The organism is Pseudomonas sp. URMO17WK12:I7 (assembly GCF_003269045.1).
GTDB lineage: Bacteria > Pseudomonadota > Gammaproteobacteria > Pseudomonadales > Pseudomonadaceae > Aquipseudomonas > Aquipseudomonas putida_J.
The window spans coordinates 224,002-270,951 of sequence record NZ_QLTL01000009.1 but is presented as its reverse complement, the minus strand read 5'-3'; the positions used below and the strand labels follow the sequence as shown (position 1 = coordinate 270,951).

General features: G+C 63.1%; 44 protein-coding genes (1 of these 44 only partly in view). 21 read left to right on the top strand and 23 right to left on the bottom strand.

Annotated elements, in window-relative coordinates; genetic code table 11:
* The 6 genes from H040_RS14820 to H040_RS14795 form a co-directional block, all read left to right on the top strand.
* A partial coding sequence (locus H040_RS14820; RefSeq protein WP_256595187.1) for a thiamine pyrophosphate-dependent enzyme occupies positions 1-875 on the top strand: 875 nt, incomplete at its 5' end.
* Positions 876-1,054: 179 nt separating this feature from the next.
* Positions 1,055-1,609, top strand: a complete 555-nt coding sequence (locus tag H040_RS14815; RefSeq protein ID WP_027918036.1) for a UPF0149 family protein — start codon at positions 1,055-1,057, stop codon at positions 1,607-1,609.
* 123 nt (positions 1,610-1,732) lie between these two features.
* Positions 1,733-2,356: a glutathione S-transferase family protein gene (locus H040_RS14810; RefSeq protein ID WP_027918037.1), complete on the top strand. Its 624-nt coding sequence runs from the start codon at positions 1,733-1,735 to the stop codon at positions 2,354-2,356.
* Between the two features lie 28 nt (positions 2,357-2,384).
* A complete protein-coding gene (locus tag H040_RS14805; RefSeq protein ID WP_027918038.1) occupies positions 2,385-4,397 on the top strand; it encodes a pyridoxamine 5'-phosphate oxidase family protein in 2,013 nt (670 codons plus the stop codon).
* 110 nt (positions 4,398-4,507) lie between these two features.
* Complete coding sequence (locus H040_RS14800; protein ID WP_027918039.1) at positions 4,508-5,404, top strand: LysR family transcriptional regulator; 897 nt, start codon at positions 4,508-4,510, stop codon at positions 5,402-5,404.
* A 195-nt stretch (positions 5,405-5,599) separates the two neighbouring features.
* Complete coding sequence (locus H040_RS14795) at positions 5,600-6,895, top strand: MFS transporter (protein ID WP_027918040.1); 1,296 nt, start codon at positions 5,600-5,602, stop codon at positions 6,893-6,895.
* A 101-nt stretch (positions 6,896-6,996) separates the two neighbouring features.
* Here H040_RS14795 and H040_RS14790 read toward each other — a convergent pair whose 3' ends face one another.
* From H040_RS14790 to H040_RS14755, 8 genes are all read right to left on the bottom strand, one after another.
* Positions 6,997-7,866 carry an aldose 1-epimerase gene (locus H040_RS14790; protein WP_027918041.1) on the bottom strand — a complete coding sequence of 290 codons (870 nt, stop codon included), beginning with the start codon at positions 7,864-7,866 and terminating at the stop codon, positions 6,997-6,999.
* Positions 7,866-8,786 carry an EamA family transporter gene (locus H040_RS14785; protein ID WP_027918042.1) on the bottom strand — a complete coding sequence of 307 codons (921 nt, stop codon included), beginning with the start codon at positions 8,784-8,786 and terminating at the stop codon, positions 7,866-7,868. Before H040_RS14785 ends, H040_RS14790 begins: the two co-directional genes overlap by 1 nt.
* Positions 8,787-8,953: 167 nt before the next feature.
* On the bottom strand, positions 8,954-10,234 hold the full coding sequence (locus tag H040_RS14780; protein WP_027918043.1) for a TRAP transporter large permease: 1,281 nt from the start codon (positions 10,232-10,234) through the stop codon (positions 8,954-8,956).
* Positions 10,235-10,762, bottom strand: a complete 528-nt coding sequence (locus tag H040_RS14775; protein WP_027918044.1) for a TRAP transporter small permease — start codon at positions 10,760-10,762, stop codon at positions 10,235-10,237.
* A gap of 67 nt (positions 10,763-10,829) precedes the next feature.
* On the bottom strand, positions 10,830-11,801 hold the full coding sequence (locus H040_RS14770; RefSeq protein WP_027918045.1) for a TRAP transporter substrate-binding protein: 972 nt from the start codon (positions 11,799-11,801) through the stop codon (positions 10,830-10,832).
* 74 nt (positions 11,802-11,875) lie between these two features.
* Positions 11,876-12,751: a glucurono-1,5-lactonase gene (locus H040_RS14765; protein ID WP_027918046.1), complete on the bottom strand. Its 876-nt coding sequence runs from the start codon at positions 12,749-12,751 to the stop codon at positions 11,876-11,878.
* A 27-nt stretch (positions 12,752-12,778) separates the two neighbouring features.
* A complete protein-coding gene (locus H040_RS14760; protein WP_027918047.1) occupies positions 12,779-13,585 on the bottom strand; it encodes an NAD-dependent epimerase/dehydratase family protein in 807 nt (268 codons plus the stop codon).
* A gap of 213 nt (positions 13,586-13,798) precedes the next feature.
* Positions 13,799-15,043, bottom strand: a complete 1,245-nt coding sequence (locus H040_RS14755; RefSeq protein ID WP_027918048.1) for an OprD family porin — start codon at positions 15,041-15,043, stop codon at positions 13,799-13,801.
* Between the two features lie 312 nt (positions 15,044-15,355).
* Between H040_RS14755 and H040_RS14750 the strand changes: the two genes are divergently transcribed.
* The 6 genes from H040_RS14750 to H040_RS14725 all read left to right on the top strand — a co-directional run bounded on the left by H040_RS14750 (position 15,356) and on the right by H040_RS14725 (position 23,178).
* Complete coding sequence (locus tag H040_RS14750) at positions 15,356-17,737, top strand: glucose/quinate/shikimate family membrane-bound PQQ-dependent dehydrogenase (protein ID WP_027918049.1); 2,382 nt, start codon at positions 15,356-15,358, stop codon at positions 17,735-17,737.
* Positions 17,738-18,162: 425 nt separating this feature from the next.
* Positions 18,163-19,137: a 2-dehydro-3-deoxygalactonokinase gene (locus tag H040_RS14745; protein ID WP_027918050.1), complete on the top strand. Its 975-nt coding sequence runs from the start codon at positions 18,163-18,165 to the stop codon at positions 19,135-19,137.
* A 12-nt stretch (positions 19,138-19,149) separates the two neighbouring features.
* On the top strand, positions 19,150-19,770 hold the full coding sequence (locus H040_RS14740; protein WP_027918051.1) for a 2-dehydro-3-deoxy-6-phosphogalactonate aldolase: 621 nt from the start codon (positions 19,150-19,152) through the stop codon (positions 19,768-19,770).
* A 38-nt stretch (positions 19,771-19,808) separates the two neighbouring features.
* Positions 19,809-20,957: a galactonate dehydratase gene (dgoD, locus tag H040_RS14735; protein WP_027918052.1), complete on the top strand. Its 1,149-nt coding sequence runs from the start codon at positions 19,809-19,811 to the stop codon at positions 20,955-20,957.
* Positions 20,958-21,015: 58 nt separating this feature from the next.
* Complete coding sequence (locus H040_RS14730; RefSeq protein ID WP_027918053.1) at positions 21,016-22,326, top strand: MFS transporter; 1,311 nt, start codon at positions 21,016-21,018, stop codon at positions 22,324-22,326.
* A gap of 60 nt (positions 22,327-22,386) precedes the next feature.
* Positions 22,387-23,178 carry an IclR family transcriptional regulator gene (locus H040_RS14725; RefSeq protein ID WP_027918054.1) on the top strand — a complete coding sequence of 264 codons (792 nt, stop codon included), beginning with the start codon at positions 22,387-22,389 and terminating at the stop codon, positions 23,176-23,178.
* A 430-nt stretch (positions 23,179-23,608) separates the two neighbouring features.
* Here the strand turns inward: H040_RS14725 and H040_RS27785 are convergent, their stop codons facing one another.
* The 4 genes from H040_RS27785 to H040_RS14710 form a co-directional block, all read right to left on the bottom strand.
* A complete protein-coding gene (locus tag H040_RS27785; protein ID WP_256208042.1) occupies positions 23,609-23,839 on the bottom strand; it encodes a hypothetical protein in 231 nt (76 codons plus the stop codon).
* Between the two features lie 199 nt (positions 23,840-24,038).
* A complete protein-coding gene (locus H040_RS14715; protein ID WP_027918055.1) occupies positions 24,039-25,289 on the bottom strand; it encodes a ribonucleotide-diphosphate reductase subunit beta in 1,251 nt (416 codons plus the stop codon).
* A 527-nt stretch (positions 25,290-25,816) separates the two neighbouring features.
* Positions 25,817-25,948 carry a hypothetical protein gene (locus H040_RS27780; RefSeq protein WP_256208043.1) on the bottom strand — a complete coding sequence of 44 codons (132 nt, stop codon included), beginning with the start codon at positions 25,946-25,948 and terminating at the stop codon, positions 25,817-25,819.
* A gap of 137 nt (positions 25,949-26,085) precedes the next feature.
* On the bottom strand, positions 26,086-28,965 hold the full coding sequence (locus H040_RS14710; RefSeq protein WP_027918056.1) for a ribonucleoside-diphosphate reductase subunit alpha: 2,880 nt from the start codon (positions 28,963-28,965) through the stop codon (positions 26,086-26,088).
* 657 nt (positions 28,966-29,622) lie between these two features.
* Here H040_RS14710 and H040_RS14705 point away from each other — a divergent pair.
* Positions 29,623-30,321, top strand: a complete 699-nt coding sequence (locus H040_RS14705) for a response regulator transcription factor (protein WP_027918057.1) — start codon at positions 29,623-29,625, stop codon at positions 30,319-30,321.
* Positions 30,318-31,919, top strand: a complete 1,602-nt coding sequence (locus H040_RS14700) for an ATP-binding protein (RefSeq protein WP_027918058.1) — start codon at positions 30,318-30,320, stop codon at positions 31,917-31,919. The genes H040_RS14705 and H040_RS14700 overlap by 4 nt, the downstream gene beginning before the upstream one ends.
* A 3-nt stretch (positions 31,920-31,922) precedes the next feature.
* Here the strand turns inward: H040_RS14700 and H040_RS14695 are convergent, their stop codons facing one another.
* Both H040_RS14695 and H040_RS14690 read right to left on the bottom strand, forming a co-directional pair.
* Positions 31,923-32,624 carry a 4'-phosphopantetheinyl transferase family protein gene (locus tag H040_RS14695; RefSeq protein WP_027918059.1) on the bottom strand — a complete coding sequence of 234 codons (702 nt, stop codon included), beginning with the start codon at positions 32,622-32,624 and terminating at the stop codon, positions 31,923-31,925.
* Between the two features lie 51 nt (positions 32,625-32,675).
* Positions 32,676-33,470, bottom strand: coding sequence for a dienelactone hydrolase family protein (locus tag H040_RS14690; RefSeq protein WP_027918060.1), 795 nt, complete (start codon positions 33,468-33,470; stop codon positions 32,676-32,678).
* 129 nt (positions 33,471-33,599) lie between these two features.
* Between H040_RS14690 and H040_RS14685 the strand changes: the two genes are divergently transcribed.
* From H040_RS14685 to H040_RS14670, 4 genes are all read left to right on the top strand, one after another.
* Positions 33,600-34,205: an outer membrane protein gene (locus H040_RS14685; protein WP_027918061.1), complete on the top strand. Its 606-nt coding sequence runs from the start codon at positions 33,600-33,602 to the stop codon at positions 34,203-34,205.
* A 150-nt stretch (positions 34,206-34,355) separates the two neighbouring features.
* Positions 34,356-35,033: a response regulator gene (locus H040_RS14680; protein WP_027918062.1), complete on the top strand. Its 678-nt coding sequence runs from the start codon at positions 34,356-34,358 to the stop codon at positions 35,031-35,033.
* Entirely contained in the window at positions 35,030-36,376 is a 1,347-nt protein-coding gene (locus H040_RS14675; protein ID WP_027918063.1) for an ATP-binding protein, read from the top strand. The genes H040_RS14680 and H040_RS14675 overlap by 4 nt, the downstream gene beginning before the upstream one ends.
* A gap of 336 nt (positions 36,377-36,712) precedes the next feature.
* A complete protein-coding gene (locus H040_RS14670; protein ID WP_027918064.1) occupies positions 36,713-38,035 on the top strand; it encodes a dicarboxylate/amino acid:cation symporter in 1,323 nt (440 codons plus the stop codon).
* Between the two features lie 57 nt (positions 38,036-38,092).
* Here the strand turns inward: H040_RS14670 and H040_RS14665 are convergent, their stop codons facing one another.
* Positions 38,093-38,587 (bottom strand): SprT family zinc-dependent metalloprotease, encoded by a 495-nt coding sequence (locus H040_RS14665; RefSeq protein ID WP_027918065.1) that lies wholly within the window; start codon positions 38,585-38,587, stop codon positions 38,093-38,095.
* 130 nt (positions 38,588-38,717) lie between these two features.
* The gene (locus H040_RS14660; protein WP_027918066.1) at positions 38,718-39,317 is read right to left on the bottom strand and encodes a Yip1 family protein; all 600 of its coding nucleotides are present in this window, start codon (positions 39,315-39,317) and stop codon (positions 38,718-38,720) included.
* A gap of 263 nt (positions 39,318-39,580) precedes the next feature.
* On the opposite strand from H040_RS14660, the gene ttcA reads away from it, so the two are divergent.
* Positions 39,581-40,405, top strand: a complete 825-nt coding sequence (gene ttcA, locus H040_RS14655; RefSeq protein ID WP_027918067.1) for a tRNA 2-thiocytidine(32) synthetase TtcA — start codon at positions 39,581-39,583, stop codon at positions 40,403-40,405.
* A 4-nt stretch (positions 40,406-40,409) separates the two neighbouring features.
* On the top strand, positions 40,410-41,081 hold the full coding sequence (locus H040_RS14650; RefSeq protein ID WP_027918068.1) for a DNA-3-methyladenine glycosylase I: 672 nt from the start codon (positions 40,410-40,412) through the stop codon (positions 41,079-41,081).
* Positions 41,082-41,182: 101 nt separating this feature from the next.
* Here the strand turns inward: H040_RS14650 and H040_RS14645 are convergent, their stop codons facing one another.
* Genes H040_RS14645 through arsC form a run of 3 tightly spaced genes read right to left on the bottom strand, consistent with a single transcriptional unit; the run spans position 41,183 to position 42,544 of the window.
* The gene (locus H040_RS14645; RefSeq protein ID WP_027918069.1) at positions 41,183-41,596 is read right to left on the bottom strand and encodes a DUF2069 domain-containing protein; all 414 of its coding nucleotides are present in this window, start codon (positions 41,594-41,596) and stop codon (positions 41,183-41,185) included.
* The gene (gene wrbA, locus H040_RS14640) at positions 41,589-42,194 is read right to left on the bottom strand and encodes an NAD(P)H:quinone oxidoreductase (protein ID WP_016501124.1); all 606 of its coding nucleotides are present in this window, start codon (positions 42,192-42,194) and stop codon (positions 41,589-41,591) included. The genes H040_RS14645 and wrbA overlap by 8 nt, the downstream gene beginning before the upstream one ends.
* Entirely contained in the window at positions 42,191-42,544 is a 354-nt protein-coding gene (arsC, locus tag H040_RS14635; protein ID WP_027918070.1) for an arsenate reductase (glutaredoxin), read from the bottom strand. The genes wrbA and arsC overlap by 4 nt, the downstream gene beginning before the upstream one ends.
* 85 nt (positions 42,545-42,629) lie before the next feature.
* Between arsC and H040_RS14630 the strand changes: the two genes are divergently transcribed.
* Positions 42,630-43,094: a TlpA disulfide reductase family protein gene (locus H040_RS14630; RefSeq protein ID WP_027918071.1), complete on the top strand. Its 465-nt coding sequence runs from the start codon at positions 42,630-42,632 to the stop codon at positions 43,092-43,094.
* 87 nt (positions 43,095-43,181) lie between these two features.
* On the opposite strand, the gene H040_RS14625 is transcribed toward H040_RS14630, so the two are convergent.
* The 4 genes from H040_RS14625 to H040_RS14610 all read right to left on the bottom strand — a co-directional run.
* Entirely contained in the window at positions 43,182-43,586 is a 405-nt protein-coding gene (locus H040_RS14625; protein ID WP_027918072.1) for an META domain-containing protein, read from the bottom strand.
* A complete protein-coding gene (locus H040_RS14620) occupies positions 43,583-44,020 on the bottom strand; it encodes a hypothetical protein (protein ID WP_027918073.1) in 438 nt (145 codons plus the stop codon). Before H040_RS14620 ends, H040_RS14625 begins: the two co-directional genes overlap by 4 nt.
* A gap of 31 nt (positions 44,021-44,051) precedes the next feature.
* Positions 44,052-45,041, bottom strand: a complete 990-nt coding sequence (locus H040_RS14615; protein ID WP_027918074.1) for a 2-hydroxyacid dehydrogenase — start codon at positions 45,039-45,041, stop codon at positions 44,052-44,054.
* 246 nt (positions 45,042-45,287) lie between these two features.
* Positions 45,288-46,950, bottom strand: partial view of a response regulator gene (locus tag H040_RS14610; RefSeq protein WP_027918075.1) — the 3' portion only. It continues 1,097 nt past the right edge of the window; only the last 1,663 of its 2,760 coding nucleotides appear in the window; its start codon lies beyond the right edge, outside the window — the gene reads right to left on this strand; the stop codon is at positions 45,288-45,290.

Genomic DNA, 46,950 nt, shown 5'->3' with positions numbered 1-46,950 from the left:
TCCACCGCGCCATCGAAGCGGCCGACCTGATCATCAACATTGGCCACGACGTGATCGAGAAGCCGCCGTTCTTCATGGTCCGTGGCGGCACCGAAGTCATCCACATCAGCTTCCGCTCCGCCGAAGTCGATGCCGTGTACTTCCCGCAGGTCGAAGTGATCGGCGACATTGCCAACGCCGTGTGGCAGATCAGCGAAGCGCTGACCGACACCGCGCACTGGGACTTCACCCGCCTGATGGCCATCCGTGAAGCCAACGAAGCGCAGATCGCCGAAGGCGCCGACGACAACCGCTTCCCGGTCTACCCGCAGCGCATGGTCGCCGACATCCGTCGCGTACTGCCGTCCGAAGGCATCGTTGCCCTGGACAACGGCATCTACAAGATCTGGTTCGCCCGTAACTACAAGGCCCACAAGCCGAACACCGTGCTGCTCGACAACGCCCTGGCGACCATGGGCGCCGGCCTGCCATCGGCAATGGCGGCGCACCTGGTCTACCCGGACCGCCCGGTGATCTCGGTGTGTGGCGACGGCGGCTTCATGATGAACAGCCAGGAGCTGGAAACGGCGGTGCGTCTGGGCATGCACATCACCGTGGTGATCCTGCGTGACGACGGCTACGGCATGATCCGCTGGAAGCAGGCCAACATGGGCTTCACCGATTTCGGCCTGGACTACGGTAACCCGGACTTCGTCAAATATGCCGAAGCCTACGGTGCCAATGGCCACCGCGTGGAAAGCGCCGAAGCCTTCCTGCCGCTGCTCGAGCACTGCATCAAGACCCCTGGCGTGCACGTGATCGACTGCCCGGTCGACTACAGCGAGAACGACCGCATCCTCAACAGCGAGCTGCGTGAGCGTGCGCTGGCGGTATAAGGCTTAACGGCTTGATCGCCGGCAAGTCGGCTTTCACAGGTTTTTTGCAGGCCTCATGGCCGTTGCAGGACCTTGTGGGAGCTGGCTTGCCGGCGATTGCTTTTGTACAGGTAACAAATCCCTCCAGCTGATCACCATGTGCTAGGGTGCACGCAATTCTTCACCCAGGACGTCCGCACATGCTCCCCGCCCTCAGCGAAAAAGAACTCGCCCGCCTCGAAGACCTGCTGATCACCTACGGCAACGACTATTCGGTGCTCAACCTGGCCGAGCTCAACGGCTTTTTCACCGCCTTGGCCAGTTCCCCGGTCGACGTACTGCCAGAGCAATGGCTGCCCACTGTCGCGGGTGGCAAGGTACCGAAATTCAAGAAGCCTGCCCATGAAGAGGCCTACACCGCCTTGATGTTGCGCTATGCCCACCAGGTCGCCGAGCAACTTGCAGAAAACCTCGATAGCTTCGAGCCGCTGTTTGAGGAAAGCGAAGCCGAGGAGGGGCCGGCGATCATCATGGAGGAATGGTGCTTCGGCTACATGCGTGGCACGCAGATCGCTGCCTGGGGCCAGTTGCCGCCAGAGCAGGATCAACGGCTCAAGGCTATTTCGCTGCATGGCCTGGAAGACAACTTCGAGTTGCTCGATGCCATGAGCTTCGATGAATTGCAGGCCTGCGTGCCGCACGTGGTCGAGGCGGCGCGGGGCTTGTATCGCTATCAGAAGCAGTCGCGACACTGACCTTTCGATTATTTCGTAAGGCGAAATTATGGTTTGCTCCTTGCACTGATTCTGCTGCCAGCCGAATCAGCGCAGGATGGGCTCCAGCTGGCACCACCCCGGTGCCCTCCTGGAGCCCAGCCCATGATCAAACTCTACAACTTCCCCAAATCGGGCCACGCCCACCGTATCGAGCTGATGCTGTCGCTGCTCGACCTGCCCACCGAACGGGTATTCGTCGACCTGGCCAAAGGTGCGCACAAGCAGCCGGAATTCCTCGCCCTCAACCCGTTCGGCCAAGTGCCGGTGATCGATGACAACGGCACTGTCATCGCCGATTCCAATGCCATCCTGGTTTACCTGGCCAGCACCTACGACAAGGCTGGCAAATGGCTGCCCCATGACCCGCTGAATGCTGCCCGCGTGCAACGCTGGCTGTCGGTTGCCGCCGGGCCACTGGCCTTCGGGCCTGCCGCCGCCCGTCTGGTGACCGTATTCGGCGCTTCGTTCGACACCGACGACGTCATCGGCCGCGCCCACACCCTGTTCAAGGTAATGGATGCCGAGCTGGCCAAGTCGACATTCCTGGTCGGCGATCAACCAACCATCGCAGATATTGCCAACTACTCGTACATCGCCCACGCGCCCGAAGGCAATGTCTCGCTGGAACCCTACCCCAATGTGCGAGCCTGGCTGGCTCGTATTGAAGCGTTACCTGGCTTCGTGGCCATGCCACGCACCGCCGTCGGCTTGCAGACTAGCGTCTGAGCCGCCACCCCACGCGAGGAATGCCGCCATGGCGCAACTCCCCAACCATCGCAGCTCGCCTTGGCACGCTGGCGAGAAACGCCTGCAGGAGCAGGTCGGAGTGTCGCAGCGCATGGACGTGTTCGGGCAGAAGGTCATTCGTGACTTCATGCCCGATCAGCACCGCATGTTCTACCAGCAGTTGCCGTTCATCGTCGCTGGGGCTGTGGACTCGGGCGGCAGGCCTTGGGCGACGTTGCTGGAAGGCCCGGAGGGTTTCATCAGCTCGCCCGACCCCCGGCATTTGCTGATCCACACACAGCCGGCCAGTGACGACCCGGCAACACCAGGGCTGGCCGCTGGCGGGGCCATCGGCCTGCTCGGCATCGAGTTGCACACGCGCCGGCGCAATCGCATGAATGGGTTGATCGCCCAGGCCGCTGACGATTGCCTGGACGTGCAGGTGGAACAATCGTTCGGCAATTGTCCGCAGTACATCCAGCTGCGCGAATACACCCGCGTCGATGAACCGGCACAGAGGCGCATCGATGCGCAAGGGCTGGATGCCAGCACGGCCGCAATGATCGAGAACGCCGACACATTGTTCGTCGCCAGCTACATCGATCACCCGCACGGCCAACGTTCGGTAGACGTCTCCCACCGTGGCGGTCGCCCAGGTTTCGTCAGGGTCGAAGGCAATCGCCTGACCATTCCCGATTATGCTGGCAACCTGCATTTCAATACTCTCGGCAACCTGCTGGAGAATCCGCAGGCCGGGCTGTTGTTCGTCGATTTCATGACCGGCGATGTATTGCAGGTGACCGGGCGTACCCAAGTGCTGCTCGACAGCCCGTTGATCAAGGCCTTCGAAGGGGCCGAGCGGCTGTGGACGTTGGACATCGAGCACGTCGTGCTGCGCCGCGCAGCGGTGAGCCTGCGCTGGGTGTTCCAGGAATATGCGCCGACCAGCCTCATGACCGGTACCTGGGCAGAGGCGGAGCAACGGCTGCAGCAACGTGAACGGCAGCGTCAGTGGTTGAGCTGGCAGGTGGCACGTGTGGAGCAAGAGAGCCGCGATATCCGCTCGTTCTACCTTGCCACGGACGAGCCGGTGGAGTTCTTGCCCGGCCAGCACATTCCCGTTCGTATCTCGCTGGGCGGCGAGGCGCCGCTGATCCGCACCTACAGTTTGTCTAGCGCGCCAGCCGATGGTTTCTTGCGCATCAGCGTCAAGGCGCAGGGGCCGGCGTCGCGCTATTTGCATGAGCGAGTCGGGGCCGGAGACACGCTGGAAGTTCGCCTGCCCATGGGCAGCTTCACCTTGGATAGCAGCAGCGACAGGCCGATCGTGCTGATCGGCGCCGGGGTGGGTATCACGCCCCTGATCGCCATGCTGCGCGAGTTGCTGGCGAACGGGCAGGGCCGGCGCATCCATCTGTTTCAGGGGGCACGCAGCCTGAGTGAGCTGCCGTTCCAGCAAGAACTGGCCGAATTGCGTGAGCAGGCCGGAACACGCTTGAGCGTGCATCGCTCGCTGAGCCAACCTGAAACCGAAGCGGTGCAAGGGCGTGATTTCGAGCACGCAGGGCGGCTGGGCATTGAGCAGGTGAAAGCGATGCTGACGTTGGATGATTACGCATTTTACCTGTGTGGCCCAGCCAGTTTCACCCAGGACCTGTACGAAGGGCTGCGCGGCGTGCATGTGCCGGATGCGCGCATTCATGCCGAAGCCTTCGGGCCATCGACCTTGCGCCGCCATGGCGATGACAACCAGCCGACGCTGCAGCAGCCACCGGCCGCCAGCGAACCGGTCCCCGTGTATTTCGCCAGCTCTGCCAAGGAGGCACGTTGGGCGCCGGGAAGCGGAACCTTGCTGGAGCTGGCAGAGGCGCGCGGGCTGGCACCAGACTTCAGTTGCCGGGGTGGGTCTTGCGGTACATGCAAGACCCAGGTGTTGAGTGGGCAGGTGCATTACCCGAATCCGCCCGCCGAATTGCCAGAGGAGGGCACTGCGCTGATCTGCTGTGCGGTACCGGCCCAGGCATTGGTGCTGGAACTATGAGGTTGCTTTGCTGGCCCTTTCGCGGGCGTGTCCGCGAAAGGGCCGGAACGGGCAGCGAAAATTGCCCAGATAATCGATAATCCCCGCACCCCCGATGCCCTGGAGCGCCCATGGACCAGATCCACCTGATGAAGGTGTTCGTCGCCGTCGGCGAGCTGGAAAGCTTCGCCGCTGCCGCCCGTCGCCTGGACATCTCACCCGCGGCCGTCACCCGTGCCGTCAGCGCGCTTGAAGAGCAGATCGGGGTCAAGCTGGTGCTGCGCACCACCCGTAGTGTGCGCCTGACCGAGGCGGGTAGCCGCTACTTGGAAGACACCCGGCACATCCTCGCCAGCATCCATGAGGCCAACGAAGCTGCGGCGGGTATCAATGCCACCCCCAAGGGCGAACTGGCGATCACTGCGCCAATACTGTTCGGCAAGAAGTTCGTCATGCCCTGCATCGTGCGTTACTTGCAGCAATACCCCGAAGTCGACGTATCGGCGTACTTCCTCGATCGTGTGGTGAACATGGTCGAGGAGGGTATGGACGTGGCTGTGCGCATCGGGCCATTGCCCGACTCCGGTCTGAAGGCCCTGCGTGTGGGCCGGGTGCGGCGGATGCTGTGTGCATCGCCCGAGTACCTCGCGCGCATGGGCGAGCCGCAGCACCCGTCGGACTTGCCGGAACATGCGGTGATCGCCACCACCAACCTCTCGCCCCGCGCCGGTTGGCGCTTCGGCCTGGCCGACGAGCCGACCCTGGTGCGCATGAAGCCGCGGCTGACAGTCACCAGCAACGACGGTGCAATCGCTGCGGCAGTGGGCGGGCTGGGCATCGCCCGGTTGCTGTCATATCAAGTGGTCGATGAACTGGCCAGCGGCCAGTTGAAAGTCATTCTCGCCGAGTACGAGGAAGCTCCCTGGCCGATCCACGTCTTGCACCGCGAGAGCAAGTACGGCTCGGCGAAGGTGCGTTCGTTCATCGACCTGCTGGCGCAGGACCTGCGGGCTCGTCAATTGGATTGACCTTTGAGGTCGTACAACGTAACTGGATCTCACTCGATTCCGATGTATACGCCCATTTTTGCTGGTCATGAGTAATTATTGTTGTACGACGACCTATGACATGGCAATCTTCACCTGAAACAATTTGTCTCATTTAGCCCTGCCGGCGCATGAGACAGATCACCCGTAAATCTAAGAATAAAATTCAGGTGAACCATGAAGATCAAAGGCATCCGTTGGTGGATGGTCAGCCTTGTCACGGCCGGGCTCGTCGTCAACTACCTCGCCCGCAATACCCTCTCGGTGGCAGCCCCTACGCTGATGACCGACCTCTCCATCACCACCGAGCAATACGCCAAGATCGTCGCGACCTGGCAGATGTGCTATGCGCTCATGCAGCCGATCGCCGGTTGGCTCATCGATTTCATTGGCACCAAGCTGGGCTTTGCCGTATTCGCCCTGGCCTGGTCACTGGCCTGTGCAGGCGCGGCGCTGGCCAGCGGCTGGCAGAGCATGGCATTTCTACGCGGTTTGCTGGGCATGACCGAGGCTGCTGGCTTGCCGGCCGGGGTCAAGGCCACCACCGAGTGGTTCCCTGCCAAGGAACGCTCGGTCGCCATTGGCTGGTTCAATATCGGTTCTTCCCTGGGCGCGCTGTTGGCGCCACCGCTGGTGGTATGGGCGATCCTGCACAGTGGCTGGCAGTTGGCATTCGTCATCGTCGGCCTATCCGGTGTGCTATGGACCCTGCTGTGGATGCTGCTGTACAAGCACCCGCGTGATCAGAAACGCCTGAGCGACGAGGAACGTGACTACATCCTGTCCGGCCAGGAAGCTCACTTCAAGGCAGAGCGGCGCGAGAAGGGCGCCTGGAAGCGCATCTTCAAAACCCGCAACTTCTACGCCATCGCCTCGGCACGCATTCTTTCCGAGCCGGCCTGGCAGACCTTCAACGCCTGGATTCCGCTGTACCTGATGACCGAGCGGCACATGAACATCAAGGAAGTGGCGATGTTTGCCTGGTTGCCATTCCTCGCTGCCGACATCGGCTGTGTGCTCGGGGGGTACCTGAGCCCCATGTTCCATCGCTATTTCAAGGTGTCGCTGTTCACCTCGCGCAAAATGGTGCTGGTATTCGGCGCCAGCTGCATGATTGGCCCGGCCTGCATCGGCCTGGTCGAAAGCCCGTACACGGCGATCCTGCTGCTGTGCATTGGCGGCTTCGCCCACCAGACCTTGTCGGGTGCGCTGTATTCGATCACTTCGGATTCCTTCAGCAAGGACCAGGTGGCGACCGCGACCGGCATGGGCGGGATGTGCGGCTACCTGGGGGCGGCGCTGTTCACCCTGGTATTTGGCATCCTGGTCACGCAGATCGGCTACAGCCCGCTGTTCGTGGTGCTTGCGGCGTTCGATATCGTGGCGGCGGTGCTGGTGTGGAAGGTCGCGCGGGAGGTGCAAGGGGCCGCTTCGCAAAGGCCACTGGCACCGACGACCGAGGCACTGGCGTAAGGCATGGAATGCAAGGGCCGCGTCTACAGCATTAAATACGGTCTTTGTAGGAGCGGCCTTGTGTCGCGATTGGGCTGCGCAGCAGCCCGAGTATCAGGCATTCACAATGCCTGATACTGCATCCTGAATCCCAGGCTGCTCGTTTCGCCCTTCTGCAGCAGTCGCAGCCCCGGCCGCCCTGGCAAGTGATGCGCATTGATCGGGTGGCTCACCGGCTCAAAGCAGAAGAACGGCTGATCATGTGGGCAGAACAACAGAAAATGCTCGGCGCCGCTGGCGCTGCAGGCCAACCGATACCCAGCGCTCGGCTGCTCGATCACACAGTCACCAGGCCATCCGCTGAACGCGTGATCAACCACCGCGGCTGGCAGCGTTCGTGCAGTGGCGAAGCTCCAGTCCTCAGGCAGCGCAGCTTGCCGGGAAGGCAAATTTCCATCATCTGCCAGCCACACCTTGCGCGCCTCTGCGCGCAGCCTTGTATCGCCGTAGCGCGGGAAGTAAGGATGCAGCCCCAGCCCATACCAGGTGGCAGCCGAGTCCAGATGCGTCACGTGCAAATCGATATTCAGGCAGCCTTCGTGCAGGTGTATGTCGAGGGTAGCCCGGTAGGCGAATGGCACAGTGCTTTCGAGGCCAAGACGGGTACGTTGCTCGCTGTGATGCTCCACTTGCCAGGCCTGTTGCCAGGCGCTGCCGTGTATCGGGTAAGGGTCATGCCCCGTGTTCGGCGTGAGGGCCAGCCAGCCATCAGGGCGCAGGAAGCCGCCCTCGGCGATGCGGTTGGACCACGGGGCCAAGGGGTAGCAGCCCAGGCGCCGCGGGCTGCCGCTGGCCAGGGCCTCCTCGTCGGCTGGGCGCAGCAGCGCCTGGCCGGTGGCTCTGGCCTGCCAGTTGACCAGGCTGGCGCCCAGCTCGGGGGCGATGCTCAGGCGGGTAAGGCGGTCTTGCAGGTGCAGCAGGGGGACGCTCATCAGGGCCTCCGGTAGGTCAGCAGGACGATGCCGCACACCACAACGGCACCGCCTATCAGTTGCAGGCCACTGAGTTGCTGGTCAAGCAACGCCCAGCCCAGCAGCAAGGTGGCGATGGGTTCGACGTTCATCACCGGCGCGTTCTGCGCCATGTTCAGTTTCGGCACGCAGACGAACAGCAAGGTGAAGGCCACGCCATACAACACCACGAGGCTGGCCAGCGCCATCCACCCGCTGGCACTGCCCGGCAACGACAAGCCGGCGGGCATCACGCCGCTGATGCCGGCGACCAGCATGCTGCCGAACACGATCAGCAAGGTCAGCAGACTGCGCACGGGGCCGCGCACGCTCGCCAGCTTGTGGTCGGTGATCCAAAGTGCACACGCGAACACGCAGGCGGCGCAGAACGCCAGGCCCACGCCCAAGGCCCAGTGCGGATTCGCGTCGCCATCGTCGGCCAGCCGTGCCGGTACATCCAGCGCCAGCACCAGGCCACACAGGATCAGCCCCATGAACAGCACCGTGCGCCCGCTCGGGCGGGCACCGCCAAGTGCCCAGGTCAGCAGCGCCAGAAGCATGGGGAAGGTGTTGCCCACCAGCAGTGCCAAGGCCACCGGAATGCGTGCCACTGCCGAGTACAGGCACAGGCTCTGGGTGGCGATCAGCAGGCCCAGCAGCAGCTGCCAGCGCCATGTGCCGGCTGGCAGGCCCAGCGGCTGGCGCTGCCACAGCACCAGGCTGGCCAGCGCCAGGAAGGTGATGCCTGAGCGACAGAGGATGGCCAGCAGTACGCCGGTGTCGTCATCGAAGGCGATGCGTGCGGCGATGTGGTTGCCGGCGAACGAACAGGCCAGCAGGACGAGGAGGGCGATAGCCAGCCTGCGCGGGAAGGGGATTACAGCAGAGGAAGAGAAAGCCATGTGCAGGATCCGTTTGCTTTGAGAACCTGGGACCCTGTAGGAGCGGCCTTGTGTCGCGAAAGGGCCGCAAAGCGGCCCCAAGGTTCCAGCGTCAATGCGCAGATCCTGGGGCTGCTTTGCAGCCCTTTCGCGACACAAGGCCGCTCCTACAGGCAACCCGCTTGCAGTTACAGGACCACGCTCGGCAACCACAGCGAAATGGCCGGAATGTAGGTCACTGCCATCAGCACCAGGAACAACGCCAGGTAGAACGGCAGCAGCGCCTTCACCGTGGCTTCGATGCTCACCTTGCCAATCGCTGACCCGACGAACAGCACAGCGCCCACAGGCGGTGTGATCAGCCCGATCCCCAGGTTGACCAGCATGATCATGCCGAAATGCACAGGGTCTACGCCGATACCGGTAATCACCGGCAGCAGGATTGGCGTGAGGATCAGGATCAGCGGCGCCATGTCCATCACCGTGCCCAGCAGCAAGAGCATGAAGTTGATGCACATCAGGATCACGTAGCGGTTGTCCGACAGGGTCAGGAACGCCGTGGTGATCTTCGACGGGATCTGCATCAGGGTCATCACGTAGCCGAAGCTGGCGGCGAAGCCGATCAGGATCATCACGATCGAGATGGTCCGCACGGTGCGGTGCATCAGCTTGGGCAGGTCGCGCCATTTGTAGTCGCGGTAGATGAACATGGTCACGAAGAACGACCACACTACCGCCACTGCAGCCGATTCGGTCGCGGTGAACACGCCCGACAGAATGCCGCCGAGAATGATCACCATGGCCATCAGGCCCCACAGCGCTTCACCGGCGATCTTCAACGCCTGGCGCAGCGGGATCACCTCGCCCTTGGGGTAGTCGCGCTTCTTCGCGAAGACCAGGCACAGGCCCATCATCACCGCGCTCAGCAGCAACCCGGGCATCACCCCGGCCATGAACAGCGAAGCGATCGACACCGTGCCACCGGCTGCCAGCGAGTACAGCACCGAGTTGTGGCTGGGCGGGGTCAGCAACGCCTGCACCGAGCCGCTGACGGTCACTGCGGTAGAGAATTCGCGTGGGTAGCCCTTGCGTTCCATCTCTGGAATCAGCACCGAACCGACCGACGCGGTGTCAGCCACCGACGAGCCCGAGATCGCGCCGAAGAAGGTCGAGGCCATGATGTTGACCAGCGAGAGCCCGCCGCGCACGAAGCCCACCAGCACCCCGGCGAACGCCACCAGGCGCCGCGACATGCCACCTTCGGCCATGATCGCCCCGGCAAGGACGAAGAACGGAATGGCCAGCAGCGAGAACTTGTTAACCCCACTGGCCACCTGAATCATCATCGCCTGCAGCGGGATGTCGATGTACCACGCGCCGATCAGCGCCGACAGGCCAAGGGCGTAGGCCACCGGCATGCCCAGCAGGATCAGCGCAATGAAACTGCCCAACAGAATGAACGCATCCATTTACGCCGCCCCCTCGTTTTCTTCCACCAGGTCGAACCGCACCACCTTGCGCTGGCTCTGGTCACCCAGCAGGAGTTTTTCCAGCACGAAGATCAGTGTCAGCACGCCACCGACCGGGATCGGCGCATAGCTCATGCCCACCCGCACGCTGGGCAGCGAGGCCATGAACTGGTTCCAGGTGGTGACGCACAGCTTCAAGCCGTACCAGGTCATGAACACACAGACACCCACCATCAGCAGTTGCGTGAACACCGCCACCCCCTGGCGCAGTGGTTCCGGCAGGCGGTCGGTAACCATCGCCACCGCCATGTGCGCACCTGCGCGGTAGCTGGCGGCGGCGCCGATGAAGGTGAACAGCACCATCAGCAGGATCGAAACCGGCTCTGGCCAGCTTGAGCCGGTGCCGAGTACGTAACGGGCGAAGATGCCCCAGGGAATGATCAGCGTCATGGCCAGGATCGACAGCCCGGCGACCCAGATACAGCTGCGGTACAGCGTGTCGTTGACGCGCAGGAAAAGCGTTTTCATAGGCATCACCAAAGCGGCAGAGCGACGGACGTCGCGCTGCCGAGGTCATCATGGAAAAGGTCCGGGGTTACTGGACTGCGTCGATACGCTTCATCAGGTCGGCGTACTGAGCACCGTACTTCTCGCGCACTGGCGCGGTGGCGTCGTAGAAGGGCTTGGTGTCGACGGTGATGAACTCGACGCCGGCGGCCTTGAGCTTCTCTTCGCTGGCGGCGGACTTGGCGTCCCACAGTGCACGCTCTTCCATCTGCGCTTCGCGGGCGACCTTCTTCACCAGTGCCTGCTGCTCGGGGGTGAGCTTGTTCCAGGTGGTCTTGGACATCACCACCGGCTCCGGCAGGATCAGGTGATTGGTCAGGGTGAAGTACTTGGCGCTCTGGTAGTGGTTGTGTTCGAGCAGGGTTGGCGGGTTGTTCTCGGCACCGTCGATCACCCCGGTCTGCAGGGCGCTGAAGATTTCGCCGGTGTCCATGGCGATGCCGTTGCCGCCCATGGCGTTCATCATGTCGATGAACAGCGGGTTGCCTTGCACGCGGATCTTCATGCCCTTGAGGTCTTCGAGGCTGCGCACCGGCTTCTTGGTGTAGAGGCTGCGCGAGCCCCCATCCATCCAGGCCAGGGCGACCAGGTTGAATTCGGAGTTGGTGATCTTGTCGAGGATCTCCTGGCCGATGTCGCCGTCGATGATCTTGCGCATGTGCTCATGGTCGCGGAACACGAACGGCATATTGAACACGTTCACGTCCGGCACCACCGGGCCGACGATGCCAAGGCTGACGCGGGTCATCTGCACAGCACCGATCTGCGCCTGCTCGATCACCTCCTTCTCCGAACCGAGCACGCCGCCGGGGAACATCTTGAAGGTGATTTGGCCATTGCTGGCCTGTTCGAGCTTCTTGCCCATGTTCTGTTCGGCGACCACGGTCGGGTAGCCGGCCGGGTGAATCTCGGCGAACTTGATGTCGAGGGCCGAGGCGGGCATCGACAGGCTGAAAGCGAACGGGAGTACGGCAAGAAGCAGCTTGCGTTTGAAGGTCATGGTGAAACTCCGTGGTTTTTATTATCTGGTTTCGCGCGTGAGTGTTGGGTACTGCGGTGTGGTACAGGCCGTATTCAGCCGCGCCAGGCAGGTTCCTCCAGGCCTTGCACGCCTGGGCGCAGGGCGAACACGCCACCGGCCAGGGGCTGGTCGCTGAGGTCGCTGCCGGCAGGGCGGATCGAGGTGACGAACAAGGTGTCGAGGTGGGCGCCGCCAAAGGCGCACATCGCCGGCTTCTTCACCGGCACGCTGAGCGAGCGATCGAGGCGCCCGTCAGGGGTAAAACGGTGGATCTGCCCGGCGTCGTTGCCGCAGATCCAGTAGCAACCGTCGGTATCGATGGCGGCGCCGTCGGGTCGCCCGGGGAAGGCGCGCATGTCGACGAACAGCCGCTGGTTGTGTGGTGTGCCGCTGTCGATGTCGTAATCGAAGGTCCAGATCTTCTGCACGTTGGGGTGCGAGTCGGAGAGGTACATGCGTGTGCCGTCAGGGCTGAAGGCCAGGCCGTTGGGCACGATCATGTCCTTGAGCTGCGGGTGCAACTGGCCCTCGCCATCGACGCGGTACAACGCGCCAAGGTGGGCACCTTGCTGCATGTCCATCAGCATGCTGCCGGCCCAGAATCGGCCCTGGCGGTCACAGCGCCCATCGTTGAAGCGCATGCCCGGTTGGGCATGCACGACCGGGCTGAACAGGCGGCTGTGGAGGCTGCCGTCAGCGTGGGTCTGCAGCTGGAAGATGCCGCTTTCCATACCCGCGACCCAACCCCCTTCGGTGCGGGCGATGCAGGCGAGCATCTCGTCACCCTGCCAGACCTGATGGGCGCCGTCTCGCCAGCGATGCAGCTGGCGGGCCGGGATGTCGACCCAGTACAGCGCCTGCTCGGTGGGGTGCCACACGGGGCTTTCGCCGGTGCCGTTGCGGGCGTCGACAATCAGTTCGCAGTGCATGCTGGAGCCTCCTGGCAGTGCGTGGGTTCAGCTGAATGGGCCGGCAGCGACGAAGGCTCCGCCCTGGTAGACCATGCTCGGGTCGTCGGCGGCGGGCGCGGGTCTGGCCTCTACCGCTGCGCGGAACACTTCGGCGCTGTCTTTGGGCTGGTAGCCCAGGTGTGCGGCGTAGCGGTTGTCCCACCAGACGGTACGGTTGTCGGAAGCGCCGTAGACCACGGTGTGGCCAACGTCGGGGGTGAACAGGCCACGTTCGATCAGCTGGGTCAGGTCGTCGTAGCTCAGCCAGGTGCTGAGCATGCGCAGGTTCTGCGGTTCATCGAACGAGGAGCCGATGCGAATGCTGACGGTCTCGATGCCGTAGCGGTCGAAGTAGAAACTGGCGACATCCTCGCCATAGCACTTGGACAAGCCGTAGTAGCTGTCTGGCCGGCGCAGGGCATGGGCGTCGATCGTCTGGTTCTGGCGGTAGAAGCCGATCACATGGTTGGAGCTGGCGAAGATGATGCGCTTGACCCCGTGCTTGCGCGCGGCTTCGTAGATGTGGAACACGCCGCAGATGTTGGGGCCGAGGATGTCCTCGAACGAGTGCTCGGTGGACACGCCGCCGAAGTGGACGATGGCGTCGACGCCTTCGACCAGCGAATGGACCGCAGCCTTGTCGGCGAGGTCGCATGGCATGACTTCTTCATGGGGGCCGTTGGCGGGGGCCATTGGAGCGATGTCGGAAAGGCGCAGGACCTCGGCGCAGCCGGTCAGGCGTTGGCGAAGGACCTTGCCCAGGCCGCCTGCGGCTCCAGTGAGCAGCAGGCGCTTGAAGGGGGTGGTGGTCATGGCGGCTCTACTTGTGATTGTTGTAAGTTGTCGTATGACTTTGCTGATTATCGGCAGTGCTTTCCGGGGTTGTCAATGCTGCTTCTGCACGTTTCCATGGCCTTGTAGGAGCGGCCTTGTGTCGCGAAAGGGCCGCAGCGCGGCCCCAGCATTCGCGCATGTGCTGCAATTTCTGGGGCTGCTGCGCACCCCTTTCGCGACACAATGGCCGGATTACAGCAAGGAGAGTGGATAGTTGAAGATCAGCCGGTTCTCATCGAACTCGTTGCTACTGTAGTCCCGGCGAATGGTCGAGTTGCGCCACTTGACGCTCAAATCCTTGAACGGCCCGCTCTGGATCACATAGGCCAGCTCCGACTCGCGCACCCACTCCTTGCCGTCGGTCACTGCTCCAGTATGCACATCGCGGCCACTGATATAGCGGTTCATCACGGTAAGGCCCGGGACCCCGAGCGTCACGAAGTTGAAGTCATGCCGCACCTGCCACGAGCGCTCGTTGGCATTGTCGAAGCTTGAGTTGTAGCTGTCGTTGGCCAAAGTCCCGCCGCTGGTGCCGTTGACCCGCATCCAGGTATCGCCGTCGACTTTCTGCAGCCCGACCCAGAAGGTGTTGCCGCCATACTTGGCCGAGAACATCCCCGAGTAGGTCTTGTTGTCCAGCTTGCCGGCGCGCTCCGCGCCATCCTCGCCGCCGTGGAAGTAGCCCAGGTTGGCGCCGAGGGTCCAGTCGCCCAGTGGCTGGCTGTGGCTCAGTTGCAGGTACTGCTGTTCGTAGACATCCTTGAGCACCGCATTCCACAGCCCGACCAAGGTCCGGTCCTGGTTGAACTTGTACTCGCCACCGACAAAGTTGAAACGGTCCGACAGGCCGCCGCCGTAGCTCATGTCCTCCATGCTTGCATCGTTGCGCGGGCTGTTGCCACGGAACTGGCCGCCATACAGGGTCAGCCCGGCCATTTCGTTGGAAGTCACCTGGCCACCGCGGAAGGTCTGTGGCAGCGAGCGGCCATCGTCCGAGCGCAGGATCGGCAGCACCGGCATCCATTCGCCGATCTTCAGCTCGGTCTTGGAGATACGCGCCTTGCCCGCCACCGCCAGGCGGCCATAGTCATCCGCCGGCCGTCCATCGTCATGGCGTGGCAGCAGCGCTGTGCCATAGGTGCCGCCACCGCCATCGAGCTTCAGCGACCACAGCCCCAGCACATCCGCGCCAAACCCCACCGGCCCCTCGGTGAAGCCGGAGCGGGCATCGAGAATGAAGCTTTGGGTCCATTCTTCAGCCTTGCTCTGCGGATTGCTGGGGTTGGTGAAATTACGGTTGATGTAGAAATTGCGCAGGCCCAGCACGGCCTTGCTGTCTTCGACGAAACCCTGAGCGAGGCTGATGCCCGGCATGCCGCCGAACAGGCTGGCGCCAAGCAGCGCAAAGGGGAGGGTTGTCTGGCAGATTTTCGACATGGGATGGGTCCGCTATGTTGTTTTTGTTATGTGTTGTCGTACAACTGCGGCGTTTTTTATCAAGCTGAAATACACCTGTCAACGCTGGGAAATGCAATAAATTCGCGTCGTCAAGTGAATGAATACTGGCGATGGCTCTAACTCAAGGACTTGGATTAATTTAAAGTCATACTATGACGGCGCGCACATTGATGCATGGGTGTCAAAGCGTGCACGCTGGCGCGTCAGTGGTCGCAGAATCATCTCGTAATACTATTCTGTGTTATTTGACGGGCTAATCGATTCAGTTCAATGGAAATGGAGAATTCGCTGATGAGCACTACCGGTGCTTCACAAACCCCACGCGTGTTGCCCAAGCTGCTGGGCGTGGTCATGCTGTTGATGGGCCTGGCGCTATTGGCCGGCGGCATCAAACTGGCGACCCTGGGCGGTTCGCTGTATTACCTGCTGGCCGGCGTCGGTTTCCTGATAACCGCTGGCCTGCTGCTGGCCGGGCGACGTGAAGCGCTGAGCGTGTACGGCATCGTGCTGCTGCTGAGCACGCTGTGGTCATTGATGGAGGTGGGACTGGACTGGTGGCAACTGGTGCCACGCCTGGCCCTCTGGTTCGTCCTCGGCCTGATCTTGCTGTTGCCTTGGCTGCGCAAACCGCTGACCCTTGGCCAGCCATACCCGTTGGGTACCGGCGTGCTGGGTGTGGGGGTGGCGGCGGCGGGGCTGATGGCCCTGGCCAGCCAGTTCACCCACCCCGGTACCCTTGTCGGCCACCTGGATCGCGACACGGCGGGTACTGCCAGTAGCGCGCCGCAAATGCCTGACGGTGACTGGCAATCCTACGGCCGTACCGAATTCGGCGACCGCTATTCGCCACTCAAGCAGATTACCCCCGAGAACGTCGGCAAGTTGAAGCTGGCCTGGACCTATCGCACCGGCGACATTCCAGGCCCTGACGACCCAGGTGAAACCACTGCAGAAAACACCCCGCTCAAGGTCAACGGCAAACTCTACGTCTGCACCCCACACAGCCAGGTGATCGCCCTTGACCCGGATACCGGCAAGGAGATCTGGCGCTTCGACCCCAAGCTCAGCACCCAGAACGCTGCCAACTTCAAGGGTTGGGCGCACATGACCTGCCGCGGCGTGGCCTACTTCGATACGGCCAGGTCGCAAGCGCGCCCCGCTGAAGGGCAAGCCTGTGCCAAGCGTGTCTACGTACCCACCGCCGATACTCGTCTGATTGCCCTGGATGCCGATACCGGCAAGCAGTGCGCAGGCTTCGGCGACAATGGCCAGGTCGACCTGACCCGTAACATTGGCACCTTCGCCCCCGGTGGCTACTACTCCACCTCGCCACCCACCGTGGCCGGGGGCCTGGTGATCCTCGGCGGGCACGTCACCGACAACGTATCCACCGACGAGCCGTCAGGGGTGGTCCGTGCCTACGACGCAATCACCGGCAAGCTGGTCTGGAACTGGGACAGCGGCAAGCCCGACGCCACCGCGCCGATCGCTGACGGCCAGTTCTATACCCGCAACTCGCCGAACGTGTGGTCAGTGATCAGTGCCGATGAAAAGCTCGGCCTGCTGTACCTGCCCATGGGTAATCAGATGCCCGACCAGTGGGGTGGCAACCGCACACCGGAAGCCGAGAAATTCAGTGCCGGCCTGGTGGCCCTGGATATCGCCAGCGGCAAGGTGCGCTGGAACTACCAGTTCACCCACCACGACCTGTGGGACATGGACGTCGGCGGCCAGCCGAGCCTGATCGACATCAAGACCGCCGATGGAATGAAGCCTGCTGTCATGGCCTCGACCAAGCAGGGCAGCATCTACGTGCTTGACCGCAGCAATGGCCAGCCGTTGGTGCCGATTCGCGAAACGCCGGTTCCCCAAGGCGCGGTGGAGGGCGACCACACCTCGCCGACCCAGCCGATGTCCGAGCTCAACTTCATGCCGCCGACCCTGCACGAGCGTGACATGTGGGGCGTGACGCCATTCGACCAGCTGCTGTGCCGCATCGACTTCCGCTCCATGCGCTATGACGGCATCTTCACGCCGCCGTCGCTGCAGGGCTCGCTGGTGTACCCGGGCAACTTCGGGGTGTTCGACTGGGGCGGCATTTCGGTCGACCCGGTGCGCCAGATCGCCTTCGTCAACCCCAGCTACATGGCCTTCAAGTCGCAACTGGTTCCGGCCGCGAAAATCGCCAGTCAGCCTGCGCGCAAGAGCGAGACCGAAGGCATCCAGCCGAACAAGGGGGCGCCGTATGGCGTCATCATGGGCGCCTTCCTGTCACCGCTGGGCCTGCCATGCCAGGCGCCATCGTGGGGTTACGTGGCGGCCGTGGACCTGACTACCCACAAGGTGATCTGGAAGCACAAGAACGGCACCGTGCGTGACAGCTCGCCAGTGCCGATCCCGCTGACAATGGGCGTGCCGAGCCTGGGCGGGACCTTCACTACCGCCAGCGGCCTGGCGTTCCTCAGCGGCACCCTCGACCAATACCTGCGCGCCTATGACGTGCGTGACGGCAAGGTGCTGTGGGAAGGGCGCCTGCCAGCAGGCGCGCAGACCACGCCGATGACCTACACCGGCAAGGACGGGCGCCAGTATGTGTTGGTGATGGCCGGCGGGCATGGTTCGCTGGGCACCAAGCAAGGCGACTATGTGATGGCGTTTGCCTTGCCTGAGTAAGGGGGTGTTGCCGCGGTTCTACGTCGTGGCATTTTCATGGCCTGTAAGACCGAGCGCCGCCCGCGCGGCGCATCGCGGATAAATCCGCTCCTACATCTGTTGCAACGTGCCGAACCTGTTACGCCATGGTTGCCTGCCTTGGCACATGACTTGAGCCCTACGAACAGGCTGGCAACCATGGCCTGTCAGGCATGGTCACGTTGCAATAGATGTAGGAGCGGATTTATCCGCGATGCGCCGCGCGGGCGGCGCTCGGTCTTACAGGCGCCACACCTGCGGCGACAGGCACATCCAGCCCAAACGAAGCCTACCCAGTAAATCAGCAAAATCCCTATATATGGGATTGTATTTTACATATTGGAATTTAACGCTCCCCAGGTTTATAGTCGCCCTCACTCACTGCCAAGAACAGAACAGGTGAAGCGATGCAGGCGCAATTGATCGCGCTCGACTGGGGAACCACCTCCCTTCGTGCTTACAAACTCGGCGCCAACGGCCAGGTACAGGACGTGCGCGCGCTGCCCAGTGGCATCATGCAACTGCCCAAGGCCCCGCGCCTGATCAACGGCGAACGCTGCAGCGACGGTTTCGAACTGGCCTTCGACGATGCCTGCGGCGACTGGCTCGACGCCCAGCCTGGCCTGCCGGTGATTGCCTGCGGCATGGTCGGCAGCGCCCAGGGCTGGCACGAAGCGGCCTACCGCGACACCCCCGCCAATGTCGCCAGCCTGGGTGCCTCCTTGCAGACCGTGAGCAGCCGCCGCGGTGTCGATGTGCACATCGTGCCCGGTGTGATTCAGCGTTCCCGGCTGCCCAATGTCATGCGCGGCGAAGAAACCCAGGTGCTCGGCGCACTGCCCAGCGTCACCACGGATGACCTGCTGATCGGGCTGCCCGGCAGCCATTCGAAATGGGTGCAGGTGGCCGACGGTTGCATCGTGCATTTCGATACCTTCATGACCGGTGAAGTGTTCGCCGTGCTAAGCGAGCACAGCATCCTCGGCCGTACCCAGCAACGCGGCGCAGCGTTCGATGCCTCGGCATTCGACCACGGCGTGCAGGTCGCGCTGTCCGCCGAAGGCGAGATCGGCCCGCTGTCCACCGTATTCAGCGCCCGCAGCCTGGGCCTGACCGGTGAATTGAGCGCCAGCGCCCAGCCCGATTACCTCTCCGGCCTGCTGATCGGCCACGAACTCTGCGCCCTGGCCAAGGTGCAACGCCAACGACGCAACAGCGTGCACCTGCCGGCGATCCTGCTGATCGGCAACGGGCCGCTTTGCATGCGCTACAGCCGTGCCCTGCAGGCATGTGGCTTCAGCCACGTGAGCGTGGCCGAGCAGGCCACCGAACGCGGCTTGTGGCAGCTGGCGCTCGCCGCCGGCCTTACTCATCCATCTTGAAGGGAGCCCGACATGCTTGAACACGCACTGGCACAGAACGGCCTGATCGCGATCCTGCGCGGCCTGCAACCGCACGAAGCCGCCGCCATCGGTGAAGTCCTCTACGGCGCCGGCTTTCGTGTCATCGAAGTGCCGCTCAATTCGCCCGAGCCCTTCGAAAGCATCCGCATCCTGCGCGGCAGCTTGCCCGCCGATTGCCTGATCGGCGCCGGCACCGTGCTGACACCCGCGCAGGTGGCCCAGGTGCAAGCGGCGGGCGGGCAATTGATCGTCATGCCGCACAGTGACCCACAGGTGCTGCGTGCGGCCAAGGCGGCGGGCCTATATCTGGCGCCAGGTGTCGCCACGCCGACCGAAGCGTTCGCCGCCCTGGCCGAAGGTGCCGACGTGCTCAAGCTGTTCCCGGCCGAGCAGATGGGCCCGGCGGTGGTCAAGGCCTGGTTGGCCGTGCTGCCCGCCGGCACCGTGCTGGCGCCGGTTGGCGGCATCACGCCCGGCAACCTGCAGCAGTTCTTCGACGCTGGCGCCCGAGGCTTTGGCCTCGGCTCCGGCCTGTACAAGCCGGGCATGACACCCAGGCAGGTCGCGGCCGCTGCCCAGGCTTACGTGACCGCCTGGCAAGCCCTGCGCTGATCCATTCCTGCGCTGCATCCAACAAGAGAGACAAGCAGATGAAAATTACCAAGCTGACCACCTTCATCGTTCCGCCACGCTGGTGCTTCCTCAAGGTCGAGACCGACCAGGGCGTGACCGGTTGGGGCGAGCCGGTGGTCGAAGGGCGTGCGCACACCGTTGCGGCTGCCGTCGAAGAGCTTTCCGACTACCTGATCGGCAAGGACCCACGCAACATCGAAGACATCTGGACCGTGCTCTATCGCGGAGGCTTCTACCGCGGTGGCGCCATCCACATGAGCGCCCTGGCTGGCATCGACCAGGCCCTGTGGGACATCAAGGGCAAGGCGCTGGGCGTGTCGGTCAGCGACCTGCTGGGTGGCCAGGTGCGTGACAAGATCCGGGTGTATTCGTGGATCGGCGGCGACCGCCCGGCCGACACCGCCCGTGCGGCGAAAGAGGCCGTTGCCCGGGGATTCACGGCCGTGAAAATGAACGGCACCGAGGAGCTGCAATTTCTCGACACCTTCGACAAGGTCGATCAGGCCCTGGCCAATGTCGCTGCCGTGCGCGATGCGGTGGGCCCGAACGTTGGCATCGGTGTCGACTTCCATGGCCGGGTGCACAAGCCCATGGCCAAGGTGCTGATGAAGGAGCTCGACCCGTACAAGCTGATGTTCATCGAGGAGCCGGTGCTCAGCGAAAACTACGAAGCGCTGAAAGAGTTGGCGCCGCTGACCAGTACCCCGATCGCCCTGGGCGAGCGGCTGTTTTCACGTTGGGACTTCAAGCGCGTGCTTAGCGAAGGCTATGTCGACATCATCCAGCCCGACGCCTCCCACGCTGGCGGCATCACCGAAACCCGCAAGATCGCCAACATGGCCGAGGCCTACGACGTCGCGCTGGCGCTGCACTGCCCGCTGGGCCCGATTGCCTTGGCGGCCTGCCTGCAGCTGGATGCCGCCTGCTACAACGCCTTTATCCAGGAGCAGAGCCTGGGCATCCATTACAACGAGAGCAACGACCTGCTCGACTACGTGCGCGACCCCGGCGTATTCGACTATGAGCAGGGCATGGTGAAGATCCCCGACGGCCCGGGCTTGGGTATCGAGATCAACGAGGCATATGTCATCGAGCGCGCCGCTGTAGGCCATCGCTGGCGCAATCCGGTGTGGCGCCATGCCGACGGCAGTTTCGCCGAGTGGTGATGGCGCTCTGACAAGCGCGCTGAAACGACCTCAATAACCATAACAAGAGGCACTTCTCATGCTCCCGCACACCCTCACTGGGCAGGCCACCCTGGTGGCGCCCAGCCGCAAGCGCTTTTTCATCATGGTGCTGCTTTTCATCACGGTGGTGATCAACTACCTGGACCGCAGCAACCTGTCGATTGCCGCGCCTGCCCTGACCAGCGAGCTGGGCATCGACCCGATCCACGTCGGCCTGGTGTTCTCGGCATTCGGCTGGACCTACGCCGCCATGCAGATCCCCGGTGGCTGGCTGGTCGACCGGGTGCCGCCGCGCATCCTCTATACCGTGGCGCTGGTGCTGTGGTCGCTGGCCACGGTGATGCTCGGCTTTGCCGCCAGCTTCATCGCGCTGTTCGTGCTGCGCATGGCAGTCGGCGCCCTGGAGGCGCCGGCCTACCCGATCAACAGCCGCGTGGTCACCACCTGGTTCCCCGAGCGCGAGCGGGCTACTGCCATCGGCTTCTACACCTCCGGGCAGTTCGTCGGCCTGGCGTTCCTGACCCCGTTGCTGGCCTGGCTGCAGCATGAATTCGGCTGGCACATGGTGTTCGTCGTGACCGGTGCGGTGGGCATTCTCTGGGGAGTGATCTGGTACGCGGTGTATCGCGAACCGCGCGATTTCAAGGGTGCCAACGACGCCGAGATCGCACTGATCCGCGAGGGCGGCGGGCTGGTGGACATCCAGGATGAGCAGGCCAAGGTCAAGGCAAGGTTCAGCTGGACCGACCTCGGCATCGTGTTGACCAAACGCAAGCTGTGGGGCATCTACCTCGGCCAGTTCTGCCTCAACTCGACGCTGTGGTTCTTCCTCACCTGGTTCCCGACCTACCTGGTGAAGTACCGCGGCATGGACTTCATCAAGTCCGGGATGCTGGCATCGCTGCCATTCCTCGCGGCCTTCGTCGGCGTGCTGTGCTCGGGCTTCTTCTCCGACTGGTTGATCCGCCGTGGCGCCAGCGTGGGCTTTGCACGCAAGCTGCCGATCATCAGCGGCCTGTTGATTTCCACCGCGATCATCGGCGCCAATTTCGTCGACTCGACGCCACTGGTAATCGCCTTCCTGGCCCTGGCGTTCTTCGGCAACGGCCTGGCTTCGATCACCTGGTCGCTGGTATCGACCCTGGCCCCGGCGCGCCTGCTCGGGCTGACGGGCGGAGTGTTCAACTTCATCGGCAACCTCTCGGCAATCATTACCCCGATCGTGATCGGCTTCCTGGCCAGCGGCGATTCTTTCGCCCCGGCCATTACCTACGTCGCGGCACTGGCTCTGGTCGGTGCGCTGTCGTACATCCTGCTGGTGGGCAAGGTCGAGCGCATCGAGTTGTAGGCGTGCCCTGTGGGCGAACATAATGTCGCCCGCCCTCTCGCTCAACGATAAAGGCCGTACATGCAGGAAGACCCCGCAAAAACCGCCCCCACCGGCACCCAGACCCTGCTGCGCGGGCTGGCCGTGGTGCAGGCCGTGGCCGCTGGCGCGCGCGACCTCAAGGACATCGCCCGGCACATCGGCACCACCCGCAGCACCACCCACCGCCTGGTCAGTTGCCTGGTGGACGAGCGCTACCTGCGCGTGGTGCCCCAGGTCGGCTATCTGCTAGGCCCCAAGCTGATCGAACTCGGCTTCCAGGCCCGCGAGGAGTTGCCGCTGGTGACCCTGGCCGGTCCTTACCTTGATGAGCTGTCGGCCCTGACCGGCGACACCATCCACCTGGCGATCCGCGAAGGCGACGAAGTGCTGTACCTGCACAAGACCCCGGGGCGCAACGGCCCGGAAATGCGCTCGCGGGTCGGCCACCGCATGCCGCTGGCACGCACCGGTATCGGCAAGGCACTGATGCTCGACGACACTCCGGCCGAATGGCAGCGCCTGTATGAGACCAGCCTGCCGGTGGGGGGCAAGAGCGCGTTTTGGCCGCACCACACCGAGCAGACCTGGGCGCAGTTCGAGCATCGCATGGTCGATTATGTCGCGGGGGGATATGCCTTCGATCTGGAAGACAATGAGCCATCGATCCGCTGTGTGGCGGCCCCGGTGCGCGATGCGAGCCGTCGGATCGTGGCGGGGATCAGTGTGGCGAGTACTGTGCCGTACATGCCCGAAGAGAAGATGCGCGAGCTGGTACCGGTCCTCAAAGGCGTGACCGCACGGCTGTCGGCAGAGCTTGGGCTGAAAAACTAGCCCCAACCGCTCTCTTCGCTGAACAAATTGAAACGAATCATGTCTCGTGGCCAGCAGAGACATGACGTTTCGTTTTCCCAAGCGAGGAGGCTTCACCCTGCAACCCACCCCACCTGCGTCCACCGGCAAGCTGCTCGGCAGCTGCAATTGGCCTGTGCCAGCGATGAGGCCGGTGCAGGCATAACCAGGCTCTGGGCTATACGCACATCATGTGGGAGCAACTGTCTTCTTGTGGAAGCTGGCCTTGCCAGCGATGGGGCGCGTAGCGCCCCGAGCCCGACTCTGTCAGGCATCGCCAGCAAATCCGCCCCAGCGGCGGAGTATCCACTTCCCCATCAGCCTGGCCATCACGCAGCACCGCCACCACCTCATGGGTCAGCCACCAGCGCAGATGTCGGTTCTCTGGAACAGGGTGATGCGCCAGCAACGTCTAGGCCCCGGACTCGCAGAGCATCGTGGTCTCCTGGTACTGCCCGTAGCGCAGCAGCTGCACCTTGCGGTACTGGTCCGGGTCGAGCTTGTGGATGCAGTGTTCGTCGAAGAAGCGAGCGCTCAGCCGGCCGAGTTCGTGGGTGCAGAACCAGGCTTGGGATTCGAGCCAGAGGGTGTGGAGGGGGCGGTTGTGGCGGGTGAAGAGGGGGGAGGTATAGACGCTGTTCATGATTGGCCATCCTGATGTGGGAGTGCCGTTTCTGACGGGTACGGGATGCCGCTACGTGAGCGTTCTTAAGCGCCGGAAAACGTTATCGTGATGGCGTGCGACAGGCAATGCCGCAGTTTGTAGGACACTTCCTGTTCTGTTAGCGCAGGCAATAAAAAGGCTGCCATTCGGCAGCCTTCTCGATGCTCAGCCCGGACGATCAGTCCCAGCTCAATGCCCCACCAGTCTGATACTCGATCACGCGAGTCTCGAAGAAGTTCTTCTCTTTCTTCAAGTCCATGATCTCGCTCATCCATGGGAACGGGTTGGTAGTCCCCGGGTACTCTTCCTTCAGGCCAATCTGGGTCAGGCGACGGTTGGCGATGAACTTGAGGTAGTCCTCCATCATCGCTGCGTTCATGCCCAATACGCCGCGTGGCATGGTGTCACGGGCGTATTCGATCTCCAGCTGGGTCCCTTGCAGGATCATCTGGGTCGCTTCTTCCTTCATCGCCGCGTCCCACAGGTGCGGGTTCTCGATCTTGATCTGGTTGATCACGTCGATGCCGAAGTTCAGGTGCATCGACTCGTCACGCAGGATGTACTGGAACTGCTCGGCAACGCCGGTCATCTTGTTGCGGCGGCCCATGGACAGGATCTGGGTGAAGCCGCAGTAGAAGAAGATGCCTTCCAGTACGCAGTAGTAGGCGATCAGGTTGCGCAGCAGCTCTTTGTCAGTCTCGACGGTGCCGGTGTTGAATTCCGGGTCGGAGATGGCGCGGGTGTACTTCAGGCCCCAGGCGGCTTTCTTCGCGACCGACGGGATCTCGTGGTACATGTTGAAGATCTCGCCTTCATCCATGCCCAGCGACTCGATGCAGTACTGGTAGGCGTGGGTGTGGATCGCCTCTTCGAAGGCCTGGCGCAGGATGTACTGGCGGCATTCTGGGTTGGTGATCAGGCGGTACACGGCCAGGGCCAGGTTGTTGGCCACCAGCGAGTCGGCGGTGGAGAAAAAGCCGAGGTTGCGCATGACGATGCGGCGCTCGTCCTCGGTCAGGCCGTCCATGCTCTTCCACAGGGCGATGTCGGCGGTCATGTTGACCTCTTGCGGCATCCAGTGGTTGGCGCAGCCGTCGAGGTACTTCTGCCAGGCCCAGTCGTACTTGAACGGTACCAGCTGGTTGAGGTCGGCGCGGCAGTTGATCATGCGCTTTTCGTCAACGGCGACGCGGGCCGAGGAGCCTTCCAGCTCAGCCAGGCCTTCGGCGATGTCGAGGGCGTCGAGGGCAGCTTTGGCGCGTTTCACCGCGTCGGAGTCGGCGGCGGTGGCAGCACGGGCTTCCAGGGCGGCGGCACCACCGGCGCTGTCGAGCTTGTCGAGGGTGGCGGCGGCAGTGGCCTGCGCAGGGGTGTTGCCTTTGGCGGCTACTTCGCCGTCTTCCTTGTCGAATTCGTCCCAGCTCAGCATGGTGATTGGCTCCTGCTTGAGGGTTGCCCCCTTGGGGTAACCGGTTGGATTTTAAGAATGTGATGCCTGACGCAAGGCCGTTACGGCGAATGGACAGCTCGAGAGGCTGACTCTCGTTACATCTGACTCGTGCCTGGCCAGGCCTCGGGGGAGGGGCCAGGGACATGAATGGGTGCCCTTTTCAGAGGGGGCGAAGTATACCGGAATTCGCTTTCGATCGGGGCGCGTGTCTAGCGGGCGAGGGTAATTTTTCGACCGGTTCTGTGCGCGTCCGTTCAAGGAATCTCGTGTCGTCTTTTATGGGGAGGGAGTTTAGCGGCAAATAATGCGAAGCACTACATGTGGTGGGTTTTTATTTTCAAAGCACAAGATGCTGGGTTTACCAAACCCTTGTAGGAGCGGCCTTGTGTCGCGAAAGGGCCGCAAAGCGGCCCCGGCAATCTCGCGCTGGAGCCGAGATACTGGGACCGCTGCGCAGCCCTTTCGCGCCACAAGGCCGCTCCTGCAACGACCGCATTTTCAGCGGGCTAGCTGCACTGCTTGCGCAGTGTTTCGACCACATGGGTCTTGGGGTGCTTGCGGGCCTCTTCCACCGAAGTGAAGCGGCCGGTTTCTGCATTGCGACCGATCTTGCGAGTTGCCACTTTTTTCCGCGCCATGGGTTTGCATCCTTTTTGAGAGGTCCTTTCTTTTTACCTATGCGCGTGAGCGGTGGGCAAAGGGCAGGGCTTCTCAGGGGCGCAGATACAAAAATGCCGCAAGGGGCACCCGAGGGCACCCCATGCGGCATCAGGCCTTACTGGCAGGCTTCGCAGTCAGGCTCGTCGATCGCGCAGGCCTTCGGCACTGGCGCAGGGCCGGCTGCCTGGACCGGGGCGCTGTCGCCGCCGCTGGAAACGGCGTTGAGCTTGCCGGTGTTGATGGTCGACTTCTCGGTGCTGGTCGCGGCCAGGGCACGGAGGTAGTAGGTGGTTTTCAGGCCACGGTACCAGGCCATGCGGTAGGTCACGTCCAGCTTCTTGCCCGAAGCGCCGGCGATGTACAGGTTCAGCGACTGAGCCTGGTCGATCCACTTCTGGCGACGGGAGGCTGCATCGACGATCCACTTGGTCTCGACTTCGAACGCGGTGGCGTACAGGTCTTTCAGCTCTTGCGGGATACGCTCGATCTGCTGCACCGAACCGTCGTAGTACTTCAGGTCGTTGATCATTACCGAGTCCCACAGGCCGCGGGCCTTCAGGTCGCGGACCAGGTACGGGTTGATCACGGTGAACTCGCCCGACAGGTTCGATTTCACGTACAGGTTCTGGTAGGTCGGCTCGATCGACTGCGACACGCCAGTGATGTTGGCGATGGTCGCGGTTGGCGCGATGGCCATGATGTTCGAGTTACGGATGCCTTTCTGCACGCGGGCACGGACCGGCGCCCAGTCCAGCGACTCTTCCAGGTTGACGTCGATGTACTTCTGGCCACGGGCTTCGATCAGGATCTGTTGCGAATCCAGCGGCAAGATGCCCTTGGACCACAGCGAACCCTGGAAGGTCTCGTAGGCGCCACGCTCGTCGGCCAGGTCGCAGGAAGCCTGGATCGCGTAGTAGCTGACCGCTTCCATCGACTTGTCGGCGAACTCGACGGCAGCGTCGGAGCCGTACGGGATGTGCTGCAGGTACAGCGCGTCCTGGAAGCCCATGATGCCGAGGCCGACCGGGCGGTGCTTGAAGTTCGAGTTACGCGCTTGCGGCACCGAGTAGTAGTTGATGTCGATCACGTTGTCGAGCATGCGCACGGCGGTGTTCACGGTGCGTTGCAGCTTGGCGGTGTCCAGCTTGCCGTCGACAATGTGGTTCGGCAGGTTGATCGAGCCCAGGTTGCAGACCGCGATCTCGTCCTTGTTGGTGTTCAAGGTGATCTCGGTGCACAGGTTCGAGCTGTGGACCACGCCCACGTGCTGCTGCGGCGAACGCAGGTTGCACGGGTCCTTGAAGGTCAGCCATGGGTGGCCGGTCTCGAACAGCATCGACAGCATCTTGCGCCACAGGTCTTTGGCCTGGATGGTCTTGAACACCTTGATCTTGTTGTACTCGGTCAGGGCTTCGTAGTACTCGTAACGCTCTTCGAAGGCCTTGCCGGTCAGGTCGTGCAGATCAGGCACTTCCGATGGCGAGAACAGGGTCCACTTGCCGTCATCGAAGACGCGCTTCATGAACAGGTCAGGGATCCAGTTGGCGGTGTTCATGTCGTGGGTACGACGACGGTCATCACCGGTGTTCTTGCGCAGCTCGATGAATTCTTCGATGTCCAGGTGCCAGGTTTCCAGGTAGGCACACACGGCGCCTTTGCGCTTGCCACCCTGGTTGACGGCAACGGCGGTATCGTTGACTACTTTCAGGAACGGCACAACGCCCTGGGATTTGCCGTTGGTGCCCTTGATGTAGGAGCCCAGTGCGCGCACAGGGGTCCAGTCGTTGCCCAGGCCACCGGCGAATTTCGACAGCATGGCGTTGTCGTGGATCGCGTGGTAGATGCCCGACAGGTCGTCCGGCACGGTGGTCAGGTAGCAGCTCGACAGCTGCGGGCGCAGGGTACCGGCGTTGAACAGGGTTGGGGTCGAAGCCATGTAGTCGAACGACGAGAGCAGGTTGTAGAACTCGATCGCACGGGCTTCTTTGTCTTTTTCTTCCAGCGCCAGGCCCATGGCCACACGCATGAAGAACACCTGCGGCAGCTCGAAGCGCACGCCATCCTTGTGGATGAAGTAGCGGTCGTACAGGGTTTGCAGGCCCAGGTAGGTGAACTGCTGGTCACGCTCGTGGTTGATCGCCTTGCCCAGTTTTTCCAGGTCGAAGTCGGCCAGTGCAGGGTTGAGCAGTTCGAACTCGACACCTTTGGCGATGTAGGCCGGCAGGGCCTTGGCGTACAGGTCGGCCATCTCGTGGTGGGTGGCGCTGTCGGCCACTTCGAGGAAGCCCAGGCCTTCGGCGCGCAGGGTGTCCATCAGCAGGCGGGCGGTGACGAACGAGTAGTTCGGCTCGCGCTCGACCAGGGTACGGGCGGTCATCACCAGGGCGGTGTTGACGTCCTTGATGGCCACGCCGTCGTACAGGTTCTTCAGGGTTTCGCGCTGGATCAGGTCGCCATCGACTTCGGCCAGGCCTTCGCAGGCTTCGCTGATGATGGTGTTCAGGCGCGCCATGTCCAGCGGCGCCAGGCTGCCGTCGGCCAGGGTGATGCGGATGCTCGGGTGCGGCTCGACCACGCTGTCTGCGTTGCTGCGGGTTGCGCGCTCCTTGGCGCGCTGGTCGCGGTAGATCACGTAGTCACGAGCAACTTTCTGCTCGCCGGCACGCATCAGGGCCAGTTCGACCTGGTCCTGGATTTCTTCGATGTGGATGGTGCCACCCGATGGCATGCGACGTTTGAACGTGGCGGTGACCTGCTCGGTCAGGCGCGCGACGGTGTCGTGGATGCGCGACGAGGCAGCGGCGGTGCCGCCTTCAACTGCGAGGAACGCCTTGGTGATGGCCACGGTGATCTTGTCGTCGGTGTAGGGGACGACAGTGCCGTTGCGCTTGATCACGCGCAGTTGGCCCGGGGCGGTGGCAGCCAGATCCTGGTTGGAATCGGCGGCCTGCGGCGCCTTGGCCTGCGGGTTCTCGCGAGTTGTGTCGGTTTGCATGGGTGGGTGTCTCCACAGTTTCTATAGTGTTCAGGCGCCTTTTGGGCGCCCACCGTTCCGTCCACTTGCTCGATGGCCCTTGCGGGGATGCGGCATGCACGCGCATCCGCCCGCTCGGGCGTACCGACTTCGGGACAGATCAGGAAATGGGGGCAAGAACCTTGCCGCTCCCTGGCCGAAGTCAAATGCTCTGGGGTGAGCCAAAGCAGGCTGTTCAGTATCCGCTAGGAGCGGTTGGATCGATGAAACCACAACGAGTTCTGCCAGAAAAATCGCTTGAATTTCTCTGCTGACTCATGCTTGGCGTTGGTGACTGAAACCCAACATCTAGTGGTTTGCTGTGCTGGGGATACAAGATAATGCGGTACAGGGGGCTTTGCAAGGCGACCGTCTGTGGATAACTTGTGCGTACTTTGTGAGTGAATAGTGGGTAATCGCTGTAGGCCTAGTGCCAAGTGGTGTGCACTATTTTTCTCTTGGTCGCTGCCCCCAGGCAGAATTTTTCGGGCGCGAACCCTACCACAAAAAACGGTTCAGTCGAGGCTGCCGTCGGGCAGGTTGGCAGTGCCGGGGGCGGCACGTAGTATCCGAAGCCGATGTTGCCTTTTGGTTAAAGGCCGGTACCGACAGAAAAACAACAATTCAAAGGCAGGGGCCATGGACCAATCCAGCAACCGCATCCTCATCGTCGAAGACGACCAGCGCCTGGCCGAGCTCACCGCCGAATACCTGCAGGCCAACGGCTATGAAGTCGCCGTGGAGGGCGATGGCGCCCGCGCTGCCCGCCGTATCGTCGACAGTCAGCCGGACCTGGTGATTCTCGACCTGATGCTGCCCGGTGAAGATGGCCTGAGCATCTGCCGGCGCGTGCGCGGCCAGTACCCCGGCCCGATTCTGATGCTGACTGCCCGTAGCGACGAACTCGATCAGGTTCAGGGCCTGGACCTGGGCGCCGACGACTATGTGTGCAAGCCGGTGCGCCCGCGTTTGCTGCTGGCGCGAATTCAGGCGCTGCTGCGGCGCAGCGAAAGCCCGGACAACAAGCGCCACGACCTGGCCTTCGGCTCGCTGCGCATCGACAACCGCCTGCGCGAAGCCTGGCTCGACGCGCAGCAGATCGACCTCACCGGTGCTGAGTTCGACCTGCTCTGGCTGCTGGCCAGCAACGCCGGGCGGGTGCTGTCGCGCGAGCAGATATTCACCGCATTGCGCGGGGTCGGCTACGACGGCCAGGACCGCTCCATCGACGTGCGCATTTCCAGGATTCGCCCCAAGATCGGCGACGACCCTATCCACCCGCGGCTGATCAAGACGCTGCGCAGCAAGGGCTACCTGTTCGTCGGCGATGCCTCATGAAGCACTCGATCTTCCTGCGTATCTACGGCGGCATGCTGGCTGTGCTGGTGCTGGTGGCACTGCTCGGGGTGCTCAGCCTGCATCTGGTCAACGAGGTGCGCGCAGCCCAGCACCGTGAGCGCCTGGCCCAGGGCACGTTCAGCCTGATGGCCGACAACCTGGCGCAGCAGAACGACACAGAGCGCAAGCGCTCGCTGCTGATGTGGGAGCGCCTGCTGGGTGTGCCGCTCGTGTTGCAACCGATGTCGGCCCGCTCGCTGGAGGGTGGCCAGCGCGCCCGCCTGTACCGCGGCCTGGTGGTGGTGGAGAAGACCGGGCCGCACGCCGCCCAGGTGCTGCGCAAGGTTGGCCAGGAAGACCTGTTGCTGGTGGCCCAGGTCAAGCAGGTCAGCGAGCAGCTGGCGCGTGCCACGCTTTATCTGCTGGCCGATGAGCTGGTGCGCTACCCGGTGACCGAGCAGCAGCAGCGCCTGGCAGAAATAACCCAGAGCAAGGGCTTCGGCTTCGGCGTCGCCCTGCAGCGTATCGAGCGGGTCGGCCTGGACGATGACCAGCGGCGCCGGGTGGAGGAGGGCGACACGGTGATGGCGCTGGGCCGCGACGGTGATTCGATCCGCGTGTTCGCGGGCCTGCCAGGCTCGCCATTGGTGCTGGAGATCGGCCCGCTGTATCAGCTCAACCCCTATCCGCCGCAATTGCTGATCCTGATCGCCTTTCTCGGCCTGTGCCTGATCGGCCTGGTGGTCTATTGGTTGGTGCGCCAGCTGGAGCGGCGCGTGTCGGGTATGGCAATCGCTGCCACACGCATCGCCCAGGGTAGCCTGGACACGCGCGTGCCAGCCGGTGATGCCGATTCGGTGGGGCGCCTGGCCGCTGCGTTCAATGGCATGGCCGAGCACCTGCAGCGCTCGCTGAACATGCAGCGCGAACTGGTGCGCGCGGTGTCCCACGAACTGCGCACCCCCGTGGCACGCCTGCGCTTTGGCCTGGAGATGATCGAAAGCGCGCCCACCGAGCAGGCCCGCGCCAAGCACCTGGCTGGCATGGATGGCGATATCCAGGACCTGGACAAGCTGGTCGACGAGATGCTGACCTACGCTCGGCTGGAGCAGGGCGCCCCGGCGCTGAAGTTCCAGCGTGTCGAGCTGGATGCCTTGTTCGACCGGGTGATCGAAGAGCTGGCGCCACTCAACAGCAACGTCCGCCTGGTGCGTGGGGCATGCCAGGGCAATGACGGTTGCTGGGTCGAGGCCGAACCGCGTTACCTGCACCGTGCGCTGCAGAACCTGGTAAGCAATGCCTTGCGCCATGCCGGGAGTGAGGTGCGCCTGAGCTACCAGCTGGGCCAGCAGCGTTGCCGTATCGATGTGGAGGACGATGGCCCGGGTATCCCTGAAGGTGTCTGGGATCGCATTTTCACCCCCTTCACCCGGCTCGACGACAGCCGCACCCGCGCTTCCGGCGGGCATGGCCTGGGCCTGTCGATCGTGCGAAGGATCATCTACTGGCACGCTGGCCGCGCCACCGTGGGGCGCAGCGAGGCGCTGGGTGGGGCCTGCTTCAGCCTCAACTGGCCGCGCGAGCAGGCGCCGCAGTAGTGCTCAGATGCTTACCAGGCTGAGCAGGTGGCCGTCTTGCAGGCAGAACTGGCCTTCGACTTCGGCGCCGTGTCGCCACTCGGGTGACAGGTCGGTGAGTAGACGCAGCCGTGCCAGGCCATCGCAGGACCATTCCAGCAACTCGGCATGCTCGAAATAGAAGCGCTTGCGGGTCACAGGGTAGAGGGTCTTGAACAGGCTTTCCTTCAGCGAGAAGGTCAGGGTGACCGTAAGGCCCAGCTGGTTGCGGTCCAGCCGGCCGAGCTCGGCTGGCGTCAGGATTTCACCCATCAAGCGTTCAGCGCGTTCGTCATCCAGTAGCGCTTCCTGGTCCAGTCCCAGGCCGCGGTATTCGCCATCGGCGGCCACCACGGCGGCGGCCCAGCCTTTGCCATGGGTAATCGAACCATGGATGCCGGCAGGCCAGATCGGCGAGCGATCCTCATGGGTGCCGGGGACGTAGTCGCGACCATCCAGGCGCTGCAGCGCAGCACGGGCGCAGACTCGCCCGGCCAGGTATTCCGCCTGGCGTTTGGCCACCGAGCGTTGCAGGCTGGCGCTTGGCACGATGCCTGCGCGCTGGAAGTCATCGGCGGCCAGGCGGGCGGGGTCGAAGGCACAACTGGCCAGCACCGCACCGAGTAGCGGGCGGGGCAGGGGCCAGTGGTGCTGGAGCGGGGCGCAGCAGGCGGGGAGACTGTTCATGGCGGCTATTGTGCCAGCCGCGAGGCGTGTGTGGGAGACGGGGCTGCTTCGTCACTTGAACACTTGTTTGAAGAATGCCTGCATGTCCGCCCAAGAGCTCTTGTCCGCGGCCTCGTTGTAGCCAATATCCGGCCCGCCGTGCTCGCCATGACTGAGCCGGTCGGCATCCGGGTTGGTAAACCCATGCTTGGCCCCAGGAATACTGACGAACTGGTATTCGACCTTGGCCGCGTCCATCTCTTTCTTGAAAGCGTCCACTTGCTGCGGGGTGACCATGCTGTCTGCCGCGCCGTGCTCGACCAGCAAATAGGCCCTCACAACGCCTGGCTGGGTGACCGGTGTCTGGGTGGCCAGTGCGCCATGGAAACTCACCACACCATCGAGCCTGGCGCCGCGCCGTGCGGCATCGAGCACCACCTTGCCGCCGAAGCAGTAACCCACTGCGCCGAGCTTGTGCTTGTCGGTGTAGGGCTGTTTCTTCAACAGGTCCAGCCCGGCGTCGAAGCGCTTGGCCGATGCCTCCGGATCCTTGCTTGCCTCGGCCATGAATGCCTGGGCGTCCTGCGGATGCTCGGTGTGCTTGCCTTCACCATACATGTCGATGGCCAGCGCGCTGTAGCCCAGCGCGGCGAGGTCGCGGGCACGGCGTTTGGCATAGTCGTTCAGCCCCCACCACTCGTGCACAACCAGCACGCCAGGGCGCTCGCCCTTCACGGCATCATCGTAGGCGTAATAGCCGATCAGCGCGGTGCCGTCGGCATCTTGGTAACGGATCTCGCGGGTTTGTACTGCCGCTTGGGCTAGGGCGGCGCTGCACATCAGGGTCAGGGCCAGCAGGGCGCGCATGTTCACTACTCCTTGTTTTGCCGACAAATCGTTCAGCCGCGGTTCAGTCAGGGTTCAGCCGCGGTTCAGGGCACCCTGCTTACTCTAGCTTCCAGACCGCAACAGTGCCTTCATCTGGAGTACCGCGCCATGAAAACCTTCAACTCCCTGCTCGCCGCCATGGCCGTCTGCGCCGCTGGCATCACCTCTGCCCAGGCAGCGGATGAAAATTTCGCCAGCCTGACCTACGGCCAGACCAGCGACAAGGTACGCAAGTCTGGCTTGCTGCAGAGCAACACCGACCATCTCAATGCCGACGGCATCATCGGCAAGGATGACACCTGGGGTGTGCGCCTGGGCCGGATCAACGACCAGGGCCGCTACTACATCACCTACGACAATGTCTCGGGCGACCACAGCGGCCTCAAGCTGCGCCAGGAGAACGTGCTGGGCAGCTATGATCTGTTCTTGCCGGTGGGCGATACCACCAAGCTGTTCGGCGGTGGCAGCCTGGGCATGACCAAGTTGACCCAGGATTCGCCATGGGCCAGCCGTGATACCGACTACGGTTATGCCGTGGGCCTGCAGGCCGGTGTGATACAGGCAATCACCGACAATGCTTCGATGGAGCTGGGTTACCGCTACCTGCGCACCAATGCCGCGACCGAGGTAGGCGCCAGCGGTGGGCCGAAAGAAGGCACCTTGCGCCTGACCAGCAGTGCACAAACCTATCTGGCAGCAACTTACAAGTTCTGACCGGCGAGCCGAGTTATCCTGTAACGGCCTCTTCGCGGGTAAACCCGCTTCCACAGGGATCGCACAGTCTTCGAAACGTGTGCAGTCCCTGTGGGAGCGGGTTTACCCGCGAAAAGGCCTGTACAGGCAACACATCAAGAGGAGCCTTGAATGAAACTGCTGGTGGTCGAGGACGAAGCCCTGCTGCGGCACCACCTCTACACACGCCTGGGCGAAAGCGGCCATGTGGTGGAAGCCGTGGCCGATGCCGAAGAAGCCCTGTACCAGTCCGAACACTTCCATTTCGACCTGGCCATCGTCGACCTTGGCCTGCCTGGGATCAGCGGCCTTGAACTGATCGGCCGCCTGCGCAGCCAGGGCAAGTCGTTCCCCATCCTGATTCTCACCGCCCGCGGCAACTGGCAGGACAAGGTCGAAGGCCTGGCCACCGGTGCTGACGACTACCTGGTCAAGCCGTTCCAGTTCGAAGAACTCGAAGCGCGCCTGAACGCCTTGCTGCGCCGTTCCAGTGGTTTCACCCAGTCGACCATCGCCGCTGGCCCCCTGGTCCTTGACCTCAACCGCAAGCAGGCGACCCTGGACGAGCACCCGCTGGCACTAACCGCATACGAGTACCGCATCCTCGAATACCTCATGCGTCATCACCAGCAGGTGGTGGCCAAGGATCGCCTGATGGAGCAGCTCTACCCCGGTGACGAGGAGCGTGACCCCAACGTCATCGAAGTGCTGGTCGGCCGCCTGCGCCGCAAGCTCGAGGGCGATAGCGGTTTCAAACCGATCGACACGGTGCGCGGCCTGGGCTATCTGTTCACTGAGCGCTGCCGATGATCCGCTCGCTGCGGGTACGCCTGATGCTCGCTGCTGCCGTGCTGGCGCTGCTGTTCATGCTGGCGCTGCTGCCAGCCTTGCAGAAGGCCTTCAGCCTGGCCCTGCAGGAATCGATCGAGCAGCGCCTGGCCTCGGACGTGACCACGCTGATATCCGCCGCGCGCATCGAACATGGCCAGCTGCAGATGCCTGAACTGTTGCCGGACGAGCGCTACAACCTGCCGTACACCGGCCTGCTGGGTTACATCTTCGACCGCGATGGCAACCTGGTCTGGCACTCGCGCGCCACCGCCGACCGGCACATCAATTACCGCCCGCGTTACGACGGGCGCGGCAACGAGTTCGCCCGTATCCATCAGGACGATGGCGAAGAGTTCTTCGTCTATGACGTCGAGATCAAACTGCTCGGCGGCCAGAGCGCGGCCTACAGCATCGTCGCACTGCAGCCGGTGAGTGAGTACAAGGCCACGCTCAGTGGTCTGCGCGAAAAGCTCTACCTGGGTTTTGGCGCTGCCTTGCTGGCCCTGCTGGCGCTGCTCTGGGCCGGCCTGACCTGGGGGTTGCGCTCGTTGCGACGATTGAGCGTTGAGCTGGATGAGGTGGAGTCTGGTGCACGTGATGGCCTCAGTGGCGAGCACCCGCGCGAACTGCTGCGCCTGACCCGCTCGCTGAACCGGCTGTTACGCAGTGAGCGTGAGCAACGCGCGCGCTACCGGGATTCGCTGGGCGACCTTGCGCACAGCTTGAAGACACCGCTGGCGGTATTGCAGGGTGTTGGCGAGAGCATGCAGCAACGTGACGGTGAGCGTGAGCAAGCGCGGGTACTGCAAAGCCAGATCGAGCGCATGAGCCAGCAGATCGATTACCAGTTGCAGCGCGCCAGCATGCGCAAAAGTGGCCTGGTGCGCCATAGCGTGCCGTTGCTGCCGGTACTGCAGAGCCTGTGCAGTACTTTGGCCAAGGTCTACCGCGACAAGCAGGTCGATGTCGATCTGCAGGTGCCTGAACCGTCGCGCGTGCCGATGGAGCGGGGCGCCTTGCTGGAATTGTTGGGTAATCTGCTGGAGAACGCTTATCGCCTGAGCCTTGGGCGGGTGCGGGTTGTGTTGCAGGAAGAACCTGGGGGGCTGACGCTGTGGGTCGAAGATGACGGGCCGGGAGTGCCGGCTGACCAGCGCGAGCGAATCCTGGAACGCGGCGAGCGGCTGGACCGGCAGCACCCGGGGCAGGGGATCGGGCTGGCGGTGGTCAAAGACATCGTCGACAGCTACGACGCCGAGCTGACCCTGGGGGATTCTCCGTTGGGTGGCGCGGCGTTCCGCATCACCTTCCACCTTGACTGACCTGTAACCTGCTCCGGCCCTCGAATGGGCCCGTGCCGCCAAGACCAAACAGGGCGGATTCCCGCCATATCCGCTGTACATTTCCCGCCACCGGGCGGAAATCCGCCACCCCTCCTCAGAAAATTCGCCCCGTCGTTGGGCATTTACACCCCGTAAACATTGCCTCTGCACTCAAGATGGGCATTTTGGCATCGCCCTTGCTATCTCAGTTGGCAGAGGCCTGCCCAGGCAGCTCGAACACAACGACAAATCCCTCCAGGTGCAGGAGGGTTAGCGATTCAGGTGCCCAACCACCCTGGGAAGGGTGAAGCCGGCACACTTGAGGAAAATTGAGCCATGACGACACGTCAGCCGCTGTACAAATCCCTGTATGTCCAGGTGTTGGTCGCCATCACCATCGGCATCCTGCTCGGCCACTTCTACCCCGAAACCGGCGTCGCCCTTAAGCCCTTGGGTGATGGTTTCGTCAAACTGATCAAGATGGTCATCGCGCCCATCATCTTCTGTACCGTGGTCAGCGGCATCGCCGGCATGCAGAGCATGAAGTCGGTCGGCAAGACCGGCGGCTACGCGCTGCTGTACTTTGAAATCGTCTCCACCATTGCCCTGATCATCGGCCTCGTGGTCGTCAACGTGGTCCAGCCGGGCGCTGGCATGCACATCGACGTCAGCACCCTGAACGCCAGCAGCGTCGCTGCCTACGCCGCCGCCGGCGCGCAGCAGACCACTGTCGGCTTCCTGCTCAACATCATCCCCAACACGGTGGTGGGTGCCTTCGCCAACGGCGATATCCTGCAAGTGCTGATGTTCTCGGTGATCTTCGGCTTCGCCCTGCACCGCCTGGGCAGCTACGGCAAGCCGGTACTGGACCTGATCGATCGTTTCGCCCATGTGATGTTCAACATCATCAACATGATCATGAAGCTGGCGCCGCTCGGTGCCTTCGGCGCCATGGCCTTCACCATCGGCCAGTATGGTGTGGGTTCGCTGGTGCAGCTGGGCTACCTGATGGCGTGCTTCTACATCACCTGCCTGCTGTTCGTGCTGGTGGTGCTGGGCGGTATCTGCCGTGCCCACGGCTTCAGTGTCCTCAAGCTGATCCGCTACATCCGTGAAGAGCTGATGATCGTGCTGGGTACTTCCTCCTCGGAGTCGGCCCTGCCACGCATGCTGGCCAAGATGGAGCGCCTGGGTGCCAAGAAGTCGGTCGTCGGCCTGGTTATCCCGACGGGTTACTCGTTCAACCTCGACGGTACCTCGATCTACCTGACCATGGCTGCGGTGTTCATCGCCCAAGCCACCGACACCCACATGGACATCACCCACCAGATCACCCTGCTGCTGGTGCTGCTGGTGGCTTCCAAGGGTGCCGCCGGCGTGACCGGTTCGGGCTTCATCGTCCTCGCTGCCACCCTGTCGGCCGTCGGCCACCTGCCGGTTGCCGGCCTGGCGCTGATCCTCGGTATCGACCGCTTCATGTCCGAAGCCCGTGCACTGACCAACCTGGTCGGCAACGCCGTGGCCACCGTGGTCGTGGCCAAGTGGGTGAAGGAGATGGACGACGACAAGCTGGCCTCCGAGCTGGCCTCCGGTGGCGCGCCGCTGGAAATGAACCTGCCTACCGATGACCTGGGTGTTGCAGAAACCCCGGTTCGTTGAGCCTGACGGGGTAAAAAAGAAGGCGACCCTCGGGTCGCCTTTCTTGTGCCTGGCTATTTATTCGACGCGCGTTTCGCCGCTATACACCAGGATTTCCCTGCAGCGCCGGCACAGGTAGCGCCGCCCTTGGTGCACCAGCTTGTGCCGCTGCGCGGTAAACGGGAAATCGCTCTCCGGGCAGGGGCAGCGGTAGATGTAGCGGGTTACCACGCGCCGCTGCACTTCATAGTTGTGGCAACGGTTCGGGGGCAGTTCGTACACCCCGCGCATGATCAACTGCCATTCTTCGCCATGGGCCTGTATCCGCTCGCCAAACAACTGATGGGCCACCAGGTGCGCCACCTCATGGGCCACGGTCTGGCGCAGGAAGTCGTCCTGGTTCTCGCGATACAGTTGCAGGTTGAAGCGCAGCAGGTTCTCGTGCAGGTGGGCGACGCCGGCCTTCTGGCCGCGCAGCTTGAAGCTGACTTCTGGGCGGGGGAAGGGGCGTTTGAAGAAGGCTTCGGCTTGCTGGTAACAGGTTTCGACGCGTTGTTTGAGCAGCTCGGGCATGACGGGGTGGTTCTCCTGACCGGGCATTATGCCGCAAGCACGTCGTAACTGCCGAGCCACCGGTCAGCAGGCAGACAAAGGCCGCCTTGCGGCGGCCTTTGCTTGATGCCCTATGTTGGCTGGATCTGATCTAGTTGGTGTACACGGGCCCCACGCCCAAACCCCAGATGATCACGGTAGCAGCCATGATCGCCACCAGTACGACGAGGCCTACCGCCAGCACCGAGCTGGAGAACAGGAAGCCTTCATCTGACGGTATGTTCATGAAGGTCGGCAAGCCGACATACAGCAGGTACACGGTGTAGCAAATGGCAGCGGTCCCCACCAGCATGCCCAGCCACAGGTGCGGATAGAGCGCCGCCAGGCCGCCGAGGAACAATGGGGTAGCGGTGTAGGTGGCAAAGGCGATGCATTGCGCCATGGACGGGTTGGCGTCGTAGGTGCGGGCCATCCAGTGAATGAAAGCCCCCATGACCGCGACGCCGGCGAGCATCGCCAGATAGGACATGATGCTCATCCAGATCGCGCTTTCCATGGTCAGCATCACGGCCGGCCGGCCGCCGATCACCCAGCCCACCTGGGTTGTGCCGATAAAGGCCGAAATGGCGGGAATCGCCGCCAGAATGAGCGTGTGCGTCAGGTACATGTGGCTGATGCTTTCTTCTTCGCCACGAATCTCCCGCCATTCCTGGTCGGGATGGGTAAACAGCCCCACAACGTGATGAATCATGCCGGTCACTCCTCTCTATGTTGCCAATCGCCCCCCACATGGAGCGCAAGCGGCCCGAGGCCAGGACACCGAAGCAGAACGGTAATGTGGCCTTATGTCGCAGTATAGGAAGCCAATTCCCGCACAAACCCCGCTTTTTAGAGCAAATTGCGCTGTCAGGGCCGTTGTTGATTCCCTTGAAGTCTTTATCGGAATCCCTACAGGTGAGCGTGGTTTGTGCGTAAAATAGCCGGCTTTTGTCACACCTCGCGGATCCAAGCGCTATGGGCACCCTCTCGGTCAATCAGAACAAACTGCAAAAACGCCTGCGTCGTCTCGCCGGCGAAGCCATCACCGACTACAACATGATCGAGGATGGCGACAAGGTCATGGTCTGCCTGTCCGGCGGCAAGGACAGCTACACCATGCTCGACGTTCTGTTGCACCTGCAGAAGGTGGCACCGATCAAGTTCGAGATCGTCGCGGTGAACATGGACCAGAAGCAGCCGGGCTTCCCTGAGCATGTGCTGCCGGCCTATCTCAAGGAACTGGGCGTCGAGTACCACATCGTCGAGAAGGACACCTACTCGGTAGTCAAGGAGCTGGTCCCCGAGGGCAAGACCACCTGCTCGCTGTGCTCGCGCCTGCGCCGTGGCACCCTGTACACCTTCGCCGATGAAATCGGTGCGACCAAGATGGCCCTGGGGCATCACCGCGACGACATCGTCGAAACCTTCTTCCTCAACATGTTCTTCAATGGCGCGCTCAAGGGCATGCCGCCGAAGCTGCGCGCCGACGACGGCCGCAACGTGGTGATCCGCCCGCTGGCCTACTGCAGCGAGAAGGACATCCAGGCCTACTCGGACATGAAGGAATTCCCGATCATCCCGTGCAACCTCTGCGGCTCGCAGGAAAACCTGCAGCGCCAGGTGGTCAAGGACATGCTGGTGGAGTGGGAGCGCAAGCACCCGGGCCGTACCGAGAGCATCTTCCGCGCCATGCAGAACGTGGCGCCGTCGCAGCTGGCCGACCGCAACCTGTTCGACTTCACCAGCCTGAAGATCGACGAGAACGCTACCCCTCGCTTCCTCGACGTGGTGAACATCTGAGGCCATGCGCGATTACCAGTGGCTGCATGAGTACTGCCTGAACCGCTTCGGCTCGGCCCAGGCGCTGGAAGCCTTCCTGCCGCAGCCGCGCACGCCGGCGCAGTTGCGCGAAATCGCTGATGACCGCTACCTGTCGACCTTGGCCCTGCGCGTGTTCCGCGCCGGGCTCAAGCACAGCCTGGTGGATGCCAAGTGGCCGGCGTTCGAGCAGGTGTTCTTCGGCTTCGACCCGGAAAAGGTGGTGCTGATGGGCGCCGAGCACCTGGAGCGGCTGATGCATGACGAGCGCATCATCCGCCACCTGGGCAAGCTCAAGAGCGTACCGCGCAATGCGCAGATGATCCTCGACGTGGCGAAGGAGAAAGGCAGTTTCGGTGCGTTCATCGCCGACTGGCCAGTGACCGATATCGTCGGGCTGTGGAAGTACCTGGCCAAGCATGGCAACCAGCTGGGTGGGTTGTCGGCACCGCGCTTTCTGCGCATGGTTGGCAAGGACACGTTCATCCCCACCGACGACATGGCCGCCGCGCTGATTGCCCAGAAGGTGATCGACAAGCAGCCGACCAGCCAGCGCGACCTGGCCCTGGTGCAGCAGGCGTTCAATCAGTGGCACGAGGAAAGCGGGCGACCGCTGTGCCAGTTGTCGGTGATGCTGGCGCATACCGTCAACCATTGAGTCCTGTCTGGACTCTTCGCGGGTAAACCCGCTCCCACAGGGGCCGCGCCGCACTTGAGGTCTGTGCTGTACTTGTGGGAGCGGGTTTACCCGCGAAGAAATTAACTCCCTTCGCCCGCCATGCGCCGTTCGAACTGGAACTTCCAGCGCACATACAGCAACCCGGCGATGAATAGCCCCAGGCTCACCAGCACTTCAACCCAGCCAAACACCGCACGCGCCGGGTCGAACGCCGCCAGCACGCCCTTGATGAAATAGATATTCACCACGAAGCAGGTCCAGGCATGCGCCCGGGCGCTGCCCGTCAGCATGCCCGGCAGCAGCAACAGCAGTGGCACCAGCTCGATCGCCAGGATCACTTCGACCCGCGCACCATGCAGGTTGGCGAACCAAAGGTTATTCATCACCAGCAGCGCGATCAGGCCAAGGAAAAACGCCAGGCTCAACGCCCTCGTCAGGCGCAGGCGCGGCGCCAGCCATTCCAATGGCGGCAGCACCTTGGGCTTTTTAGCCACGCGCAGCCTCCAGGGCCTTGGCTGTGGTCGCCAGGCGTTGGCCAAGGGCACGGCACAAGGCGATCTCGTGTTGGTCCAGTTCACGCTTGCCATCGGCGCCAGCATGGTGGCTGGCACCGTAAGGGGTACCGCCGCCACGGGTTTCCAGCAATGCCGATTCACTGTACGGCAGGCCCATCACCAGCATGCCGTGGTGCATCAGCGGCAGCATCATCGACAGCAGGGTGGTCTCCTGGCCGCCGTGCAGGCTGGCAGTGGAGGTGAACACGCCAGCCGGCTTGCCGACCAACTCGCCACCCAGCCACAGGCTGCTGGTGCCATCGAGGAAGTACTTCAGTGGTGCGGCCATGTTGCCAAAGCGGGTCGGGCTGCCCAGTACCAGCCCGGCACAGTGGCGCAGGTCGTCGAGGGTGGCGTACAGCGCGCCGCTGGCCGGGATGTCCGGGGCGACTGCTTCGCATTCGGTGGAAATCGCCGGTACCGTGCGCAGGCGCGCTTCCATGCCGGCCAGCTCGATGCCGCGGGCAATGTGCCGGGCCATCTCGCTGGTCGAACCGTGGCGGCTGTAATACAGCACCAGGATGTACGGCGCGCTCACGGCAGGATCTCCAGCACCTTCTCTGGCGGGCGGCCGATGACGGCTTTGTCACCGGCGATCAGGATCGGCCGTTCGATCAGCTTGGGGTGCTGGACCATGGCGTCGATCAGTTGCGTGTCGGTCAGCGCCGGGTTGGCCAGGTCCAGAGCCTTGTATTCGTCTTCACCGCTGCGCAGCAGTTGGCGTGGGGCGATGCCCAGCTTGCCGAGCAGGGCCTTGAGCGTGGCGGCGTCGGGCGGGGTTTCGAGGTAGCGCACGATGGTCGGTGCCAGGCCGCGTTGTTCGAGCAGTTCCAGCGCGCCGCGGGATTTTGAGCAGCGCGGGTTATGATAGAGCGTCAAGTCAGTCATGTCGGGTCGCATCCAGCTGGGTGTGGCGGCTATTCTAACCGCAGCGACTGACCTATTTGCTTGAAACTTCGAGAAGGATTGACCCATGGCAAGGCGTCTGGCAGCAGTACTGGCCATCACCGCGAGCCTGTTGCTCGGTGGTTGCGGTGCCGATTACGGCGTGGACCAAGATGGCAAGACGGTAAAGGCGGAACAGATCGACGGGCACTGGGTAGTGCTCAATTACTGGGCCGAATGGTGCGGCCCGTGCCGAACCGAGGTACCTGAACTGAACCAGGCGGCCAAGCAGTGGGCGGCTGATGGTATCAAGGTGGTCGGGGTGAACTTCGATGGCCTGCAGGGCCCAGAGCTGAAACAGGCGGCGCAGGCCTTGGGCATCGGCTTCACCGTGCTGGCCCAGGACCCGGCCGAGCGCTATGATTTGCCACGCAGCGAGGCGCTGCCGGTGACCTACATCATCGACGACAAGGGCAAGGTGCGTGAGCAATTGATGGGCGAGCAGACCCTGGAAGGGTTGCAGGCCAAGATCAAGGCCCTCAAGCAGGGGTGAGTCGCAAGCTGCAAGCTGCAAGTAAAGGCAGATTGGTGTTCACTCTGCTTTTTCTTGCGGCTTGAAGCTCGCAGCGTGCAGCTGTATTCAGCCTTCCTCAGGCCAGAAGCGCAGCGGCTTGCCTTCGGCCGGCCAGAAGCGCATCTGTTCGATGGGCGACACGTCCCAGCGCTGCACGGTCTCCAGCGCCTGCAGGAAGTGCTTTTCCTGTTCCATCAACGCCGGTGCGCACAGCTTGCGGGTCTTGCCGACCTTGCCGAAGCTCAGGTGCTCACCGTCCAGCGTATACGGCGCAAACCAGTGGTTGCAGCCGGCGTTGCCGTAGGCGCGGCCATCGCTGGCCAGGGTCAGGGTCAGGTGGCTGTAGTCGATCAGCGGACGCTCGCCGATCCATTCCAGCACGTAGCTGCGCTCCTGCTGCAGCTTTGAAGGTTCGGCGGCACAGCCGAGCAGGCCGGTGGCAATCAGCGCGCCGGTCAGCAGATTCTTCACTCGGCGCTCTCCTGGCAACGCGGGCACAGGTGTTTGTCGCCGCGGCTGGCCCAGCCCAGCTCGGTGATACGTGCGCTGGCAGCCGGCTGACGGGCCGCCTTGCCGAGTTTGGCGTCGACGGCGAACTCGACGTCCAGCACCGCGTCGCAGCTGTCGCACTCAACCTTCCAGGTAAGAATCTCCAGCTCGTTGAACACCGGGCCGCTGGCCACGGCAACCCACTGGCCGCGTGGGTTGATCAGGTGGCGCACGCTCTCCACGGTCAGGCGCATGGCCAGGTCCTTGCTGCCCTTGAGGGTCACGATCAGGACATCGCCTTTGTGCATCGAGCCGCCGTTGCCGGTCACCTGATAACGGCCAGGAACCAGGGCACGGCACTCGATCAGGGTGTGTTGCGGGTTGAAAAGGGTGTAGCGAAAATCGTGTTCGACCATGGGTCCTCCAGAAATGCCGCGTATCCTAGCATCAACCGCTGACCAGATTCTGCGGATTACCCGCCGCCCAGCGGATGATGTTGTCCAGGGTGGTGGCGGCGATTGCGTCCAGTGCCTCACGGGTCAGGAATGCCTGGTGAGCGGTGATGATCACGTTGGGGAAGGTCAGCAGCCGCGCCAGCACATCATCCTGCAGTGGCAAGTCGGAACGGTCCTCGAAGAACAGTTGGGCTTCCTCTTCATAGACGTCCAGGCCCAGGTAGCCGAGCTGGCCGCTTTTCAGGGCGTCGATCAGTGCTGGAGTGTCGACCAGTGCACCGCGGCCGGTGTTGATCAGCATTGCGCCCGGTTGCAACTGGCTCAGGCTTTGCGCATTGATCAGGTGCCGGGTGTGCTCGGTCAGGGGGCAGTGCAGGCTGATGATCCGCGCCTCGCGCAGCAGTTCGGGCAGGTCCAGGTAGCGGGCCCCCAGGGCCAGCAGCTCCGGGTTGGGGGAGGGGTCGTACGCCAGCAGCTGGCAGCCGAAACCGGCCATGATACGGGCGAAGGCAGCGCCGATCTGGCCCGTGCCGACCACGCCAACGGTCTTGCCATGCAGGTCGAAGCCGGTAAGCCCGTGCAGGGTGAAGTCCCCTTCGCGGGTGCGGTTGTAGGCGCGGTGCAGGCGGCGGTTGAGCGCCAGGATCAGGGCCACGGCATGTTCGGCCACGGCATGCGGCGAATAGGCCGGCACGCGCACCACCGCCAGGCCAAGGCGCTGCGCCGCCGCCAGGTCGACGTGGTTGTAGCCGGCCGAGCGCAGGGCGATCAGCCGTGTGCCGCCATCGGCCAGGCGCTGCAGCACCTGGGCGTCGAGCTCATCGTTGATGAAGGCGCAGACAACCTCGTAGCCCTTGGCCAGGGCGGCAGTGTCGAGGGTCAGGCGGGCGGACTGGAAGTGCAGGTCCAGGGCGCTGTCGCCAGTGGCCCGGGTGAAGCTTTCCTGGTCGTAGTGCTGGCTGCTGAACAACAGAACGCGCATGGTGAGGGGTTTCCTTTGTGGTGCATGTCTTGGGTTGTGTGGCGCCTGCGAGATCGAGCGCCGTCCGCACGGCGCATCGCGGATAAATCCGCTCCTACATTTGTTGCAACGTGGCCATGCCTTTAAGGCCAGGGCTGGCAACCATGGCGTAACCGCTTCGGCACGTTGCAAAAAATGTAGGAGCGGATTTATCCGCGATGCGCCGCGCGGGCGGCACTCGATCTCACAGGCGCTAAAACGCTCAAATCAGGCACTCAACCGCGCCTGCGCCGCCAGCCGGTTGATCGCCGCATCCAGTTCGTCCAGCGCCTGCTGTGCCTGCGGGCTTTCCTGCTTGAGCAGGGTCTCGCTACGCTGGCAGGCCGCGCGCAGCTGGGGTACGCCGCAATAACGCGAGGCACCGTTGAGCCGGTGCACCTGCTCGATCAGTGTCTCGCTGTCATCCGCCTCGCGTGCGGCGCGTATCGCCTGGCGGTCGCTTTCCAGCGACGCCAGCAGCATGGCCAGCATGTCGGCAGCCAGGTCCGGCTTGCCGGCGGCCAGTCGCAGGCCTTCATCCGGGTCCAGCACCGGCAGCTCATGGCTGTCGCCAGGCTGCTCGCTGGCCTGCTCCAGCGGCGATGCGCCCAGGCTCAACCCCGTCCACTTCATCACCACCTGGGCCAGCTGCCGTTCGCTGATCGGTTTGGTCAGGTAGTCGTCCATGCCGCTGTGCAACAGGGCACGTTTCTCGTTGGCCATGGCATGTGCGGTGAGGGCGACGATCGGCAGAGGGTTGCTACTTTGGGTCTTTTCCCACAGGCGGATCTGTTCGGTGCAGGCGCGCCCGTCCATGCCTGGCATCTGCACATCCATCAGCACCAGGTCGAAGGGCTCCGCCTGCACCGCTTTTACGGCGGCATAGCCGTTGTCGACCGCCAGCACTTCGGCGCCCAAGTCTTCGAGCAGCGTCTGTACCAGCAGCAGGTTGGCTGCATTGTCGTCAACGCACAGTACCTTCGCCCGGCGCTGGTTGCTGTTGGCCAGCCCCGGCTCTGCCAGTGGCCGGCGCGGTTGCACCAGCTCCAGCAGCAGACGGCGCAACTTGCGCGTGCAGGTCGGTTTGGACAGCAGCTGGCCATGGCTGTTAGGCAGGTAGGGGTGGTACAGCGCCTGCTCGGTGGTCGGGCACAGCACCACGCACTGGCAGCGCAAACGCTCCAGTTGCTGGTTGTACTGGCCAAGCTGCTCTGGCGAAAGTGTGCCCAGGTTGGCGCCGAGCACTGCGAACTCGAATGGCATGCCGGCCTGGAAGCCCGCCTGCACACCCTGCAGCAACTGGTCGTAGGAGGCGAACAGGCTGACGCTAAGGCCGCAGTCTTCGAGTTGATGCTCCAGGGCCTGGCGCGCCAGCTCATGGCCATCGACGATTGCCGCTCTGCGGCCGAGCAACGGTTGCAGTGGCTGCTCCTCGATATCGTCATGGGCCTTGGGCAGGCTCAGGCTGATCCAGAACTGCGAGCCTTCGCCCGGCGTGCTGTCGACACCGATCTCACCGCCCATCTGTTCGATCAGGCGTTTGGAAATGACCAGTCCCAGGCCAGTACCACCGGGCTGGCGGGCCAGCGAGTTGTCGGCCTGGCTGAACGCCTGGAACAGGGTGCGCACGTCCTGCGGGGACAGGCCGATGCCGGTGTCCTGCACGCTGATACGCAGCTGGGCGCTGTCTTCCTGTTCGTCATCGAGCATGGCCCGGACGACGATGGTGCCTTCACGGGTGAACTTGATCGCGTTGCTCACCAGGTTGGTGAGGATCTGCTTCAGCCGCAACGGGTCGCCGACCAGCGACGAGGGCGTGTCGCGGTAGATCAGGCTGAGCAGTTCGAGCTGTTTGGCGTGGGCGGCGGGGGCGAGGATGGTCAGGGTGTCC

Coding starts and splice junctions, on each gene's coding strand:
- H040_RS14815 (WP_027918036.1), top strand. CDS start 1,055: ATGCTCCCCGCCCTCAGCGAAAAAGAACTCGCCCGCCTCGAAGACCTG.
- H040_RS14810 (WP_027918037.1), top strand. CDS start 1,733: ATGATCAAACTCTACAACTTCCCCAAATCGGGCCACGCCCACCGTATC.
- H040_RS14805 (WP_027918038.1), top strand. CDS start 2,385: ATGGCGCAACTCCCCAACCATCGCAGCTCGCCTTGGCACGCTGGCGAG.
- H040_RS14800 (WP_027918039.1), top strand. CDS start 4,508: ATGGACCAGATCCACCTGATGAAGGTGTTCGTCGCCGTCGGCGAGCTG.
- H040_RS14795 (WP_027918040.1), top strand. CDS start 5,600: ATGAAGATCAAAGGCATCCGTTGGTGGATGGTCAGCCTTGTCACGGCC.
- H040_RS14790 (WP_027918041.1), bottom strand. CDS start 7,866: ATGAGCGTCCCCCTGCTGCACCTGCAAGACCGCCTTACCCGCCTGAGC.
- H040_RS14785 (WP_027918042.1), bottom strand. CDS start 8,786: ATGGCTTTCTCTTCCTCTGCTGTAATCCCCTTCCCGCGCAGGCTGGCT.
- H040_RS14780 (WP_027918043.1), bottom strand. CDS start 10,234: ATGGATGCGTTCATTCTGTTGGGCAGTTTCATTGCGCTGATCCTGCTG.
- H040_RS14775 (WP_027918044.1), bottom strand. CDS start 10,762: ATGAAAACGCTTTTCCTGCGCGTCAACGACACGCTGTACCGCAGCTGT.
- H040_RS14770 (WP_027918045.1), bottom strand. CDS start 11,801: ATGACCTTCAAACGCAAGCTGCTTCTTGCCGTACTCCCGTTCGCTTTC.
- H040_RS14765 (WP_027918046.1), bottom strand. CDS start 12,751: ATGCACTGCGAACTGATTGTCGACGCCCGCAACGGCACCGGCGAAAGC.
- H040_RS14760 (WP_027918047.1), bottom strand. CDS start 13,585: ATGACCACCACCCCCTTCAAGCGCCTGCTGCTCACTGGAGCCGCAGGC.
- H040_RS14755 (WP_027918048.1), bottom strand. CDS start 15,043: ATGTCGAAAATCTGCCAGACAACCCTCCCCTTTGCGCTGCTTGGCGCC.
- H040_RS14750 (WP_027918049.1), top strand. CDS start 15,356: ATGAGCACTACCGGTGCTTCACAAACCCCACGCGTGTTGCCCAAGCTG.
- H040_RS14745 (WP_027918050.1), top strand. CDS start 18,163: ATGCAGGCGCAATTGATCGCGCTCGACTGGGGAACCACCTCCCTTCGT.
- H040_RS14740 (WP_027918051.1), top strand. CDS start 19,150: ATGCTTGAACACGCACTGGCACAGAACGGCCTGATCGCGATCCTGCGC.
- dgoD (WP_027918052.1), top strand. CDS start 19,809: ATGAAAATTACCAAGCTGACCACCTTCATCGTTCCGCCACGCTGGTGC.
- H040_RS14730 (WP_027918053.1), top strand. CDS start 21,016: ATGCTCCCGCACACCCTCACTGGGCAGGCCACCCTGGTGGCGCCCAGC.
- H040_RS14725 (WP_027918054.1), top strand. CDS start 22,387: ATGCAGGAAGACCCCGCAAAAACCGCCCCCACCGGCACCCAGACCCTG.
- H040_RS27785 (WP_256208042.1), bottom strand. CDS start 23,839: ATGAACAGCGTCTATACCTCCCCCCTCTTCACCCGCCACAACCGCCCC.
- H040_RS14715 (WP_027918055.1), bottom strand. CDS start 25,289: ATGCTGAGCTGGGACGAATTCGACAAGGAAGACGGCGAAGTAGCCGCC.
- H040_RS27780 (WP_256208043.1), bottom strand. CDS start 25,948: ATGGCGCGGAAAAAAGTGGCAACTCGCAAGATCGGTCGCAATGCAGAA.
- H040_RS14710 (WP_027918056.1), bottom strand. CDS start 28,965: ATGCAAACCGACACAACTCGCGAGAACCCGCAGGCCAAGGCGCCGCAG.
- H040_RS14705 (WP_027918057.1), top strand. CDS start 29,623: ATGGACCAATCCAGCAACCGCATCCTCATCGTCGAAGACGACCAGCGC.
- H040_RS14700 (WP_027918058.1), top strand. CDS start 30,318: ATGAAGCACTCGATCTTCCTGCGTATCTACGGCGGCATGCTGGCTGTG.
- H040_RS14695 (WP_027918059.1), bottom strand. CDS start 32,624: ATGAACAGTCTCCCCGCCTGCTGCGCCCCGCTCCAGCACCACTGGCCC.
- H040_RS14690 (WP_027918060.1), bottom strand. CDS start 33,470: ATGCGCGCCCTGCTGGCCCTGACCCTGATGTGCAGCGCCGCCCTAGCC.
- H040_RS14685 (WP_027918061.1), top strand. CDS start 33,600: ATGAAAACCTTCAACTCCCTGCTCGCCGCCATGGCCGTCTGCGCCGCT.
- H040_RS14680 (WP_027918062.1), top strand. CDS start 34,356: ATGAAACTGCTGGTGGTCGAGGACGAAGCCCTGCTGCGGCACCACCTC.
- H040_RS14675 (WP_027918063.1), top strand. CDS start 35,030: ATGATCCGCTCGCTGCGGGTACGCCTGATGCTCGCTGCTGCCGTGCTG.
- H040_RS14670 (WP_027918064.1), top strand. CDS start 36,713: ATGACGACACGTCAGCCGCTGTACAAATCCCTGTATGTCCAGGTGTTG.
- H040_RS14665 (WP_027918065.1), bottom strand. CDS start 38,587: ATGCCCGAGCTGCTCAAACAACGCGTCGAAACCTGTTACCAGCAAGCC.
- H040_RS14660 (WP_027918066.1), bottom strand. CDS start 39,317: ATGATTCATCACGTTGTGGGGCTGTTTACCCATCCCGACCAGGAATGG.
- ttcA (WP_027918067.1), top strand. CDS start 39,581: ATGGGCACCCTCTCGGTCAATCAGAACAAACTGCAAAAACGCCTGCGT.
- H040_RS14650 (WP_027918068.1), top strand. CDS start 40,410: ATGCGCGATTACCAGTGGCTGCATGAGTACTGCCTGAACCGCTTCGGC.
- arsC (WP_027918070.1), bottom strand. CDS start 42,544: ATGACTGACTTGACGCTCTATCATAACCCGCGCTGCTCAAAATCCCGC.
- H040_RS14630 (WP_027918071.1), top strand. CDS start 42,630: ATGGCAAGGCGTCTGGCAGCAGTACTGGCCATCACCGCGAGCCTGTTG.
- H040_RS14620 (WP_027918073.1), bottom strand. CDS start 44,020: ATGGTCGAACACGATTTTCGCTACACCCTTTTCAACCCGCAACACACC.
- H040_RS14615 (WP_027918074.1), bottom strand. CDS start 45,041: ATGCGCGTTCTGTTGTTCAGCAGCCAGCACTACGACCAGGAAAGCTTC.